The 57,671-nt window shown below is 58.1% G+C and carries 42 protein-coding genes (1 of these 42 only partly in view); 19 read left to right on the top strand and 23 right to left on the bottom strand.

The genetic code is table 11. The annotated features are described in order from the left end of the window. From BIND_RS00720 to BIND_RS00710, 3 genes are all read left to right on the top strand, one after another. A protein-coding gene (locus BIND_RS00720) for a sigma-54-dependent transcriptional regulator (protein WP_012383158.1) crosses the window boundary here: on the top strand, positions 1–797 show its 3' portion. Its footprint begins 757 nt before the window's first position; the window shows 797 of its 1,554 coding nt (coding positions 758–1,554); the start codon falls outside the window, past its left edge; the stop codon is at positions 795–797. Between the two features lie 171 nt (positions 798–968). Beyond that, positions 969–2,843, top strand: coding sequence for a L,D-transpeptidase family protein (locus tag BIND_RS21860; protein WP_012383157.1), 1,875 nt, complete (start codon positions 969–971; stop codon positions 2,841–2,843). Positions 2,844–3,180: 337 nt separating this feature from the next. Beyond that, positions 3,181–3,714 carry a Dps family protein gene (locus BIND_RS00710; protein ID WP_012383156.1) on the top strand — a complete coding sequence of 178 codons (534 nt, stop codon included), beginning with the start codon at positions 3,181–3,183 and terminating at the stop codon, positions 3,712–3,714. Positions 3,715–3,835: 121 nt separating this feature from the next. Here BIND_RS00710 and BIND_RS00705 read toward each other — a convergent pair whose 3' ends face one another. Together BIND_RS00705 and ppc are read right to left on the bottom strand one after the other, a co-directional pair. Beyond that, positions 3,836–5,635: an AMP-binding protein gene (locus tag BIND_RS00705; protein ID WP_012383155.1), complete on the bottom strand. Its 1,800-nt coding sequence runs from the start codon at positions 5,633–5,635 to the stop codon at positions 3,836–3,838. A 153-nt stretch (positions 5,636–5,788) separates the two neighbouring features. Beyond that, positions 5,789–8,557 (bottom strand): phosphoenolpyruvate carboxylase, encoded by a 2,769-nt coding sequence (gene ppc, locus BIND_RS00700; protein WP_202944763.1) that lies wholly within the window; start codon positions 8,555–8,557, stop codon positions 5,789–5,791. A gap of 286 nt (positions 8,558–8,843) precedes the next feature. Here ppc and BIND_RS22130 point away from each other — a divergent pair, with 286 nt between their 5' ends. Beyond that, a complete protein-coding gene (locus BIND_RS22130) occupies positions 8,844–11,591 on the top strand; it encodes a caspase family protein (protein WP_012383153.1) in 2,748 nt (915 codons plus the stop codon). Between the two features lie 39 nt (positions 11,592–11,630). Here BIND_RS22130 and BIND_RS00690 read toward each other — a convergent pair whose 3' ends face one another. Further along, positions 11,631–12,566 (bottom strand): glycosyltransferase family 2 protein, encoded by a 936-nt coding sequence (locus BIND_RS00690; protein WP_012383152.1) that lies wholly within the window; start codon positions 12,564–12,566, stop codon positions 11,631–11,633. 305 nt (positions 12,567–12,871) lie between these two features. Here BIND_RS00690 and BIND_RS00685 point away from each other — a divergent pair, with 305 nt between their 5' ends. After that, entirely contained in the window at positions 12,872–13,345 is a 474-nt protein-coding gene (locus tag BIND_RS00685; RefSeq protein WP_012383151.1) for a MarR family winged helix-turn-helix transcriptional regulator, read from the top strand. Beyond that, complete coding sequence (locus BIND_RS00680) at positions 13,342–15,387, top strand: FUSC family protein (RefSeq protein ID WP_012383150.1); 2,046 nt, start codon at positions 13,342–13,344, stop codon at positions 15,385–15,387. The genes BIND_RS00685 and BIND_RS00680 overlap by 4 nt, the downstream gene beginning before the upstream one ends. 21 nt (positions 15,388–15,408) lie before the next feature. Here BIND_RS00680 and ruvB read toward each other — a convergent pair whose 3' ends face one another. The 6 genes from ruvB to dnaK all read right to left on the bottom strand — a co-directional run bounded on the left by ruvB (position 15,409) and on the right by dnaK (position 22,555). Then, positions 15,409–16,461, bottom strand: coding sequence for a Holliday junction branch migration DNA helicase RuvB (gene ruvB, locus BIND_RS00675; RefSeq protein WP_012383149.1), 1,053 nt, complete (start codon positions 16,459–16,461; stop codon positions 15,409–15,411). Between the two features lie 45 nt (positions 16,462–16,506). Next, positions 16,507–17,322, bottom strand: coding sequence for a 4-hydroxy-tetrahydrodipicolinate reductase (gene dapB / locus BIND_RS00670; protein ID WP_012383148.1), 816 nt, complete (start codon positions 17,320–17,322; stop codon positions 16,507–16,509). Positions 17,323–17,358: 36 nt separating this feature from the next. Continuing rightward, entirely contained in the window at positions 17,359–18,114 is a 756-nt protein-coding gene (gene pyrF / locus BIND_RS00665) for an orotidine-5'-phosphate decarboxylase (RefSeq protein WP_012383147.1), read from the bottom strand. After that, positions 18,111–18,905 (bottom strand): class I SAM-dependent methyltransferase, encoded by a 795-nt coding sequence (locus tag BIND_RS00660; protein ID WP_012383146.1) that lies wholly within the window; start codon positions 18,903–18,905, stop codon positions 18,111–18,113. The genes pyrF and BIND_RS00660 overlap by 4 nt, the downstream gene beginning before the upstream one ends. 221 nt (positions 18,906–19,126) lie before the next feature. Further along, complete coding sequence (gene dnaJ / locus BIND_RS00655) at positions 19,127–20,245, bottom strand: molecular chaperone DnaJ (RefSeq protein WP_012383145.1); 1,119 nt, start codon at positions 20,243–20,245, stop codon at positions 19,127–19,129. 411 nt (positions 20,246–20,656) lie between these two features. Beyond that, complete coding sequence (gene dnaK / locus BIND_RS00650; protein ID WP_012383144.1) at positions 20,657–22,555, bottom strand: molecular chaperone DnaK; 1,899 nt, start codon at positions 22,553–22,555, stop codon at positions 20,657–20,659. A 438-nt stretch (positions 22,556–22,993) separates the two neighbouring features. Here dnaK and BIND_RS00645 point away from each other — a divergent pair, with 438 nt between their 5' ends. Both BIND_RS00645 and BIND_RS00640 read left to right on the top strand, forming a co-directional pair. Continuing rightward, positions 22,994–24,019, top strand: coding sequence for a hypothetical protein (locus BIND_RS00645; RefSeq protein WP_012383143.1), 1,026 nt, complete (start codon positions 22,994–22,996; stop codon positions 24,017–24,019). A gap of 143 nt (positions 24,020–24,162) precedes the next feature. Further along, on the top strand, positions 24,163–24,867 hold the full coding sequence (locus BIND_RS00640) for a DUF4142 domain-containing protein (RefSeq protein ID WP_012383142.1): 705 nt from the start codon (positions 24,163–24,165) through the stop codon (positions 24,865–24,867). 24 nt (positions 24,868–24,891) lie between these two features. Here BIND_RS00640 and thiD read toward each other — a convergent pair whose 3' ends face one another. From thiD to BIND_RS00620, 4 genes are all read right to left on the bottom strand, one after another. After that, on the bottom strand, positions 24,892–25,749 hold the full coding sequence (gene thiD / locus BIND_RS00635; RefSeq protein ID WP_012383141.1) for a bifunctional hydroxymethylpyrimidine kinase/phosphomethylpyrimidine kinase: 858 nt from the start codon (positions 25,747–25,749) through the stop codon (positions 24,892–24,894). A 995-nt stretch (positions 25,750–26,744) separates the two neighbouring features. Then, the gene (locus BIND_RS00630; RefSeq protein WP_012383140.1) at positions 26,745–28,322 is read right to left on the bottom strand and encodes an efflux transporter outer membrane subunit; all 1,578 of its coding nucleotides are present in this window, start codon (positions 28,320–28,322) and stop codon (positions 26,745–26,747) included. Then, positions 28,319–29,572 carry an efflux RND transporter periplasmic adaptor subunit gene (locus BIND_RS00625; protein ID WP_012383139.1) on the bottom strand — a complete coding sequence of 418 codons (1,254 nt, stop codon included), beginning with the start codon at positions 29,570–29,572 and terminating at the stop codon, positions 28,319–28,321. Before BIND_RS00625 ends, BIND_RS00630 begins: the two co-directional genes overlap by 4 nt. Further along, the gene (locus tag BIND_RS00620) at positions 29,572–32,940 is read right to left on the bottom strand and encodes an efflux RND transporter permease subunit (RefSeq protein ID WP_012383138.1); all 3,369 of its coding nucleotides are present in this window, start codon (positions 32,938–32,940) and stop codon (positions 29,572–29,574) included. The genes BIND_RS00625 and BIND_RS00620 overlap by 1 nt, the downstream gene beginning before the upstream one ends. Before the next feature lie 686 nt (positions 32,941–33,626). Here BIND_RS00620 and BIND_RS00615 point away from each other — a divergent pair. The 4 genes from BIND_RS00615 to BIND_RS00600 all read left to right on the top strand — a co-directional run bounded on the left by BIND_RS00615 (position 33,627) and on the right by BIND_RS00600 (position 38,452). Further along, a complete protein-coding gene (locus BIND_RS00615; protein WP_012383137.1) occupies positions 33,627–34,592 on the top strand; it encodes a thiamine pyrophosphate-dependent dehydrogenase E1 component subunit alpha in 966 nt (321 codons plus the stop codon). An 11-nt stretch (positions 34,593–34,603) separates the two neighbouring features. Next, positions 34,604–35,629, top strand: a complete 1,026-nt coding sequence (locus BIND_RS00610; protein ID WP_012383136.1) for an alpha-ketoacid dehydrogenase subunit beta — start codon at positions 34,604–34,606, stop codon at positions 35,627–35,629. Then, positions 35,626–36,768, top strand: a complete 1,143-nt coding sequence (locus BIND_RS00605) for an acetoin dehydrogenase dihydrolipoyllysine-residue acetyltransferase subunit (RefSeq protein ID WP_012383135.1) — start codon at positions 35,626–35,628, stop codon at positions 36,766–36,768. Before BIND_RS00610 ends, BIND_RS00605 begins: the two co-directional genes overlap by 4 nt. 193 nt (positions 36,769–36,961) lie before the next feature. After that, positions 36,962–38,452, top strand: a complete 1,491-nt coding sequence (locus BIND_RS00600) for a hypothetical protein (protein ID WP_012383134.1) — start codon at positions 36,962–36,964, stop codon at positions 38,450–38,452. 86 nt (positions 38,453–38,538) lie between these two features. Here the strand turns inward: BIND_RS00600 and BIND_RS00595 are convergent, their stop codons facing one another. Both BIND_RS00595 and BIND_RS00590 read right to left on the bottom strand, forming a co-directional pair. Then, entirely contained in the window at positions 38,539–39,804 is a 1,266-nt protein-coding gene (locus tag BIND_RS00595; protein WP_012383133.1) for an aspartate aminotransferase family protein, read from the bottom strand. 51 nt (positions 39,805–39,855) lie between these two features. Further along, positions 39,856–40,473, bottom strand: coding sequence for a helix-turn-helix domain-containing protein (locus BIND_RS00590; RefSeq protein ID WP_012383132.1), 618 nt, complete (start codon positions 40,471–40,473; stop codon positions 39,856–39,858). Positions 40,474–40,832: 359 nt separating this feature from the next. Here BIND_RS00590 and BIND_RS00585 point away from each other — a divergent pair, with 359 nt between their 5' ends. Continuing rightward, positions 40,833–41,687: a UDP-2,3-diacylglucosamine diphosphatase gene (locus BIND_RS00585; protein ID WP_050763872.1), complete on the top strand. Its 855-nt coding sequence runs from the start codon at positions 40,833–40,835 to the stop codon at positions 41,685–41,687. Between the two features lies 1 nt (position 41,688). Beyond that, the gene (locus tag BIND_RS00580; protein WP_012383130.1) at positions 41,689–42,771 is read left to right on the top strand and encodes a glycosyltransferase family 4 protein; all 1,083 of its coding nucleotides are present in this window, start codon (positions 41,689–41,691) and stop codon (positions 42,769–42,771) included. On the opposite strand, the gene BIND_RS00575 is transcribed toward BIND_RS00580, so the two are convergent. After that, positions 42,748–43,473 (bottom strand): cytochrome b/b6 domain-containing protein, encoded by a 726-nt coding sequence (locus BIND_RS00575; RefSeq protein ID WP_012383129.1) that lies wholly within the window; start codon positions 43,471–43,473, stop codon positions 42,748–42,750. The genes BIND_RS00580 and BIND_RS00575 overlap by 24 nt on opposite strands. Beyond that, entirely contained in the window at positions 43,470–43,907 is a 438-nt protein-coding gene (locus BIND_RS00570) for a c-type cytochrome (protein WP_244395929.1), read from the bottom strand. Before BIND_RS00570 ends, BIND_RS00575 begins: the two co-directional genes overlap by 4 nt. Before the next feature lie 378 nt (positions 43,908–44,285). Here BIND_RS00570 and BIND_RS00565 point away from each other — a divergent pair, with 378 nt between their 5' ends. After that, positions 44,286–45,332: a S1C family serine protease gene (locus BIND_RS00565; RefSeq protein WP_012383127.1), complete on the top strand. Its 1,047-nt coding sequence runs from the start codon at positions 44,286–44,288 to the stop codon at positions 45,330–45,332. 490 nt (positions 45,333–45,822) lie between these two features. Then, a complete protein-coding gene (locus BIND_RS00560; protein WP_012383126.1) occupies positions 45,823–47,589 on the top strand; it encodes a methyl-accepting chemotaxis protein in 1,767 nt (588 codons plus the stop codon). Positions 47,590–47,753: 164 nt separating this feature from the next. Here BIND_RS00560 and BIND_RS20390 read toward each other — a convergent pair whose 3' ends face one another. Then, positions 47,754–48,314 (bottom strand): transposase, encoded by a 561-nt coding sequence (locus BIND_RS20390; protein ID WP_148210522.1) that lies wholly within the window; start codon positions 48,312–48,314, stop codon positions 47,754–47,756. 127 nt (positions 48,315–48,441) lie between these two features. After that, positions 48,442–49,176 carry an outer membrane protein gene (locus BIND_RS00550; protein ID WP_012383125.1) on the bottom strand — a complete coding sequence of 245 codons (735 nt, stop codon included), beginning with the start codon at positions 49,174–49,176 and terminating at the stop codon, positions 48,442–48,444. Between the two features lie 530 nt (positions 49,177–49,706). On the opposite strand from BIND_RS00550, the gene BIND_RS00545 reads away from it, so the two are divergent. From BIND_RS00545 to BIND_RS00535, 3 genes are all read left to right on the top strand, one after another. After that, on the top strand, positions 49,707–50,540 hold the full coding sequence (locus BIND_RS00545; RefSeq protein ID WP_012383124.1) for an FTR1 family iron permease: 834 nt from the start codon (positions 49,707–49,709) through the stop codon (positions 50,538–50,540). Between the two features lie 417 nt (positions 50,541–50,957). After that, on the top strand, positions 50,958–52,412 hold the full coding sequence (locus BIND_RS00540) for a DEAD/DEAH box helicase (RefSeq protein ID WP_012383123.1): 1,455 nt from the start codon (positions 50,958–50,960) through the stop codon (positions 52,410–52,412). Positions 52,413–52,730: 318 nt separating this feature from the next. Next, positions 52,731–54,179: a sugar porter family MFS transporter gene (locus BIND_RS00535; protein ID WP_012383122.1), complete on the top strand. Its 1,449-nt coding sequence runs from the start codon at positions 52,731–52,733 to the stop codon at positions 54,177–54,179. A gap of 86 nt (positions 54,180–54,265) precedes the next feature. On the opposite strand, the gene aroE is transcribed toward BIND_RS00535, so the two are convergent. The 4 genes from aroE to BIND_RS00515 form a co-directional block, all read right to left on the bottom strand. Further along, the gene (gene aroE, locus BIND_RS00530) at positions 54,266–55,120 is read right to left on the bottom strand and encodes a shikimate dehydrogenase (RefSeq protein ID WP_012383121.1); all 855 of its coding nucleotides are present in this window, start codon (positions 55,118–55,120) and stop codon (positions 54,266–54,268) included. Between the two features lie 284 nt (positions 55,121–55,404). Next, the gene (locus tag BIND_RS00525) at positions 55,405–55,779 is read right to left on the bottom strand and encodes a HesB/IscA family protein (protein ID WP_012383120.1); all 375 of its coding nucleotides are present in this window, start codon (positions 55,777–55,779) and stop codon (positions 55,405–55,407) included. A gap of 202 nt (positions 55,780–55,981) precedes the next feature. Next, positions 55,982–56,374, bottom strand: a complete 393-nt coding sequence (locus BIND_RS00520; RefSeq protein ID WP_012383119.1) for an iron-sulfur cluster assembly protein — start codon at positions 56,372–56,374, stop codon at positions 55,982–55,984. A gap of 17 nt (positions 56,375–56,391) precedes the next feature. Beyond that, positions 56,392–57,636 (bottom strand): cysteine desulfurase, encoded by a 1,245-nt coding sequence (locus BIND_RS00515; RefSeq protein WP_012383118.1) that lies wholly within the window; start codon positions 57,634–57,636, stop codon positions 56,392–56,394. Positions 57,637–57,671: the final 35 nt, after the last annotated feature.

Genomic DNA, 57,671 nt, shown 5'->3' with positions numbered 1-57,671 from the left:
ATGAAATCGGCGAATTGCCGCTCGAAACGCAGGTCAAGCTCCTGCGCGCCCTGCAGGAAGGCGAGGTCGATCCGATCGGCGCCAAACGGCCGGTCAAGGTCGATATCAGGCTGATTTCCGCAACCAACCGCAACCTGATCGAACAGGTCAAACGCGGCCGGTTCCGCGAGGATCTTTATTATCGCCTGAACGTCTTCCCCATCCATGTGCCGGCGTTACGGGCCCGGCGCGAGGATATCACCGAACTCGCCCGGACCTTCGCCACCCGCTTCGCGGCGGAGGAAGGCAAGCCCCTGCGCGGCCTCACCCCCGAGACCGAGGCGCTGCTCTGCGCCTATGACTGGCCGGGCAATGTCCGGCAATTGGAAAATGCCGTGTTCCGGGCTGTGGTCCTCGCTGATGGCGATGAACTGACCGTCACCGAATTTCCGCAGATCGCCGCCCATGTTCATGGCTTCGACATTTGCGTGCCGCCGGCCCCCCTCCCCGTCGCCCTGCAGCCGGCGCGCGAGACCGAATTCGTGCCTGTCGAATTACGTGATCCGCATGTCCTGCGTCTGCTTGATGATGAAGGTGAAATCCTGCCGCTCGAACGGCTGGAGGCGGAAATCATCCGCTTCTCGCTGATACATTATCGCGGACAAATGTCGGCCATGGCGCGCAAGCTGGGCATCGGCCGTTCGACGCTCTATCGCAAGTTGAAAGAATATGGATTGCAACAGGGCGCGGAAGGTGATCCGCTTGGCCTGAGCGATCCGATGGCAGGCTTGTTAAACCGTGCCGGTGCAGCCGCCTGAAACCGGTGGCGCACTGCTTCCATGCCCGCTTGGTGTTGCAGCCGAGCCACCTGTGCATAAAAATCTCTTGGCCGGAGCTTTTCAGCGCAATCATGCATTGCCTTGAATATAACTTTCGGCTGAATGAATTTCCAAACTTCGCATCACGCCATCAAGTGAGAGGGGACGAAGATGAGGTCGCCTGGGAAGAGCCGGGGTCCCGCCGCGTCGCGGCCCTCTCGCCTCGCCTTGTTGATGATCGCGGGGCTCGGCATGCCGGGCGGATTGTCCGACGCTTTCGCCGAAACTCTTGCGCCCAGCAAAACGCCAGCAGCCAAAATTCCACTGGCCAAAATTCCGCTGACCGAGCGGCCTTTCATCAAAACCCAGTTTGCCAAGACAGATGCCGACGAGGCCGACACACTCCGGTCGGTCCGCGCGCCCTCTCCCCTGCCGGCTTCGTCCACGCCCCCGACGGTCCAGTCCGAAGATTCCGTCAAACCGGACAGTGCCACGGACAAAAAGCCGGAAACAGCCATGGCGCCAGCCATTCCGGCGAGCGCGTTGCAAAAGCTGATCGAGGACCGTGCCGAGCGCCCTGTCACTGGCCCCCACATCACTGAACAAAGACGTGAGCGCGAGGCGATCGCGGCCTTCTACGCGGCGCGCGATTTCGCACTGCTTTGGTTTACAGATGGCCATCCCAATCGCGCCGCGAGAAGCCTGTTGCCGCGTCTTGCGGCGGCGGCTGAAGATGGCCTTGATCTCGGCCCGCGTCTTCCCGCTTTGCCCCCGGACAATGCGAGTGCCGATTCAAACCTCGATGAAACGCGGCAGGCGGCGCTCGATCTTGCCCTATCCGAGGCCGTCGTCGCCTATGGCCGGCAAGCAAGCGGCAGTCGGATCGATCCACACGAGATCGGCAAGCTGATCGGCGCGCGGCCAGAGATTGCCGACCCCTCCCTGATTCTCGCCAGCGTCGCGGCAGCAGGCCCCGAGGCCGGTACGATCCTGCGCGGTTTTAATCCGCAGCAGGAAGGCTATGTCGCCTTGCGCGACAAACTCGTCGCCATGCGGCAAGAACGCCAGCCGGTTGCTCGGCGGCTCATTCCCTCCGGCCCGCCTCTGCGCGTCGGTATGCGGGATCCGCGCGTCGCTTTGATCCGGGCGCGGTTGAGCCTCGATGGCAAACTCGACAAGGGTCAAACGGAAAACGGCGCGTCCGAAATCTATGACTCCGAAGTCTCCATGGCCGTCGCCGATTTTCAGCGGGCCAATGGCCTGCCCGCTTCTGGTGTTCTCACCCCGCAAACCAGCGCCATTCTCTCGGGTGCGCGGCTATCGGCCACCCCTTTATCGCCGCATGTCGAACATGAAATTCTTGCCAATATGGAGCGCTGGCGCTGGATGCCGCACGATCTCGGCCACGATCGGATCGAGGTGAACCTGCCTGATTTCGAGGTCGCCGTCATCGAGAAGGACGAGGTGGTGAGCCGTCACCGTGTCGTCATCGGCAAGGAAGAAACGCCGACGCCGATCTTTTCCCATGTGATGCAATTTCTGATCGTCAATCCCTATTGGAACGTGCCGGCCTCGATCCTCAAAAAGGAAATGCTGCCGAAACTCGCGGCCAATCCGAATTATCTGCATCGCCTCGGCTATGAAGTCTTCAAAAGGGATGGGCATCTCGTCGTGCGCCAGCCGCCCGGCGAACGCAATGCGCTCGGCCGCATCAAATTCATGTTCCCCAATGATTATGCGGTCTATCTCCACGATACGCCATCCAAGCATTATTTCGAAGAAGACAAGCGCGCCTTCAGCCACGGTTGCGTGCGGGTCGACGAGCCCTATCATTTTGCCGAAGCGGTCCTTGGACCGAAATGGAGTGAAAGCCGCATCAAAGGCCTGTTCGGGGAGAAGGAACGCTATATCACCCTGCCGAAGCCCCTGCCCATTCATCTGGAATATTTCACCGCCACCGTCGATCGGTTCGGACATCTCCATTTGAGTGAGGATGTCTATGGCTATTCGCAGAAGGTGAGAATAGCGCTCGGCCTTCAAGACTAAGTGATCATCCTCCTGATTGTCGCATCCCATGATGTGTTTGAGGAACAGATGAATCAGCACCGTGCCTAGTATTGTATGCGGTAGAATTTTGGTGCTTTGGCCCGACCCGATCTTCAATGGTTCGCGATCGCCGAAGCGAAGCCTTCTCTTTTTCACGGCATCGTGACCGAACAGGATTCACAATTCTTTCGCTCCCGCTAGCTCCTGAAAACTTTCATATTTCCTCGAAAATACGAAGGTGCCGGTGCTGGCGGGCCGTGTCCGACCAGCCTGCGCAAGTCGGAACTTCGCTGCAATCTGCGCATTCCCCTTGCTCTATCGATAGGAGCAAGGATTTATGGCAAAATCTCAATCCGCGAGTGTCACTCATATCGAAGAATATCTCGGCACGCCGACGGATCTCCACGCTAATGACGTGCGCGAAGTTGCGGCGGGTCTCAAGCGGCTCCTCGCTGATGTCTTCGCTCTTTACGTGAAAACGAAGAACTTCCATTGGCATGTCAGCGGCCGTCATTTCCGCGATTATCATTTGCTGCTCGATGAGCAAGCGACGCAGATCTTCGCCATGACCGACCCCATCGCCGAGCGAGCTCGCAAGATCGGCGCGACAACGTTGCATTCCATCGGCCAGATCGCGAGTGAAAAACGTATCGCCGATAATGACGCCGAATATGTCGAGCCGCAGGACATGCTTGCGGAGCTGCGCGACGATAATAAGCAATTGGTCGCCTATCTGCGGGAATTACATGGTGTCTGCGACGCGGCCCATGATGTCGCGACCGCCAGCCTGATCGAAAACTGGATCGATGAAGGCGAACGTCGGACATGGTTCCTGTTCGAATCGACCCGCGGCTTCGGCGCCAATAGCTGATCGATCTCGAAAGCATCATCGTCGATGGATAAACTCAAACCCAAAAGTGATGATCACTTTTGGGTTTGATGCTTTGATGGGTCAAACCAAACCCTCTGATATCATTTCTTTTCAAAGCCGCTCAACCAGAAATGGCTTTGTCTTCTGGCACCCGTCCGAGACCGAAACGGCGCAGGGCTCCGCGCAGAAACTCCTTACTCATCCCAAACGATGGCTGGCGTTGTTTCGGAGACGGTGCGAACATGGGAAGAGCGGCCAAAGCCTGCCGGTCGGGATGACCATCCGGCAAAAGCGGCAAAGTTTCGAGCTTGCGTAGGAAATCCGGCACCATGAAAGGCGGCAGCAGCCGGCGCAAGGCAGCAAGAAGCCGCGTTTCGTTGATCGCGCCGGGACTCGCCTCAACGAAAAAGGCAATCACGGATTCCCCATAGGCGCGGCTGCGGCGATAATCACACACAGCATCGGCCACGCCCTTTTGCGCTCTCAGAACCCGTTCGATGGCTTTCAATTCGACCCGGTAACCGCTCAAAATGACTTTTTCATCGAGCCGGCCAAGTCTTTCGAACGTGCCATCCAGGCGACGCCGCGCGTAATCGCCTGTGCGGAACAGCTTGTCCTCGGGCTGAGCGGGATCAGGAATGAAACTTTGCTGGCTGAGTCTTTCATCACGACGATAGCCGCTCGCCAATCCTTCACCACCGAGACAAATTTCACCGAGGACGCCATCGGGACAGGGGCGCCGCCGCGTGTCGAGGAGCTGAACGCGGGCATTGTTGAGAGGCTCCGGTACGATCCGTGTGACATCATCCGCATCATCTTCATGCCAGAGCCTCGTCATCAGGGCGGCAGGCGCTTCGGCAGGACCATAGAGCAACACGATCTCACCCTTGGTTGCGCCTTTAACACCCCTTTTGACGAGTTGGCGCAGAAGAATACGCAAATGGATCGGTGCCAGAGGCACTGGTGCCAAATCCTGTTCGCCGATCACGACCCGCTCCAGAGGCGCGAACAGGCTTGGATCCTCGTCAAGGAGCCAACCGCAAAGGCTCGGCGTGAGAAAGGACGTGTCGATCGTCTCGGAACGGATCAGATTCGCGATCTCCGCCGTCTCCGGCCAGATGGCGCCATAAAAAACGAGCCTGCCGCCGGCAATGAGCAGGCTCAGGTTCTGAAACCAAGCCAATTCTTGCGGAGCAAAGACCATTTGCAAAGCCACGGTCGCAGCGGAAAAATCGAGACCATGCGCAAGATCACAACAATGATGCAAGGCCCGATGGGTCATTTCCACGCCACGCGGCCCCGCGACCTGCGAGACCGGCAGGATCAGAGCCAGGGAATCCGTATCCCAGGCGATGTCGAAATCGGCATCGGATTCTAACTCCGCCGCCGCCGAGATGCTTTCATAATCGAGCAGATTGAGACGCGGGGCATCTTCGAAAAGATCGAGTGCATGGTGATCGTCCACGATCGCGACATCAATCCCCGCCTGGATGATGAAAGCGGCGAGCCAATGGGGTCCCATGATGGGATCAAGCGGGACGCAAGCGCCGCCAGCCTTGAGCACGGCGAGACAAGCGATCATGGATACGAGACCATTGCGCATACACAGGCCAACCGGCGCCGCTGGCCGCAATCCCAAGGACACGAAATAGCGCGCGAGGCGATTGGCCCTCGCGTTGATCTGATCATAGGTCAGGCGGACAGGCCCCTGGACAAGGGCGATTTCGTCCGGCTGGCGCTGGGCATGGAAGGCGATGCGTTCCTGCACGCGCCAGCCCGGCACAAGCATTGTTGCCGAGAATACGTGATCAGTCTCGCCGTCACGAGTCCGGGCCTTCGCTTCGAGATCAGGGGCTTCAAGATCAGTGGTTTCCCGACCGGCATTCTCCCGCCGGACCGAGACAGAGCGCATCGGATACATGCCATTCTCCTAAAAGCGGTCCCGGCCATGCGTGTTCATCGACGCGCCTGGTCGGCTCATTCCGCTTTCAGGAAACCATTCTTTGTTTAAGTCCTTGTCAGGAATCTCATTAGAATTGCGCGTAATCGGTGTGTTTCATGTATGCGGCGAAAATCATCCAGAATTGCGCAGACCCGCCGCTATGCCATTGATCGAAATCAAAATACCGTTATAGGTCCGCGCATCCGTCTTGCCGAGCCTCCAGCGGCGCAGCAATTCGACCTGCAGATGGTTCAAAGGCGCGATATAGGGAAACCGCCTGCTGATCGAATGCGCCAAGGCTGGATTATCGGCCAGCCGCTCATGCACACCCGTGATCTCGTCGAGCGCGTGAAGCGTGCGCGTCCATTCTGTATCAATGATCCCGAAAATCCGTTCGGCCAAAGCCTGGTCCGGCACCAGGGCGGCGTAGCGGCGGGCGAGTTTGCGATCCGCCTTGGCCAGAACCATGTCCATATTGGAAAGAAGCGCGTGGAAGAACGGCCATTCCCGTGCCATGCGCTGGAGCAAAGCCAATTTTTCTTCTGGCGCGTCGTTTAGAAAGGCCTCGACCGCCGTGCCGAAACCGAACCAGCCAGGCAGGCTGACCCGCGCCTGACCCCAGGAAAAGCTCCAGGGAATAGCGCGCAAATCTTCGATCTTGCGGCTCGATTTGCGTGAAGCCGGGCGCGAGCCGATGTTGAGATCGGCAATTTCGGCGATCGGCGTCGCCGCATAGAAATAATCGACGAAACCCGGCAGATCATAGACAAGGCCGCGATAGGCCTTGGTGCTCGCCTCCGACAGGAAATGCGCGGCTTCGAGAAAAGCTTCCGGCGGCGCCTCGTCGCCCCCGAGCAGGGTCGCCTCGATATTGGCCGCGACCAGAGTTTCGAGATTACGCCGCCCGATCTCCGGCTGCGCATATTTCGAGGAAATGACCTCGCCCTGTTCAGTCAGGCGGATCAGGCCATTGGCCGTCCCCGGCGGCTGCGCCAGGATCGCCTGATGGCTTGGGCCACCGCCGCGCCCGATTGTGCCGCCACGTCCATGAAAGAGGCGGAGGACGATGCCTTCCTGCGCCGCGAAGAAACCGGCGAGGGCAATGGAAACCCGGTAGAGTTCCCAATTGCTGGTGAAGAAGCCGCCGTCTTTATTGCTGTCGGAATAGCCCAGCATGATCTCCTGCACGCCGCCCGAGGCGCGCACCAGATCCGCCATGCCCGGCAATGCGAAGAAATCGGCCATAATGCCCTGCGCATTGCGCAGATCCTCGATGGTTTCGAACAAAGGCACGACCATCAGTTCAGCGCGGGGCTTTTGTTCAGGATCGCCGATCAGGCCTTCAATCAGGCCGCATTCCTTCTGCAGGAGAAGCACTTCGAGCAGATCGCTGACCGTTTCGGTATGGCTGATGATATATTGACGGATGGCGAGCGGCCCGTGCGAACGGCGCAGCCGCCGCGCTGTCTCGAAGACCGCCAATTCCTCTTCGGTGCGGGCGCTATAACGCAGATAGGGCACATGCAGGAGACGCGGATCTTGCAGAAGCCGCATCAGCAAATCCTGGCGCGCCTTCTCATCGAGCGCATCATAATCCTCGACAACCTTGGCGACACGCAGCAATTCACCGATCGTCTCGGCATGACGATCCGAACTTTGGCGCAGATCGACGGTCGCCAAGTGAAAGCCAAAAACTTTGACCGCACGCTGAAACGGCGCGAGCCGCGGGCCGATCAGAGCCCTTCCGTGGTTTTCCGCCAAAGATTTTTCGATGATCGCCAGATCGGCCAGCAGGGCCGAGGCATCGGGATAGGCTTGCGTGCCGAGCGGGGCCGGCTTGCTATCCTCCTGCCCTGTCAGTTCCTTCAAGGTCGCGGCGAGCCGCCCCTTGATGGCAATGAGGGCACGGCGATAAGGCTCATCGGCGCGATGCGGGCTGTCATCGCCCGATGTCTCGGCAAGCCTCAGAAGATCCTGCGAGCAGCCGACGAGCAGGCGCGAGAGCGATAATTCGTTGCCGAGCGCGCGCACCTCGGAGAGATAATGGCGGAGGGCCACTTCCGCCTGACGCCGCAGGGCAATGTCCAGCGTCTCGGCATTGACATTGGGATTGCCATCGCGATCCCCGCCGATCCAGCTTCCCATGCGCAGGAAACAGGGCAGATCGCGCACGCCCAGCCATTCCTCGAGTTCCGCGTAAAGCGCCGGAAGCTGCCGCAAGAAGGTCGTCTGATAATAACTGAGCGCGTTTTCGATTTCATCGCGCACGGTGAGCTTGGCGTTGCGCAGAAGCCGGGTCTGCCAGGCTTGCGTGATGCAGGCGGCCAGCAGCGCATCGTTGCGGCGGCGGGCCGCGCCTGGTCCCAGATGCTCGCGTTCGACCAGCAGGGAAAAGATCGCATGTTCGGCGTCAAGCTGGCTTTTGCGCTGCACCTCCGTTGGATGCGCGGTGAGGACAGGGGAGAGAAAGCTCTGTCGCAAGGCCTCGATGATCCGCGCCTTATCGACGCCGGCCGCGGTGAGTCGAGCCATGCCGCCATCGAAATCATCGTCCGCGGAGTCGGTCTCTTGCCCGGCCGGTTCTTCGGTTCCGGTTTCGGCGATGGACCGGCGGATCGTCTCATGATCCTCGGCAATATTAGCCAGATGCGAAAAATAACTGAAGGAACGGATCACCGAGACGGCCTGTTCAGCGGAAAGGCCGCGCAGCAGAGTATCGAGCGTTTCACCAGCCGCCGCATCGGCGCCGCGCTCAAAAGCGACGCTCAACCGGCGGATCGTCTCGATCCGGTCGAAACTTTCGTCGCCTTCCTGCTCGCGAATGGTTTCGCCGAGGATCTGGCCGAGCAAGCGGATTTCCTCGTTCAGCCGATCATCGGCCTGACGTGCCAGATTCGTCATGATGTCGGTCCTCGCGCCTTTGGTCGTCATCGGATTCCTCCCCTGGACCCGATCATGCGCTGCGTCATGCCACAGAGTGCGAGGCCGGCTCAAGGCTTTGTCGCACGAGTCTTCAACCAAGTGTTCAACCCTGCGAGAGGCCGCGCGCGAGACCGTGCGAAAGGCCACAAGTCTTTTCCCAAGAGCGTGATTTTGGGGCATGATTTTGCCCCTTTTCATTCAATCGCTATTCAGAGGCCATGCCGCATGCTGGCAAGATAAGAACCCTTTTTTCAGGGAGGCCTGCGTGCCGGCACGCCCCTTTTTCCGAATTCTCTTCGTTGCTGTTGTCGCCGTCATCAGCCACGCCAGTTATGCCGAGGCCGCCGAGAAGCGCATCGCGCTGGTGATCGGCAATAGTGCCTATCAGGCGGACCCCTTGGCAACATCGGCCAATGACGCGGGCCTGATCGCGCAAAGTTTGCAGGCCGCCGGTTTCGACGTGGTCGGCGCCCGAGATCTCGACGCCGCGACGCTGCGCTCGGCGTTTCACGAATTTCTCGACAAGGCCGGAGCTTCAGGCCCCGAGACCGTCGCGCTCGTCTATTTCGCTGGGCGAGGATTGCAATTCGAAGGCGAGAATTATCTCGTGCCGGTGGATGCGCGGATCACGCGCGATACCGATGTGCCGATCGAGGCTTTCCGCCTGACCGATCTCACGCAGCCACTGACGGCCCTGCCCCTCAAAGCGCGCATTTTCATCCTCGACGCGGCACGCGCCAATCGCTTCGCCCCGGCAGGCCAGCCGCTGGCCGGCGGCCTGGCCTTGATGCAGCCCGATCCCGGTACATTGATCGCCTTCAATGCCGCGCCCGGAACGATCGCCCCCGAGAGCCAGCAAGCCTATGGCGCCTATGCTTCCGCCTTGACAGAAATGATCAAGGAGGGCGGCCTGCCGCTCGATGAATTGTTCGAGCGCGTCCGGCTCCGCGTCAATGCCTTGACCAATGGCGCCGAAGTCCCCTGGTACGTTTCACGCGTCGAGGCGCCATTCCTGTTCTTTGAGCGCACCAGTGCCGCGCCACCCGCTCAAGCCGACCGGTTCGCCGAATTAATGTCCAGGCCGATCGACAGTTTCGACGTGCATGATGCCTATCTCGCCGCGCTGACGCGCGACACCCTGCGCGGCTATCAGGATTTTCTCGCGGCCTATTCAAACGATCCGCTCGCCCGGCGCGTGCGGGCCATCATCGCGGTGCGCCGCGAGGCCATGACCTGGCGCCAGACTGTCTTCGCCGATACACCCGATGCCTATTGGTCCTATCTGCGCCGCTATCCACGCGGTGCTCACGCCGATGATGCGCACCGCCGCCTCGCGCATTTCGCGGCCGCCCTGGAGCCCCCAAGCACTTTCGCCGCAATCGATTATGACGTTCCACCACCGCCGCCGGAGGAGATTGTTTATGTCGAGCGTCCGGTCGTCTCCTTCGCGGACCCCGAATACGATCTGCCGCCTCCGCCTCCCGTGCCGGTCTTTTTCCTGCCGCCACAGCCGGTCTATTTTGTGGATGCGCCGCCACCGCCGCCGCCCGTCGATGAATTCGTGCTGCCGATCCCAGTTTATCAGCCGGTTCCCTCATGGATCGAGCGGCCGCACTACGTCGCGCCGCCGCCGGTGAATGTGATCAACGCGAATATTCATAATAATGTGGAGGTCAATCCGGCCAGTCAGACCGTGGTGGTGACAAACCCCGCCGGCCAGCAAATTGCGCCGCTTCCCACCAATCTTTTACCCGCGCAACCCGCCGCGCCGGTCGAGGGCCAGCCGAATTTCGTCGAACGCCATCCCGGCGCCAGCGCCGTGATCGGCGCGGCGGCCGTCGCCTTGCCCACGGCCGCGCTCCTGCACGCGCGGCAAAAGGCCGGACAGAGCCCTGTTCAGGGGCAATCACCCACGGTCCCAGGCCAGGCGGTTGGGCCAGGCCAGCAAGCCACTCCCCTTCAGGCAACGCCTAATCCAGCGGTGAATCCGCCAAATCAACACCCCAGTGTGCCTTCGGTACAAGGGGGACAACCCTTGCCCGAACCAAAGGCTCCCACAGTCACAGATCATGGCCCAGATCACGGGGTGCCACCGCATGGTCCCAGCGCGGCGCCAACACCGCCCACACTTCCCGGTCAGGTTGGGCCAGGCCAGCAAGCTACTCCCCCTCAGGTAACGCCTAATCCCGTGGTGAATCCGCCAAATCAACACCCCAGCGTGCCTCCCGTGCAAGGGTTGCCCCCCTTGCCCGAACCAAAGGCTCCCACAGTCCCAGATCATGGCCCAGATCACGGGATACCAGCGCATGGTCCCAGCGTGGTGCCAACACCGCCCACACTTCCCGGCCAGGCTCCGGCGGTCAATCAGCACCCGCAGCAACATCCCGCTTCGCCGCCCCCATCGACAATCCAAGAGGGGCAGCCGCTTCCGGCCCAGAAGGCTCCACCGCCCGTGGAACATGCCGCACCGCCGCATAATGCTGGCAGAGCCCAAACGCCCGTTGTTCCTGTTCCACCGACGGAGCCGCATCCCAACGCACCCGGCCTCACCGCGCCGCATCCTGCGCCTCCCGGTCAGGCGCCAGCAGCGCATCCGCAAACACCACAGCCTCCGAGTGTCAATCCGCACGAGCAACATCCTGGCGCGGCGGCTCCGGTGCCAGCAGGGCAAGCACCCCTCCCCAAACCGCTCCCTGCCCCGGATCACAATGCGCCGCCACACAGCACCGGTGCCATGCCAGCACCATCCGCACCTACCGCACCCGCCGGCCACACGCCCCCGGCACCTCATCCGCAAGCCATTATTCCAGCGGAGCCACAAGCGCGGCCATCGGCGCCATTACCAGAAAGGCATCCAGCGCCACCCATTGCCCCACCGGCTGCACCGCCCAAGGTCCAGCAGAAATTACAACAGCGACAGGTCATCCAGCCACAGGAGCGAGCCGCACAACCCCATCCACCGCAACAGAAACAGTCTGAATGCGGACATCCAGGCGCGCCGCCATGTCATTAGGTACGTGTCGTTAGTGTATGCGAATGCGGAGCCTCCTTTTCAGGACAAATATTCGATGCTCAAATCATTCACCCGCTCCAATTGTCTTGCCTTGGCGGTTCCGATGGCACTGCATAATTTGATATAGAGCGTCAACGGTTCGAGGTAGACTTCGACACGCGGGATGCTGGCGGCATGATATTTCGTCAGAAGCACGGGATATTTGAAGAAGAGCCATGTGACCAGTTGATAGAAAGAATAGGGGAAATCCAGCTCCCGCGGCGCTTTCCAGCCGTGCATGTCATCAAGGTAAACGGCGGCACGCCCATAGCGTTCAAATTGCTCATAGAGATCCCTGAAGCTCCGGCGATGCCTGTGTAAAATGACGGCATTTTCCTGATGAATGAGTTTGTAACCGGTTGTCTTCTGCATCCGCCAGTTCAAATCCGCGTCGCCGCCAGTCCTCAAGCCTGACCGGAAAAGACCCGTTTTGCGAAAAACATCTCGCCTGAAGGCGACATTTGCGGTCTGAGCGAAGGGCATGTATGCGTGGTTGAGAGAGTGGACATGCGACAGAATGCCAGCATGGGCCGCGAATTCTTCCAGCAATGTCGTGCCGGGATAAGGCAAGATTGTCCCGGCGACGGCGCCAACATTCGGATTCTCGAAACCCTGAATGATATTCTTGATCCAATCCGGATGAGGAACGCAATCAGCATCCGTAAACAGAAGAAACTCACCTCTTGATGTATGGATGCCTTTGTTCCTGGCCGCATAGGATCCTTGTATATCATTTTCATCAATGCAGGTCAGATTGATTTTTGCGGTCTTCGCGTAGCTCGAAGCGATTTCGCTCGTCCGATCACGGCTCTTATTGTTAACGATAATATATTCCACCTGAGCCGGATCTTGTGTCTGCGCCTCAAAGGCATCCAACAAGGCGGGAAGATGACGCGCGCCATTATAGACGGGCACGATGACCGATATGCCGGCCATCAAAACGCTGTGCTCCGATCTTGGAAGATGGCGGACGCCGATACATTTTTGCTGCTATGCGGCTGCATTGGATCACGGCCTCCGGAGGAATCGCGGAAAACGTTGGCTCCATGGGCGGTGAGGAAGAACATCCTTGGTGCCTGCTGACCGCCTGGGCATATGTGGGAATAAATCCCACATATTATAGCCGCAATTAAAATCCGATTTAGAGCGGTTTCCGGCAATCCGGCACTCAAGCTTGCGAAAAAATAAATAGCTAGCTAATAATAAGTTCACTAGTTAGTGATCATCCAGGAGGGGGAACGTTGAGCGCAAAAAGGAATGGGGCGCGGCTCCGTCAGCACTACACATTCACCCTTCTGCAAGCGGCACGCGCCTGGCGTCGTTATGCCAATGTCGTGGTCGAAACCTATGGCCTGTCCGAGGCGACCGCATTAGCGCTCATCTACATTGGACGTTCGAAAGAGGCGCCCCGCCAGTCGGAGCTTGCCAGCACGCTTGGCATCGAGGGGCCGACACTCGTACGCCTGCTCGATCAATTATGTGCTCTTGGCCTCGTGGTCCGGCGCGAGGATCCGGGCGATCGCCGCGCCAAGGTTCTCGGTTTGACCGACGCCGGTCGCGACTCGGTCATGGCCATTGAGGACGAACTCGATGTCTTGCGCGGGAGCGTGCTTGAAAAAGTCAGCATGGCCGATCTTGAAACCAGCTTGAGGGTCTTTACGGCGATCTTGGATCACACCTCCCGCATAGATGTCCATCAGGAGATCGAAGCGTGACATTACCCAATTCCCGGGACTGGATTTTTTCGGTCAAGACATTCGCGGCGGCCTTGCTCGCTCTGTATATCGCCCTCATGTTTGATCTGCCGCGTCCCTATTGGGCCATGGCGACGGTTTATATCACCAGCCAGATGCTCGCCGGCGCGACACGGGCGAAAGCCGCCTATCGCATTGCCGGGACGTTCTGCGGCGCGGCGGTCACGATCCTGCTCATTCCCAATCTGGTCAATGCGCCGCTCCTGCTCTGTCTCGCCATCGCCCTATGGGTCTCTTTCTGCCTCTATTGCTCCCTTCTCGATCGGACGCCACGCAGCTACCTGTTCATTCTGTCGGGCTATACGGCTGCGCTCATCGGCTTTCCCGCGGTCGAGGAGCCGGGGACGATTTTCGACATCGCCGTTTCCCGCGCCGAGGAAATTTCGATCGGCATCATCTGCGCCAGCCTGATGTCCGTTGTCATTCTGCCACGCACTGTCGGTGAGGTCGTTGCCGACCGTATCGAGGAATGGTGCGCCGAGGCGGATCAATTGGTTCTCAAGATTTGCGGCACGGAGGGGCTCGAGCAATTGCATACGACCTTTCTACGCCTTGCCGGCGGGGTCCTGGCGCTCGAAGTTTTTCTCAAACAGATTGCCTATGAGGCTTCCATCAAGAGACACTCGGTCGAAGCCTTGGCGATTTTGCGCCAGCATATGCTGGTGCTGCTGCCCATCGCTTCAGGAATCTCCGACCGTATCCGGATTCTCAAACACCTTTCCGCATTTCCCACGGAGGCGGATCATCTGATCGCGGATCTGAGGAAATGGCTGCAGGGCGATGATACATCCGCTGTTTCGCCGATGATCCTGCGTGCCACGGCCGAAGCGGCGAAACCAGCGCCGACCAAGGATTGGAACACGCTTCTCTCCCTGAGTCTCATCGCGCAGATCGAGCATTTCATTGATCTGCAGGAAGATATTCGCCGGCTCAAGAAGCATGTCATCAATGGAACGCGACTGCCGGAGCTGAAATGTCCCTATATACGTTCGACGCTAAACATTCGTCATCGTGATCACACTCTGGCTTTCCGCTCCGCCCTGAGTGCCTTTGTCAGCATCCTCGTGACCTGCGGCTTCTGGATCCTCACCGGCTGGTCGAACGATGGATCGGGGGCCCCGATGATGGCGGCGGTCGCCTGCTGTTTCTTCGCGACCATGGACGATCCCGCACCCGCGATTTTAAAATTCGCAAATTCGACGATCATTGGCGCGCTTTGGACGGCTATCTATTTATTCGCTTTGTTACCCCGCGTGACCAATTTCGAAATGCTGGCCCTCATGCTGGCACCGGCGCTTCTCCTGTGCGGGGCCTTGATGCATCATCCGAAAACGGCCCTTTCCGCAATGGGTGCCGCGGTGATCGGCCTGACGCTGCTCGCGCTGCATTCGGCTTATGGCGCCGATTTCGCGGTCTTCGTCAATTCCGCTTTTGCGGTCACGAGCGGCATGTGGATCGCGGCGATCGTCACCCGGCTGATCCGCTCGGTGGATGAAACCTGGACCGCGCGCCGGCTCGTCAATCTCAATCGCTCCATGCTGGTCGAGGTCGCAGACGGACATAGGCGCCGTGGTGGCTTCGAGATCGCCGCCTTGATGCTCGACCGTCTTGGTCTCATTTCCACGCGCTTGAAAACGGCGCGAATAGCCGAGGAACTGCAGCCGGAAGTGTTCCTCGCGGAAATTCGCGCGGCGATCAATATTGCCGAGATCAAACAGGCCCGGCGCCGTCAGCCGGAGGCAATCAGGCGAGCCATCGACCGTATCCTGAATGCCGCCATCGGGCATTTCGGTGGCCAGGTCCATATGAAAACACGAACGCTTCTGGAGGAAATCGACGCCGGACTCACTATCATTCCCGTCGATGAAGAACAAGATTTGTGTGCGCGGCTCGTCGGTCTGCGCGTGGCTTTGTTTCCCGACGCGCTCCCCTATGCTCCGCCATCAGAGCGAATACAGGATAAAAACAACCCTCTTCTCCTGGAGCCGGTTCAACGACCCTGAAAAACGCCTCTCAGGCCGGGCTCAATCCTCTTCCGACTGATCAGGGAACAGGCCATATTGCGGCGTCTCGCGCACCGGTTCCTTGAGGCCCAGATGACGAAAGGCATGCGGCGTCAATAAACGTCCGCGCGGCGTGCGTTGTAGAAAGCCCTGTTGGATCAGATAGGGCTCGATAATATCCTCGATCGCGTCGCGCGGCTCGGACAGAGCGGCGGCGATGGTTTCGATTCCGACCGGACCACCGCCAAAGGAGAGCGCAATCACATTAAGATAACGGCGATCCATCTGGTCGAGACCGATCGGATCCACATCAAGCAGGGAAAGCGCCTTGTCGGCGAGGGTGCGCGTCACGCTTTCGACACCATCGACAATGGCGAAATCACGCACGCGGCGCAAAAGCCGGCCCGCGATGCGTGGTGTGCCTCGGGCTCTTTTGGCAATCTCATTGGCGCCTTCCTTTTCAAGCGCCAGCCCCTGCACCCGCGCCCCGCGCAGGACGATCCGCTCCAATTCCTCGATCGTATAGAATTCGAGCCGGATCGGAATGCCGAAACGATCACGGAGCGGCGTCGTGAGAAGGCCCGCCCGGGTCGTCGCACCAACCAAGGTGAAACGGGCAAGATCGATCTTGACCGAGCGCGCGCCCGGTCCCTCGCCGATGATGAGATCGAGCTGGAAATCCTCCATGGCCGGATAGAGAATTTCCTCGACCGCCGGATTGAGGCGGTGAATCTCGTCGATGAACAGGACATCGCGTTCTTCCAACGCCGTCAGTTGCGCGGCGAGATCGCCCGCCTTGGCGATCACCGGACCTGAGGTTGAGCGGAAATTGACGCCGAGCTCCCGCGCGACGATTTGCGCCAGCGTGGTTTTGCCAAGCCCCGGCGGGCCAACGAACAGCACATGATCCAGCGCTTCCCGGCGGGCCTTGGCGGCCGCAATGAAGACACTCAGATTCTGGCGCGCCGCCGCCTGACCGGTAAAATCAGCGAGGGTGAGCGGACGCAGCGAGGCTTCCGTCATATCTTCGTCGCGGACCTCGGAGGTCACGAGGCGTTCAGGCGTTTTGCTCAAGGCGGGGTCTCGTGAATAAAGCAAGCCGATGAATCGGCGGTTCCATTATTCCCCACCAAGCCCCAAAACGTCGAGCATGGAATAAAGGCCTGGTTTGCGGCCCTTGCCCCAGAGGGCGGCCTGGACGGCACCGCGACCGAAAATGCGGCGGTCTTCCGCCCGGTGCGCCAATTCGATCCGCTCTCCCGGCCCCGCGAAGATCACCGTATGATCGCCGACGACCGTGCCGCCGCGCAACGACACGAAACCAATATCCCCGTCCTTGCGCGGGCCGGTATGGCCATCGCGCCCCCGCTGTTCATGCTCGCTCAAGGAAATGCCACGCCCCTGGGCCGCCGCCTCGCCAAGCAAAAGCGCCGTCCCCGAGGGCGCATCAACCTTCATGCGATGATGCATTTCAGCGATTTCGATATCATAGACCGGTCCGAGCACGGCCGCCGTCTTCTTCACCAGCGCCGCCAGAAGATTGACACCGAGGCTCATATTGCCTGAGCGGACAATGACGGCGTGCCGCGCCGCGGCTTCGATCTTGGTCAGATGCGCGACGCTGAAACCCGTGGTACCGATGATATGGACGATCCGCGCCTGCGCCGCGAGCGCCGCCAATTCGACACTGAGATCAGGCGATGTGAAATCGAGAATGCCATCGGCGTCGACGATCGCCGCCAGCGCATCCTCCGTGATCGGCACATTGATCTCGCCACAACCAGCGAGAAGGCCGGCATCTTGCCCGAGTGCCAGCGAGCCGGGACGCGCCAGCGCCGCGCTGACCGTGACGCCCGACGTCTCGATGGCCGTCTGGATGAGCACGCGGCCCATGCGCCCGGCGGCGCCCGCGACAACGAGCTTCAACTCGCTCATGGGAGAACTCTCCGATCTACTTCAGCCAGACTCTCGTCATGGCTTATCCGGCGGGGGAGCCATGGATGCAAGCGTCGCCTCGATTTCCGCGACGATCTGATCAGCGGCGCCTTTTGGATCGGGAGCCACCGTAATCGGCCGTCCGACGACGAGATGATCAGCGCCAGCGGCAATGGCGAGTGAGGGTGTCGCCACACGCTTTTGATCCTTGGCGGAGGTGCCGCGCGGCCGGATGCCGGGCGTCACCAGGATCAGATCAGAACCAAGCTGGGACCTGATCGCGGCTGCTTCCGCCGCCGAGAGAACCAGCCCATCGACGCCCGCCTCGCGCGCCTGCAGCGCCCGGCGCGCCACGAGATCGGCAACAGAGTAGGCATAGCCCGCCTCGGCGAGATCGGCGTCATCATAAGAGGTGAGCACACTGACGCCGAGGATTTTCAAGGGCGAGCCAACGGCACCACGCCGCGCGGCATCAAGCGTTTGCGGATAAGCATGAACCGTCAGAAAATGCACGCCGAGCCGCGCAACCTGCGCCACCGCGTTGCTGACGGTCGTCGCGATATCATGCAGCTTGAGGTCGAGAAAAACCTTCTTGCCTTCCTTGAGCAGCTCGCTCGCGAACGGCAGACCGCCGCCATAGGCGAGTTCCATACCGATCTTGTAGAAAGACACGCTGTCGCCCAGCCGATTCACCAAGGTCCGCGCAGCCGCCGGATCGGTCACATCGAGAGCGACGATAAGCCGGTCGCGTGGATCCAGCGGCTTATCGGGAGAGGATGAGGGTGCGTTCATGAGCGCCGTCCGCGTTCGCGCGAGCCATCCGTGCGCTGCCCCCGCAAGGGCTCCATGGACCGCTTGAGCGGCACGGCTTTGGCCTTATCACCGAAATGCAGGCGAGCCTTGGCGGCATCGACTTCACGCTGGATCTTGTCGGTGCCGAGCTTGAGCTTGCCTAACAGATCGTGAAATTTCGCTGGACGCTGCACTGTCTCGACACAACGGCGATAGACCCAGACACGGGCCGGCGGCAGATTGAACCAGACGGGTGGAGACGGCTTGGCCTCAAACCGTCCCGAGACAAGATTGCGCGGCACCGGCGAAATCAGGCCATAGGTAAACTGGATGAAGGAGCCTTCCGGTCCCATGCAGGAAAAGGCGTCTTCCAGCAGCGCCAGCCTTTGCTGTTCCGGTTTGTTCAAAAGCGGCAGGCTGGAAACGATGCAGGCAGCCGGCTGTTCGAGGATGGGCCCGAGGCTTTGGCGCAAGCGATAGGCATCGCCCTGCACCACCCGCACGCCGGAGAACCGCTGTTTCAGCAATTGGCAGAAGGCGGAATCATATTCGATGAGAATCAGCCGCTCCGGCGCGACGCCATGCTGCAGCAAGGCTTCCGTGATCGGCCCAGTGCCAGGCCCCAGCTCAATGATCGGTCCCGGCACGCCGAGATCAACATAACGCGCCATCATCCGCGCGAGCGAACGGCTCGAGGGGGAAACGGCACCGGTCAATAAAGGATTGTCGAGCCAGGATTTGAAGAACCGCGCCTCATCCGCCAAGCGTTGTTCGAGCTTCAAGGCAGGCATTACGTCACGGCCATTCTTCCGGCTTCGCAAGGACTGACTAGCCAATCGAATCGATCCCCGCATTTCCGTGCAAATTCAGCTTCATATCGGCGAATGTGCGTATAAACGCAGGAGCGTCAAGAAGCTTGCTGTCCCCACTTAACGGGGGCGCCCGATGGATTTCAACAGAATTATGAAGATCCCAATTTTTTGGGCCTCTCTCCATCGGCCGGGTTGCAATCCTATTGGCCGCTGAGGTTTTCGAAGAAATCCTTCATCCGAGCGAAGAAACCGGACGCCTCGGGATGCGTCTTGTTGGAGGATTCCGCGTCGAACTCGGCCAGAAGCTCGCGCTGCCGCTTGGTCAGATTCTGCGGCGTTTCGACCGTCGCCTGAATGTAGAGATCTCCGACCTCGCGCGAGCGCAGCACAGGCATGCCCTTGTTCTTGAGCTTGAACTGCTTGCCCGATTGTGTGCCTTCCGAAATCTTGACCTTGGCCTCTTTGCCATCGATCGTATGGACCGTAACTTCACCACCCAGCGCAGCCTGGGTCATGGAAATCGGCACACGGCAGAAAAGATCAGCCCCATCGCGCTGGAAGAAGGGATGCGGCTTGGTCGAGACGAAAATATAAAGATCGCCGGCTGGCCCGCCACGGGTTCCCGCCTCGCCCTCTCCGGCGAGCCTGATCCGCGTGCCATCCTCGACACCCGGCGGGATATTGACCGAAAGCGTCCGTTCGCGCGTGACGCGGCCCGCGCCGCCGCAAGCCTGGCACGGATCGTCAATGATCTCGCCACGGCCATGGCATTGCGGACAGGTGCGTTCGATCGCAAAAAAGCCTTGTTGCGCGCGGACACGGCCCTGGCCACCGCATGTCGGACAGATGCGTGGCTTGGCGCCCGCCTTGGCGCCGGTGCCATCACAAGCCTCGCAAGTGATGGAGGTCGGCAGGGTCAGGCTCGCGAGCTTGCCCTGGAACGCCTCTTCCAAAGTGATTTCCATATTGTAGCGAAGATCCGAGCCGCGGGCTGGTCCGTTGCGGCCACCGCGCCGGCCCATCACGTCGCCGAACAGATCGTCGAAAATATCCGCCATCGAGGAGGCAAAACCGTCATTGCCACCACCACCATGCTCGAAAGCAGCATGGCCATAACGATCATAGGCGGCGCGCTTCTGCCCGTCGGAGAGCGTTTGATAGGCTTCGTTGATTTCCTTGAACTGGATCTCGGCTTCCTCATTGCCGGGATTGCGGTCGGGATGCCATTGCATGGCCGCCTTACGGAAAGCCACTTTCATCTCGGCTTCCGTACAGGTCTTGGTTACGCCCAGCACCTCGTAGAAATCGCGTTTGGCCATCGTCGTTCGCGTTCCAAATCCTCAGGCCCGCGTGGGGCGCTTTGCCTCGATCTTCGAAAGGGCCGGGTCGACATTGCCGCGCCCGGGTTTCCAGCCCTTATAGCATCAGGGGCTGGATGCAAGCGAACCGGACCCTCTTCGGGATCGATCCAGTGCTTTCGCAAAACAAGAAGCAGCCGCCTCGCGTCCGGCCATGGCTAAGGCGCAGAACGCCCCGTAGACCACTCTTCATTGTTTGCCGACATTGTTTGGTTTGCCGACGGTATTTGCCGTCATTCGGATTTGATTAACAAGCAAAATACACGCCGCAGGCGTACAAAACCCGGCGGTCCCCAAAGGGGTCGCCGGGTTAGTCATTATGAATGGCGTGACTTCATCATGGGCCGACAGGATGGTGCCGGGCTTGAATGATCAAGCCGATTTCTTGTGATCGTCGGGACCGACTTCCTTGAAGTCGGCGTCGATCACATCATCCTTGGGCGCCTCGGCGCTCTCGCCGCCTTCGGCTCCCGCCTTATACATGGCCTCGCCGAGCTTCATCGAAGCCTGGACCAGCGCATCGGTCTTGGCCTTGATGCCTTCCAGATTTTCACCGGCAAGCTCGGTCTTGAGCGCAGCGATAGCCGCATCGATCGTGCTCTTGTCGGATTCAGCGACCTTGGTGCCGAATTCGGCCAAAGATTTTTCGGTCGAATGGATGATCGCCTCGCCATGGTTCTTGGCGTCGACCAGTTCGCGCCGCACTTTATCCTCGGCGGCGTGCTGCTCGGCCTCCTTCACCATTTTATCGATGTCGGCCTCGCTCAGGCCGCCCGAAGCCTGGATGCGGATCTGCTGTTCCTTGTTGGTCGCCTTGTCCTTCGCGGTCACATTGACGATACCGTTGGCGTCGATATCGAAAGTGACCTCGATTTGCGGCACGCCACGCGGCGCGCCGGGAATACCGACGAGATCGAACTGACCAAGGAGCTTGTTGTCGGCTGCCATTTCGCGTTCGCCTTGGAACACCCGGATGGTAACCGCCGTCTGATTATCCTCGGCCGTCGAAAAGACCTGGCTCTTCTTGGTCGGAATCGTCGTATTGCGGTCGATCAGGCGGGTGAAGACACCCCCGAGCGTCTCGATGCCGAGCGAGAGCGGGGTCACATCGAGGAGCAGGACATCCTTGACATCGCCCTGGAGAACGCCGGCCTGAACCGCCGCGCCGATCGCCACCACCTCATCGGGGTTGACGCCCTTGTGCGGCTCCTTGCCGAAGAACTGCTTAACGATCTCCTGCACCTTCGGCATGCGGGTCATGCCGCCAACGAGGACGACTTCATCGACCTCGCCCGCCGAGAGACCGGCATCCTTCAAGGCCTTGCGGCAGGGCTCGACCGTCTTCTGGATCAGGTCGTCGACCAGAGCCTCGAATTTGGCGCGCGTCAGCTTCAGGGCGAGATGCTTCGGACCCGTCGCATCGGCGGTGATATAGGGCAGGTTGATTTCCGTCTGAGTGGCGGAAGACAATTCGATCTTGGCCTTTTCAGCGGCTTCCTTCAAGCGCTGGAGGGCCAGCTTGTCCTTCTTGAGATCGATGCCGTTTTCTTTCTTGAACTCGTCAGCGAGATATTCGACGAGACGGGTATCGAAGTCTTCACCGCCGAGGAAGGTATCGCCGTTCGTGGATTTCACCTCAAAGACGCCATCGCCGATCTCGAGGATCGAGACGTCGAAGGTACCACCGCCGAGATCATAGACGGCGATCGTACCGGAACCCTTCTTATCGAGGCCATAGGCGAGAGCGGCGGCCGTCGGCTCATTGATGATACGCAGGACTTCGAGACCCGCGATCTTACCGGCATCCTTGGTGGCCTGACGCTGGGCGTCGTTGAAATAGGCCGGGACGGTGATGACCGCCTGGCTGACCGGCTGGCCAAGATAGGATTCGGCGGTTTCCTTCATCTTCTGGAGGATGAAGGCGGAAATCTGCGAGGGCGAATAGGGCTTGCCATCGGCTTCGACCCAGGCATCGCCATTCGGCGCCTTGGTGATCTTATAGGGCACAAGACCGATGTCCTTCTTGGTCATCGGATCTTCAAAAGTGCGGCCAATGAGGCGCTTGATAGCGAAGAAGGTGCGTTCCGGGTTGGTGACGCCCTGGCGTTTGGCGGGCTGACCGACGAGACGTTCACCATCGTCAGTAAAAGCGACAATGGACGGCGTGGTCCGCGCCCCTTCGGCGTTTTCAATGACTTTCGGCGTCGTCCCTTCCATGACAGCCACGCAGGAATTAGTGGTGCCGAGGTCGATTCCGATTACCTTACCCATGAGTGTGATTCCTTTCGATTCGCAAGACCACCGGACCCCGAAGCGATCCGGTTGCTGGGCGGACGGAAAAGGCCGCCCGGTCCCCGATGGAGTTGAATTTGGTATCGCCGCGCGTCAACGCAAGATGAGCCGTATATAGTCCCGGGATTTAACCGCGCAAGACGCTGGAGCGTCCTAAGCGCTGCCGTTCTCACTCGAATTTGGAAAAAATTCACTTCACCCTGGAGCATGAGACCGATCACCAGGCGGGAAGCCGTGAGAAGCCCCAAACTGGCGATGTCCACTGGCCCCTTTTGCCGCGCTTTTCCTTTGTCCCGACAGCGTGAATATGCTTGTGTGTCAGACGTTTTTCGGGGCTTTTTTAATGAGTCCCTTGTTGAAATCATCCGAGGACCATCTGGCGGTCATCGACCGTTCCATTCGCCAAGAAGCAGGGCCATGTCGATTTTCCGTGAGTCTATATTCCGTAAAACCGTTTTACCGGTTCTCGGTCGCATGGTCCCACGCATGGCCGGTCTATCGGTGATTTGTCTGTTTGCCAGCGCCGCCGAGGCACAACTCACGCTGCCTGGCGCCATGCACACCGCCCCCTCCCCCGCAGGTGGTGGCAATAAAGCATCAGCCAACCCGCCCGCCAATCCGCTTTCGGGCCGGACGAAATTCAAGCCCCGTCCCGTTGGCCTGAAAGCGCCTTCCGAGGACACAGTACAAGGGCGCGAACTGACCCGTTACGGCCAGAACGGACGCCTCGCCATTGCCTTCGGTGCCGATAAAACGCTTCAGATCACCACTTTGACTCTCGAGGGGGAACAGATCTCAGTGCCGCGCGAAACCTGCCGTATCGCGGTCGTCGCCGACGAGCCGATCGTCCCACGCCTTGTGGGAAAGCCCGCCGGCCTTGCCCGCTATGAGGCCGATATCGCGGCCTGCCCCTTCCATTTCGATGTGATGAATGGTGCTGTGCTTATAGCGCGGGAGCCAGCCACCTGTGATTTCACCGCCGCCGACTGTCGTGTCGATCCCACCGGGCTTTGGGGACCGCAAGGCAGCACGATCAGCGAGAAGGAAGCGCGGTCCTGGGAAAATATACGCGGCCGCAGTGAGGCCAATATGCGCACGAATTTCCGCGCCCTGCTCGCCACCGCTGGCAAGGACAAGGCCGCGATCAAGTCGATCGCCGGCGATCAGGCGGGTTTTTCCTCACAGCGCGAAATGGTCTGCCGCAATTACGCGCAAGAAGAAGTACATGGATTTTGCGCCTTGCGTCTGACCGAGGCGCGCGCCCTGCTGCTCCAGACCCAATATGATGACAGGGTCGAAAAAGATCCGGAATTAAAGAAACAGATCCAGAAAGAAGATGCCGAGCGTCGCCGTAATGCCGAGCTCAAGGCAGCTGCCAAGGCGAATGAGGCCAAGACTATGCAGCCCGCCGCCGCTTCTCCCGGGGCATTTCCGAACTTCTGACACACACCACCCTTTTTTCCGGATTTCCTTTTTTCCGGATTTTGCTCTCCCACCCGATCGTTGAAAAATCGCGCGGGAGAGCAAGGAACCATCCGGACTTGCTCCCGTTGCCGAGCCAGAGCCCCTTGCAACGGAAGTCTTCCATGCGGAAACCATATCTTCCCGTCGGCGGTTTTTTCGTGGCCGATCTCGCCGCACTGTTCAGCTTCATCGGCCTCTTCGCCACGATTCCCGTCCTCGCGCAAACGGCCGCTCCACCTCCTCCCTATGCCTATTATGCCCAAGGCATGATTTCGGCCCAGACGGCTCGCTTCATCAATGATGTCTTGCCAGCCGCCCAATTTCTCGATGAAGCGAGCCGAATGGCGCTGACGCATTCACATGATCAGCGTATTCGCCGGATGGCGCGTCGCATCGCCGGCCAGCAAACCATGGCCACCAACACCATGACGGCTTTCCTCACCACGGGGAACACGCGAGCGGCGGGCCTCATGACCGGCCGCTCGGTCGCTGTGCAGACAGGCAATCCCACCGACAATCCGCTCGCTCCTGTCGGCGGTCTCAGCAATGTCGTGACTGGGGGCGCCCTGGGCACGCAGCCCATGGGCATGAGGCCCGGCACCTTTGCCTTGTCGACCCATCAGAGCGAAGAGCTTGAGCGTCTCGCCAAGCTGCGCGGTCCCGATTTCGACCGGCTTTATGTCTCGACGCAGATCGACGCCATGCGCCAACTTGCCGTCATCTACCGCGACTATCGACAAAATGGCGACAATCCCGGTCTGCGCGAGTTTGCCGGCAGCGCCTTGCCCTTGTTGACGCGCACTATCGCGCGGCTGAGCGCGCTTTGAGGGATCTCGTGCCGCGCTGAGACGTCAGACTCCCCCGCTGCGGGATGGCCAGAGAGCATGAAAATGATGAACCGGCCCGTGGCCTTGGCCAACATCGAGCCTGTCGGCCGATTCCAATGCCCGCGTCAGATAGGCTTTCGCCGCCGCTACAGCGGAACGAAGATCGTGGCCATGGGCGAGAAAGGCGGCGATGGCTGAAGCCAATGTACAACCGGTTCCATGTGTATTGCGTGTTTCGACGCGCCGCGCGCTGAACCTTTCCTGATACGAGGCGGTGTATAAAAGATCCTCCGCGAGATCCCCTTCGAGATGGCCCCCTTTGAGGAGTACGGCGCGCGCACCGCATGCCATAAGCGCCTCGGCTGTTACCCCCATACTATCCTTTGCCGCGGAAAAGGGCAGACCCGTCAGGTGCGCAGCCTCGCTCAGATTGGGCGTGACGAGCGTCGCAAGCGGAAAAAGATGGGTGACGAGCGCTTCAGCGAGAGCGGGGCCGGAGAGCGAATCGCCGCTCGTTGCGGCCAGCACGGGATCGAGAATGATGTGGGGCGGCGCGTGGCGCGCCAGGCTTGCGGCCACAGCTTTGGCGATCGAAGCCTCGGCCAACATGCCAATCTTCACGGCGGCAATAGTGCTGTCGGCGAAAAGCGCGTCAATCTCCGCACCGACGAAATCGGCCGGAGGCACATGTATCGCGCGGACCCCTTGCGTATTCTGAACGGTCAGAGCCGTGATGGCCGCCATGCCATGACATTCGAGCGCCGCGAATGTTTTGAGATCGGCCTGAATGCCCGCCCCCCCGCTCGGATCCGATCCAGCAATAGAAAGGACATTCGGGATAAGCGCCGCTCTCTCCGCTCCCCCTCTCAGCGAATCGTTCATATCGTCCTTTCGGGCCTGTTTCGGAACCAAGCTGATTCGAGCTCAAGAGCGTAAGCTCTTATAATTTTATAACAGGACACTCATTCTCTCAAAGAAGCTTCACTCAAAGCGTTGAATGATTGAACGATGAGCAGCGGCGCGAAAGTTATCCGCTGACGAGCACGTTTCTATTGGAGTTTCGTTCAGCCTCCCGTCAGGTTAGAGAAATATATTAGCCTCTACAATAACTTGAAACAGAGACGGAAGAATAACACGGAGGCCCGTAATTCGCGGAAAAACAAACTTCAAGAGCTTGAAAAGTCAAGATATAGCTATAATATGCTATTCTAGTAATGCTTGTACCGAACGCGGCCTCACAAGGTGTGGTATAATGAGCGCATTATAGCATATTTATATCGTACAAATTTTTACATCCCTTCTGTAAGTTCCATTCTGTCCTAAAGTAATTTTCAAAAATGCCGATTGGCTTATACTTGGCGCTGTCCCTTTCGCGGGCAGGCTCCGCAGATCATTTTGCTTCGGACCCGCACAAGACTGGGGCAAGCCAAGGACTGTAGAAAACAGGCATTCACCCAGGCCCGTCTTTCCGCAAAGACCGGTTTGGGCAAAAGTTTGTATGACCGATCCCTTTTCAGGCGATAGGCTTTGTTGGTTTCGAGCAAGACCTGTCATTTATGAAACGCTCGCGTTTCACCCATTGATTGCCCGCTATGCAGGGTGCATGGCCAACTCAGGCGGTCTCAGCAATGAGACCGCCTTTTTATACCAAAGGCCGTAAAGGACGACCTTTGGTTCCTTTCTTGAATTTTCGCATTTTCAAAGCGAGAGCGAAAATTCAAGAGCGGTCCAACGGTCATCGATTATGACCGTTGGTATTATATCGCGATGAATGCGGAATACACCGAGACATGCCTCTCGATGTAATTGCATTATATCGAGAGGTGCGCGCATACAGCCCTCACGCTCTGCAATGTTCTTTTCGGAGCCGCTGATACTCAGTGCCCAGCCTTGCTTTGTTGCGAAATTGGTCGGGTCAAATCACTATTGGCCTGAGGATCGGTCTGCACGTCAATGCCACCGGCCGGCGGCGGCTTATCCAGATTATCGACCTGGAAGATGCCAAAAGCCTGCATTTCCCGCTGCTCGGGCAAGTTGCTCTTGTCCCAGCCGCCGCCGAGCGCACGGATCAATTCGGTCGAGACCTGCAGCAATTGCATTTGAATCTGCACTTCGCGAATACGCGCCGTCAATGTATTCACCTGGGCGGTGATGACATCGAGACTGGTATTCAGACCGCCTTTATAGAGATCCATGGTCATGGTCTGCGTCTCCGAGGCAGCGGTGACGGCGGCATGCTGCTTCTTGACTTCCGCGCTCAGCCGATTGGTGCGGCTCAGACCATCTTCCACCTCGCGAAAGGCATTGAGGACCGTGGAGCGGTAATTATCCGTGGTTTCGCGATAAGCGGAGAGAGATTGCTGCAGATCGGCGCGGCGTAATCCGCCATCGAAAATCGGCAGGGTGACATCAGCGCCATAAGCCCAGAGGCTGTTGGCCACCTTGAAGAGATTGAGACCGGAATCGGTGAAGCCACCATCGACGCGGATGGAGACATTCGGATAGAAGGCCGCCCGCGCAATGCCGATGATGCGATTGGCCTGCGCCATCTTGCGTTCCGCGCTGGCGATATCGGGCCGGCGTTGCAGAAGATCGGAAGGGACACGCGTCGGGATTTTGGGGATTGATGTGTGCAACGTATTGGCGGGTGGAATATGGAAAGCGCTTGGCGCCGTATTCGCCAGAATGGCGATCGCATGTTCCATGACCTGACGCTGCGCCTGAATATCGAGCTCTTCCGCCTGCGTGCTATAAAGCAGGTTCTCAGCGCGCGCGACATCGAGCTTCGGCGAGACGAGGCCCGAGAGACGCTCTTTGATAATGTTGAGCGACTGCTGATAATAGGCGATCGATTGTTTATAGATCGCATCCTGCGCGTCGAGACCACGCAGCGCGAAATAATCCCAAGCGATCTGTGACTGCAGACTCAATTGCGCCGAAGCATATTCAGCCGCGCGCTGTTCCGCGAAATTCAATTCCGCGCGAGTCTTGTTGCGGATCGCCGACCAGATATCCGGCTCCCAGGAGACGAGGCCCGCGAATGTCTCATCGGAATCATGGATCGGATCGGCCGGCGAGTTGAACAGGCGATGGACCGAACGCTTGTTGTTGGAGGCGCCGAAACCAATCCCGACTTGCGGGAACAATTGCGATTGCGCCCCCATGATCATGTCACGCGCCTGAACGAATCGCTCAGCTGCAGCTTGCAGATCAGCATTGCTTGCCGTCGCCTCTTCCTCGATTCGGTTGAGGAGAGGATCGTGATAGAGCTTCCACCAGCCTGGCCGCACGGCTGTATCGGCGGGCTGGGCCTCCTTGAAGGGACCCTTGCCTTGCCAATGGGTGGGAAGTTCGAGGTCTGGCGGCTGGTAGGCGGGGGCGAGATCACAGGCGGAGAGGGACAAAAGAAACAGAAGACCACTGGAACGGGCTCCTGCTGGGAAGAGGCATTTCATTTTTTGGTCTCTTGCGCCGAAGTCTGTTCATCCGCCAGACCAAGCTGCTGACGGGACCCATTGGCCTGCGTCGCCTCATGGTTTGGAACCGCATTATTGTACCCGGGCGTCGCTGGCACGATTTTGACCTCCTGTCCCTCCATCAAAGCGGCGGGCGGATTATCAGCAATGCGGTCGGCTTTCGTGAGGCCCAGGGTGATCTGGACCTGCTCACCGAGGATCTTGCCGGAAGTGACTGGTTTGAAATGAATATGATTGTCGGGCGTCACGGTGGCGACCTGCAAACCTTCTTCTTCAAACACAAGAGCACTGGTTGGTATTGTCAGGATATGAGGATCGGCGGAAGCCGTCAACTTGACTGTCGAATAGGAACCCGGCCAAAGGCTGGCATCGTCATTATCAATGGTGAATTCCGTCACTGCCGTGCGGGTATTCGTGTCATAGCCATTGGCGACCGTGAGAAATTTTGCAGTATAATGACGATCTGGATATTGCGGCGTGACCACATCCGCCGTGAGGCCCGGCTTGAGGATATAAGAGAAGACTTCCGGCACGGAAATAAACAGACGCATGGCGTGAATATCGGCAACGGAGAAAAGTTCCGTCGCATTGCCGCTGGCTCCCACACTGCCGCCGCCTTGATTGACGTAATCGCCGACATTGATCGAGCGCGATGTGATGACGCCATCGAACGGCGCAACGATCTTCTTGAATTTCTGCAAGGCCTCATAGCGCGCCACATTATGTTGCGCGGCATCGACCAGAGCCGCCTCCGATTTCTCGTTGGCTTCCTGTTCCGAGATCGATTGTTCCGAGACGGCCTGCGATTTGCGCAAGGCGCGCCAACGATTGGCGGTGACGACCGCGAGATTATATTTGGCCTGCGCCGAGCGCAGATTGGCCTGAGCCTGGGCATATTCGGCATCAAGGCCGGGCGTATTGATTTCCGCCAAGAGATCATCGCTCTTGACATGCGCGCCATAATCCTTGTGCCACATTTTTACATAGCCGGACACCTGCGCGTAGATCGGCGCCTGATACCAGGCCTCGATCGTTCCCGGCAAGGTCAGGGATTCCTCCGTCGGTCCGGCTTGCGGATTGACGACCGAGATCTTCGGCACAGCGCCTTCGAGCGTTTCGTCGGCAACTTCCTTCGCCGCCTTGGTCCGATCGAAGACTTGATAGCCGGCAATGCCGCCCACAATGAGAACGGCGATGAGTGCGCGTCCCGCGCCTTTACTCTTGCGCATCACGCGCTCTCCTTCTTGCGATTGGTGCGATTGTAAACGAGGGCATAGACACAAGGAACGAACATCAATGTCGCAAAGGTCGCCACCGTCAACCCGCCGATCACGGCGCGGCCGAGCGGAGCATTTTGCGAATTGCTCATAGACATGGGCAACATGCCGATGATCATGGCGGAGGCCGTCATGATGACAGGGCGAATACGGCCATAGCCCGCCTCGATCGCCGCGCGTATGGCATCGCCATGGATCTCGAACCGCTCACGCGCGAAGGAAACGATGAGGATCGAGTTCGCGGTCGCCGTTCCCATGCACATGATGGCGCCGGTGAGGGCCGGAATAGAAAGGTTGGTTCCGGTCAAGAACAGGCTCCAGGCGATGCCCGCGAGGGCACCCGGCAGGGCTGTGATGATGATGAAGGGATCAAGCCAGGACTGGAAGTTCACCACGATCAGGAGATAGACGAGAACAACCGAGATCACGAGACCGCCGATGAGCTGGCTATAGGAACTGTGCATCGTCTCCGCCTGACCACGCACGTCGATGGCGGCGCCGCGCGGCAGTTCGTCTTCCATGGAGGCGATCACTTTATTCACATCGTCCAGCACGCCGCCGAGATCACGGCCCTCGTTCGAGACATACAGATCGAACAACGGGATGAGGTTGTAATGCGAGACCTGTCCCGGCGTGCCCTTCGGTTCGAGCGAGCTCATGCTGCCGAGAAACTGCGGGGCTTTGCCTTCTGGATTCCCGTCACCCTTGCTGACGGGGATCGTCAGGAGGTCGTTGACGCTCGTGAGCTGTTCTTGCGGTGTGTAGATATTGATCGGATAGGACAGGCCATTTTCTGGATTGAGCCAATAGCTTTGATGAATCTGCTGGCTGCCTGACAGCGCGATCAGTTCGTTGTTGGCGAGGTCCTGCTCCGTCATGCCGGTGCCAAGGCCGAAGGTGCGGTTACCGTTGACCATGATGGTCGGCGTGCGCATGGTCTGTTGGATCGTGACATCGGCAGCACCGGGAATGGTGGACAGCCGTTCCGCGAGTTTGCGCGCAAAATCATAGTTCTTGGCTGCCTCAAGACCAGAAATCTGAACATCGATCGGAGAGGGAGAACCGAAGTTCAAGATCTTGGCGGTGAGATCGGCTGGCTGGAAGGTAAAGATAGTGCCGGGGAAGCGGCTCGATAATCCCTTGCGCAGGATGCGCCGGAAGTCCCAGACCGGCGAAGTCTCGTTTTTCAAGGAGATGGTCAGGTCGCAATCTTGTGTGCCAATCGTCGGTGTCGGGATGAAGGCAAGATTGTGCGGGCCGACGGGAAGACCGCAATTGTTGACGATATTCTCGACCTGCCCCGGCAGGAGCTTCTCGATTTCATCATTAACCAGCGAGACGATGCGGCTCGTAACCTCGATGCGCGTGCCGAGTGGCGCACGCATATGCATCTGCAACGTGCCCGATTTGATTTCCGGGAAGAAATCACGGCCGCTGAAATAGAACAGAGTCATCGAGCCGAGCGTCAAAACGAGAAAGACCGTGATGAAGGCGCCACGATGCATGACGGCTTTTTCCAGAGCGCCGCGATAGCTTTCGCGGAAATTGCTGAACCCTTTTTCGAAACCTTTCTGGAAACGGCTGAAGAAGCCAGGTGCTTTTTCGGCATGCGGGGCATGCCCCACGGTTTCGTGCTGCATCTCCTGGTGCAAAAGCTCTTCGTGCACAGCCTCGTTGAAGCTTGCTTCCTCCGCCGCGTCCTTGAGAGCCATCGCATGGGGATAATCAACGACTTCCTGCTCTTCCACGGCAATCGGCAGCGCTTCTTCCGCTGGGTTTGCATGATCTTCCCCATGCGCACCCGCCCCATGCGCACCCTCATGGGCGGCATGCGCGGCATGACCGGCCAAGAGATATTTCGCCATGGTCGGCACCAAGGTGCGCGACAGGATGAAAGACGCTATCATCGCGAAAATGATCGCCTCGGCCATCGGCATGAACAGCCAGCCCGAGACACCAGACAAAGTGAACAAGGGGAACCAGACGATACAGATACAGAGCGTCGCGACAAAGGTTGGAATGACGATCTGATTGGCCGCATCGATGATCGCCGTCTCGATATCCTTACCCATTTCAAGATGGGTATCGATGTTTTCGATCATGACAGTTGCGTCATCGACCAGAATGCCGACGGCCAAAGCAAGACCGCCCAGCGTCATGACATTGATGGTCTGTCCGGCCCAGCCGAGACCGATGATCGCGCAGAGAATAGCAAGCGGGATCGATGTCGCGATAATAACGGTGGCGCGCCAGGAGCCGAGAAAGAGCAGGACGACAAGACCGGTCAGTGCCGCTGCTGTCGCCATTTCTCGCACGACGTCCTGAATCGAATCCTTCACGAAGATCGAGGCATCGTTCAAAAGCTGGACATGCACGTCAGGCGGCAGCAGCTTTTGCAAGCGGGGCATGAGATCCTTAACGCCTTGCACCACGTCGAGTGTCGAGGCTTCACCGCTCTTCATGACGACGACGAGAACGGCCTGCTTGCCTTTCACGAGAACCGCATTGGTCTGCGGGGGTCCGGACAAGGAGACATCGGCGATGTCACGCAAATGGACGAAGGCGTTGCCAACTTTCTTGATCGGCAGATCCTCGAAACGCTCGACGGACATGGGGATCGCATTGGTCTGCACCATCCAGTCCTTGCGGCCAATCTTCTGGTCGCCGGCCGGCAGCACGATGCTCTGCTTCTCAAAGGCATTTTCGACATCCATGCCCGAGAGATTATGCGCGAGCAATTGCTGCTGATTGAGATTGACAAGCAGGAAAGGCGGCTTGCCGCCATAAGGATGAGGAATGATGGCGCCCGGAACCGTGACAACGAAGGGACGAATACGGGCGAAAGCGAGATTGTAAAGATCCGCTGGGGTGCGCGAGTCGGAGGTCACCTGCATGGTGACGACCGGCACCGAAGACGCCTCGAGCCGCATGATCATCGGCGGTGAAATGCCTGGTGGCAATTGCGGAATGACGGTCTGTGAAATGGCGACGACATCGGATTCAGCGGGGCCAAGATCGGTGCCGGGCTGGAAATAGATATTGACGATGGCGCTGCCGTAATAGGACGTGCTTTCAATATGCTCGATGCCCTCGACGGTCGAGGTCACGGCTTGTTCGTAATAACGCACGATACGGCCGCCGACATCTTCCGGCATGAGGCCGGCATAGGTCCACACGACGGAAACGACGGGAATCTTGATATTGGGAAAAACGTCTGTCGGCGTCTTGAAGACCGACATGACGCCGAACATCAGGATAAGCAGCGAAAGGACAACGAATGTATAGGGCCGGCGCAGCGCGGTAACGACAATGGCATTCATGAGCGGGGCCGTTCAAAGCATGGGGCACGCAAAGAGCGCGCGCGAAACGGGGAAAATAACGGGAGGCGGCCATGCCGAAGGCCAAATCGCATAGGAATGAAAGCAATGTAAGCCATCTCCCCCAGCAACAGGCGGCCTTGCTGGCCCAATCCGAGACTATCGGAGAACTTATAGGGAGCCTCTATCAAATGGCTAAATAAAAACCATTTTAAGATATGCTATATTGGCATTATCAATCTTAAAATACTTTTTATATTGTCAATAATGTGGCAAACTACTGCCATAACGGCAATAAAAACACCACAATGCGAAATGTTTATGCAAATTAAACCATAAATCCTTGAACCAAGGCCCCAATCTCACCGGGCCCCTCCCTTCTCGCGTGCCTCCCTCAGACGCCGCCACTCCCGCCTGAAGATGCGACGCCGTCGCACCCCGAGCCCCTCTCAAGCTCCCTCTGCCAGATACGCTCGAGCTCACGCCACACGTCTCACCGGTGCAACGGAAATCTCAAAATTGAGACGATAAAGGTAGGTGTTTTCAAGCCCCTGCACCTTTTGACGGGAGGCCTCGTTCATTGCCGAATGCATGTGTCGCTGCTACCAATTTGCTCCAAGCCATCCGGCAACACGACCGGACCGCAGGCGTTAACAATCATTGGCAAAAACGACCCGTAGGGAGGGAACATGCAGCTCAGTCGAGAAGACCTGCTCAAGGCCTATCGCACAATGCGGACCATCCGCGATTTCGAAGAGCGCCTGCATATCGAATTCGCCACCGGCGAAATTCCCGGCTTCGTCCATCTCTATTCCGGCGAGGAAGCTTCAGCCGCCGGCATTTGCATGCATCTGACCGAGCGTGACCATATCGCCAGCACCCATCGCGGTCATGGCCATTGCATCGCCAAAGGTGTTGATGTCGTCTCGATGATGAGCGAGATCTACGGCCGCAAGGATGGTGTCTGCGGCGGCAAGGGCGGCTCCATGCATATTGCCGAAATCGCCAAGGGCATGCTCGGTGCCAATGGCATTGTGGGTGGCGGCCCGCCCCTGATTTGCGGCGCGGCCTTGACCGCCAAGACCCTGAAAACGGGCGGCGTGGCCGTGGCCTTTTACGGCGATGGCGCCTCGAACCAGGGGACCACGCTCGAAAGCCTCAATCTTGCTAAAATCTGGAATCTGCCGGTGATCTTCGTATGCGAGGACAATGGCTATGCCGAGGCGACCTCCTCGTCCTATTCGGTCGGCGGAACCCAGACCAAACGGGCGGAAGGCTTCGGCATTCCGGCGCAAGAGGTCGATGGCCATGACTTTTTCGCGGTTTATGACGCCGCGCGCGACGCCATCCAGAAAGCCCGTGCCGGCGGTGGTCCCAGCATGCTGCATGTCAAGACCTATCGCTATTACGGCCATTTCGAAGGCGATGCGACGACCTACCGGGAGCCCGGCGAAGCCGATCGCGTCCGCAAGGAGCGTGATTGCCTGGTGAAATTCCGCACCAAGGTCACGGAAGCGGCCCTCCTCGAAAACCAGGATCTCGATGGTGTCGATGCCGAAATCGCGGCCTTGATCGAACGGGCGGTCCAGCATGCCAAGGCGGCGCCTTTGCCGACCGAGGAAGACCTCCTTTCTGATGTTTATGTCTCCTATTGAGGGCTGCGATCATGAGCAAGAAGAGCTATCGGCAAGCGATCAATGAAGCCCTCGCCAGCGAAATGCGCCGCGATCCGACCGTCATCGTCATGGGCGAGGATGTCGCGGGCGGTGCTGGCACCAAGGGCCAGCAGGATGCCTGGGGCGGCGTGCTCGGCGTCACCAAGGGCTTGATCACCGAATTCGGTCCAGAGCGCGTGCTCGACACGCCGCTGAGCGAAAGCGGCTATATTGGTGCGGCGGCAGGCGCGGCTGCCACCGGCCTGCGGCCTGTCGCCGAACTGATGTTCATCGATTTCATGGGTGTCTGTTTCGACCAGATCTTCAACCAGGCGGCCAAATTCCGCTACATGTTCGGCGGCAAGGCCGTCACCCCGCTCGTCATTCGCGCCATGTATGGTGCGGGTTTTCGCGCGGCGAGCCAGCACAGCCAGTGCCTCTACCCGCTGTTCACACATATTCCCGGCCTCAAGGTTGTCATTCCCTCCTCGCCCTATGAGGTGAAGGGCTTGCTGATCCAATCGATCCGCGACAACGATCCGGTGATCTTCTTCGAAAACAAGGTCATGTATGACGATATCGAGGAAGTGCCGGACGAGCCCTATACCATTCCCTTCGGCGAGGCGAACCTCACCCGCGAGGGGGACGACGTGACGATCGTCGCCATCGGCCGCATGGTCAAAATGGCCAACGAGGCCGCCGACCGTCTGGAAAAGCAGGGCATCACCTGCAATGTCATCGATCCACGCACCACCTCGCCGATGGATTTTGACACGATCCTTGATTGTGTCGCCGATACAGGCCGGCTGGTGATTGTCGATGAGGCGAGCCCGCGCTGCAATATGGCGACCGATATTTCGGCCGTCGTCGCGCAGGAAGCCTTCGGCGCGCTCAAGGCGCCGATCAAAATGGTCTGCCCGCCGCATACACCGGTCCCCTTCGCGCCCAATCTCGAGGATCTGTTCGTGCCTAATGCCGACAGGATCGAGAAAGCCGCCAAGGCCCTCATGAATTATCAGATCAAGGAGCCCGCATGATCACCGGAGAGATCAAAGCCATCACCATGCCGAAATTCGGTCTCGCCATGACCGAAGGCAAGGTGGCTTCCTGGGCAAAGACCATCGGTGCGGAAGTCAATGTCGGCGATGATCTCGCCGACATTGAGACAACCAAGATCACCAATGCCTATGAAAGCCCGGTCAAAGGCATTCTGCGCCGCCAGGTCGCCCAGGAACAGGAAGAACTGCCGGTCGGCTCGCTGATCGCTATCATCGCCGACCGCGAGACATCGGAAGATGAAATCGATCGGTTCATCGATAAGTTCCAGGCCGAATTCGTCAGTGAACAGGACAAAAGCGAAACGGTTGCCGCCCCTGAACCCAGGGTCATCGAGGTCAGCGGCCAGAAAATCCGCATTCTCGAAATCGGCAATGGCGAAGGCGCGCCGATCGTCTTCGTGCATGGCTTCGGCGGTGATCTCAACAATTGGATGTTCAATCAGCCTCCCCTCGCTGAAAAGCACAGAACCATCGCGATTGACCTGCCAGGCCATGGCGGATCCGTGAAAGAGACTTCGGGCGATATCGCCTCGCTCGCCAAGAGCGTGGGCGAAACCCTGGATGCGCTCGGTGTTGCTTCAGCGCATTTCGTCGGCCATTCGCTTGGCGGCGCGATCATTCTCGCCTTGGCGCTCGAGCGGCCGACGCTTGTCGCATCGCTCAGCCTGATCAGTCCGGCGGCCCTCGGCGATGTGATCAACACCGATTACACCGATGGCTTCATCACGGCCGACCGCCGCAAAACCTTGAAGCCGGTGCTACAATTGCTGTTCGCCGATCCCTCCCTCGTCAGCAATGACATGATCGACGATCTCATCAAGTTCAAACGCCTCGACGGCGCGACCACGGCTTTGACCGCGATCGCTAGCGCCAATTTCAAGGAGGGACGCCAGAGCCTCAATCTGCTGTCGCGCCTTGCCGAAATCAAAGCGCCGGTTGAAATCCTCTGGGGTAAACAGGATCAGGTCGTGCCGATGGTTGATCCAGGCCAACTGCCGGGCACCATCGCCTTCCATCCTCTCGAGAAGAGCGGACATATGCCGCAAATGGAACAATCGGCCGAGGTCAACGGGCTGATTGGCGATTTCATCACAAAGGTCGAGACCAAGGTGGGCTGACCCCCTCCGCCCGTGTTTCTTGGTTGACGCCTTGAGAGGCCGGACCCGAGGCCCCCTCGGGTCCGGCTATCTCCTATGCTCCCGTTCGTATGAATGAAACAGAGCGGGTTTGATTCACAAAGAAGATTTCGACTCTGCGTTAGACGCCAATCAAAAACAGAACAAACATAAAAATAGATCTCGGAGGAATGGAATGACAAGGAGAGGCCGCGAGCGTTTGCGCGGATCGCTGTCGTTTGCGCTTGTTTCGAGCTTGATCGCTACAGGAGGCTTCAGCCTCTCCACGGCGCGGGCCGATACGACTGATCAATTACTCGATCAACTCAGGTCGAAAGGCATTCTGACAAAGACCGAATATCGAAAATTGAAGGACCGCCATGCCCATGAGGCGGAAGACAAGGCTCGTGTCGCCGAGCCGGCTGGCCGCCGTGTCGTGACGAAGGAAGGCGTAAAGATCGTCCCGGATGATCGTTATGTCACGAAGCTCGACAAGGGTATCGGTGTGCGGATCGGCGAAGTCGATCTCAGATTGACGGGTGTTTTGAGTTTCTTCGCGACTGAAGGTTTCAAGACGCGCGGCAATGCGACGGTTGCGGGCGGTCTTCTGGCTCCCAGTGTCGCCAATAATTCAAATGCCATACGCGCAGGCTATCTGCCGAGCAATCTCGTCACCAATCTCACGACTCGCCAGGAAGGCCTCGACCTTAGTTTCACGCTCGGTCTCTATACGGGCGGCAACAATGTTTCGGTTGGCAAGTTCAACGCCAATAACGGGGGCGCAGCAGTCGCGCTCGGCACTCCGGGCATCGACTTGAGGCAAGTGTTCGGGACCATTGGCACGCCTGATTTCGGTACGGTCAAGATTGGCCGCGATCTTGGCCTCTTTGCCGCCGACGCCGTGTTGAACGATGCGACCATTCCGGGTGTCGGCTTCTTTTCCAGCAATGCGGCGCCGGGCAATGCCACTTTGGGCCATGTGGGCTTTGGCTATTTCTACATGGATTGGCTGCCGCAAATAACCTATACGACGCCCGATTTCTATGGGTTCACGGCCTCTGTCGGCGTCTTCTCCCCCTTGCAGGAATATAATTACTCTGGCCTGTCGGGCGAAATGTCGGCGCATGATCAGCCGGGCCTGCAATGGCGTTTGAAATATATCGGTCATTACGGCGATGACCTGAAGCTGACGGCCTGGACCTCTGGCATGACGCAACAGCATCGCGCTGAAATCGGCGATAGCGTGGTGACCAATGGTTCCCTGGCGGCAGGCGCCAATATACGCGCGGTCGGTTTCGATGGCGGCGCTCGTCTCGATGCCGGTCCCGTGAGCCTCCTCGCCTATGGCTATTATGGCCGCGGCATGGGCTCGACCTTCCTGTTTTTCGACGGTATCAACCGCGAGGGCCAGAAGCGGGATTCCTATGGCGGCTATGCCCAGGCCAGCTACACGTTCTATGATCGTTTCACAATCGGCAGTGCCTATGGCATCAGTCTGTTGAACGCCACTTATGGTGATCCCTCCACATTGTTGCGCTCGAATTCCAGTGTGATGGGTTTTGCCCGCTATAAATTGACGGATTGGATCACACTCCAGGGCGAGTTCACGCATTTGATCTCGCGCAATCAGGCTGGCGGCTCGGTCACGGGCGATGCTTTCGTACTGGGCACCTTCATGTCATTCTGAGGTATGTCATTCTGAGGCGGGGTCCAAAACAATTGTTCTTTAAGGAGAGCAGATCGGAGATATCCGATCTGCTCCGAACTCTGTCCCTACGAGGTTGAAACCCTTTCCTGCTTGCGGAAGGATTGCGCGCAATCCTCGAGCGCACCGCCAAGCTCTTCGACGATTGAGGGTGTGCTGGTCAAGCACGGGAAGAATTTGACAACGGAAGGCGTAATGAGCGAGGTGCTGTGGCAAAGCACGCCACGCCTAAACAGTTCAAGCTGGATCATCGAGGCGAATTGCGCATCCTGAAGGCCGAGAGCGGCAATCCCTCCCCTGACCCAGGCTGGTCGATAGAGATCTGGAAAGTTCGCGCTGAGCGCCAAAAAAAGCGTGGTGAGATCTCTCTCCAAGAGGTGGACATTCGCGACAAGTTCCGGACGCCGCACAATATCCAGAACCTTCATGGCGATCCGTGCGCCAATGGGGCTGCCGGCAAGACTCGCCATATAGCCCCAATGGCCACTATTCATGCAGAGATCATAAATATCTGATCGAGCGATCAAGGCGCCGACGGGATAATAGCCTCCGCCCAATCCTTTTCCGGATATGATGATGTCGGGTTGGATATCATAAAAGCCGCTCATCCAAAGCCGGCCGGAACGGCCAAGGCCCGACCGTGTCTCATCAAGAATCAAAAGCGTCGAATGGCGGCGGCACAAAGCCTGGACACCTTCCAGAAAACCATCAGGCGCGGGCTCGAAGGTTTCATAATTCATAGGCTCCATGATGATGGCCGCACAGGACGCATCGATCGTTCTTTCGATCGCGTCGAGATCGCCATAATCCTCAAAAAACAGGCTATAATCGCCCGGAAGAGAATAATGCGACAAAAGCCCCTCGGCCTCTGATCCCGTCGCCAGCGCGGCAAAACCACTATGGCCATGATAGCCATGCTTGAACGCCAGCACCTTCTTGCGGCCGGTGACGCGAAACGACCACATGATCGTGGCATCCATGGCGTCCGAGGCACTCAACGTCAGAACAGTCCGGCAGTCCGGAATGGGCGAATCCGCACGATTGACTGTGTCCTGGAACGCCAATGCTTCTTCGGTTGGCATCACCCACATGCCCGCATCGAGCGTTTCCAAACTCTCAGCAATCAGCTGTCGTATTTCCGGATTGCAATGTCCAAGAGAATGAACGCCCCCGCTATTGCCGCAATCGAGAAGGCGCCGTGAATTCTCGACATTCCAGATATGGGACCCTTCGCGTCGCCCCACGACAAATTCCATTCCCGCCTTTTTCTGAAGATCGGCAAGAAAGCGCCAGTGACGCTGACGATAGGCTTCCCCTATTTGTTGCGAATCCATCGAGATGATCCTGGATGTGGCGGGGAGGCGCTGGCCAACGACAAAGCCCTCTCATTCCATGGCGGCGGCTTTGAGGATGCAAACCATCATCGCCGAGGCGGGCTTGCGCGAGACATTGCGGATGGTATGCGGCCGGTCGCAACGATAACGCAGGGTTTCGCCCGCCTTGGCGCGTTCGATCACGCCGCCGACCTCGATCTCGAGTTCGCCCACACTCACCGAAAGGCTTTCGACGGAACCACGCTGATGCGCCTCCGATTCGAGAATGCCACCGGGATCAGCCGCAAAATCATACCATTGCAGCCATTCGACCGTCTTGATCCAGCCGATGATCGCCAGCCGGCATTTGCCATCATCGGAAACTAGAATCGGTGTGTCCCCCTTGGAGGCTTTTTCCAGGAAAGGTTCATCCTCGGTCGCCTGCAACACGCGCTCAATCGAAACATCGAGCGCCTGCGAAAGCCGCCAGATGGTCGCCAGCGTCGGATTGGTCTCGTTGCGCTCGATCTGGCTGATGATCGATTTTGCAACCCCCGATTGCTCGGATAATTCGGACAACGAGAGATTATAGGCCTTGCGCAACCGTTGGACGGTTTTGCCAAGCTGGCTCGATAAAGCCGCCGCACCCGCCTCCAGAACCTTGACCTTATCGCGTCCCTCGACCCCCATGCCACGTGCCCTTCACCCTGCCATGGGCTGAAAGACTAACCGATTTTGTTTGGAATATCGAACGAAAACATCCTGCTTCCGCATAGTATCCACCCTCGTCGAAGCGCGACTCCTCGCGCTTCGACGAGGACAAGTGGATACGCTTTAAAAAGTGACGGATCGAGAATCCGTGATTCTCGATAATGGCTCGACAGAACGACGATCGGCGTGGGACTATTTAGGGCCGTTGATGATGGGTCGATGAAAAAAGTTTTGCTCCTGAAACCAAGCGGAACGGTAAACATTATGCCCAAGGCTTTACCGTTATTGCGACCGATCGTCATCGCAACGCCATGCGAGCGTGCTTTATGGCGTGCAGAATGGGTTTTCAAGGCCTTGCCGCTCGAGAGTCAGGAAACAGCGTGGATACGATCTTAGAGTCCTCCACCCATTACCGCACTTTGTTCCTCTCCGACGTGCATCTCGGCACTCGCGGCTGTCAGGCGGAACTGCTCGTCGATTTCTTGAAATATCACGACGCGGATACGATCTATCTGGTCGGTGACATCATCGACGGCTGGCGTTTGAAAAGCGGCTGGTATTGGCCGCAAATGCACAATGACGTCGTGCAAAAGCTCTTGCGCAAAGTCCGCAAGGGAACCCGCGTCGTCTATGTGCCCGGCAATCACGACGAATTCGCCCGCGACTATATCGGCATGACCTTCGGCGGCGTGGACATCGTCGATCATGCTTTCCATGAGACGGCGGATGGCAAGCGCCTGCTCGTCATCCATGGAGACCAGTTCGATATTGTCGTCCAGCACGCCCGTTGGCTGGCCTGGCTCGGCGATTGGGCCTATGACGTCGCGCTCTGGTCTAATACATGGTTCAATAAAGCGCGCCGGGCGCTTGGTTTCACTTACTGGTCGTTTTCCGCCTGGGCGAAGCTGAAGGTCAAGGATGCCGTGAATTTCATCGGCGCGTTCGAAATGACATTGACCGAGGAAGCGCGCAAACACGGGGCCGATGGCGTCGTCTGCGGCCATATTCATCACGCCACCATCCGCGAAATCGACGGCGTGACCTATATCAATACGGGTGATTTCGTCGAATCCTGCACCGCGATCGCCGAACATGCCGATGGGCGGCTCGAGATCCTGCGCTGGCAAGCCACGGCCAGCGAACGTCTGGCCCGACAGGCCAATCTTCCGGCGGCGCAGAGAGCCGCGGCCTAAAATGCGGATTCTGATCGCCACCGATGCCTGGCAGCCGCAAGTCAATGGCGTGGTGCGCTCCCTGGAAAGTCTCTCCAAAGCCTTGAACGAGCAAGGTGTCGAAGTCGATTTCCTGAGTCCGCAAGGCTATGCCACCCTTCCCTTGCCGACCTATCGGGAGATTCGGCTCGCCCTGGTCGGCTGGCGGAGCATTAAAAAGCGGCTGGACGGCCAAGGTTTCGATCACATTCATATCGCGACCGAGGGGCCGATCGGCTTTGCCGTGCGCCGTTATTGTCTGGAAACCGGCCACCCGTTCACGACAAGCTTTCACACGCGCTTTCCCGAATATATCCGGGAGCGCGTCCCGATTCCGGAATGGGTGAGCTACGGTGTCCTGCGGCGTTTTCACAATGCCGGCAATGGGCTCATGGTCGCAACGCCGAGCCTCGCCAGGGAACTCGAGCAGCGCGGATTCAATCGGCCCCGGATCTGGTCTCGCGGGGTCGATCATCAACGCTTCCATCCCGATCGAGCGGTGCCGCTCTCGCTTCCACGTCCGATCTTTCTTTATGCGGGCCGTCTGGCGCCGGAAAAAAATCTCTCGAGTTTTCTGGGTCTCGATTTGCCGGGCTCGAAACTCGTCATCGGCGATGGTCCCGCCAGAGCCGCGCTGCAACAGGCCCATCCCCGGGCGCATTTTCTTGGCGCCATGCCGAGCGATGAACTCGCGCGTTATTATGCCGCCGCCGATGTCTTCGTGTTTCCGAGCCGGACCGACACATTCGGCATGGTCGTCCTGGAAGCACTCGCCTGCGGCTGCCCGGTCGCGGCTTTGCCGGTTCAAGGTCCTCTGGACACGATCGGGACCAGCGGGGCCGGCGTGCTCGACTTCGACCTGCGCACCGCCTGCATCGAGGCGCTCACCATCCCGCGCGAAAGGGCGCGCACCCATGCCCTGACCTTTACCTGGGCCAATAGCGCCCGTCAGTTCCTCGACAATATAGCCGCAGTCTACGACCACCGCGGCACGGCACCGATCGCCCGGCCGGTGGCGCGACCAAATCTCCGCAAAAAGGCTTCAAAGGGAGCGCCCGCCGAGTAGAAAAATGCCGCCAAAGACAAGAATCACCGCGGCGATCAGACAGGTGAAGGCGAGCCAAAGCGAGCCCGGCGCCGATCGCGGCATATCCGCATAGAGAGCCGCAGGTTTGCGTCCCACCACCATCGCGCGGATCATGCCTTCCTTGCCGATCAGATCATAGGCGAGATTGGCCAGGACGTGCAGGCCGATCAAGATCAAGAGAAAATCAAATCCAAGCCGATGGACATGCGAAGCCTCATCGACTGAGGCGTCCGACAACGTGCCGCTAAGCGGTCCCTCTATCACGAGACGATCGGGATCAGCCGAATAAAGGCCAAGCACGGCCTGGCAAAAGACAGCGGCCAGGAGCAAAAGCACCATGCAGGCACCGAGCGGATTATGGCCGAGATAAGGAAGCTTCCGCCCTTGCACCAGCGCGCCGCAATAGCCAAAAATCCGCTGCGGCGTTGGAAAGAAGCTGGAAAAACGCGCGGTCACGCCGCCAAAGAAACCCCACAACAGGCGAAACACGATCAACACCAGGATCGTATAGCCATTCCATTTGTGCCATTCGGGCGTGGCCACGCCATATTTGTCACTGAGCCAGGCCATGGCGACGAGCAGAACCAGCATCCATTTGAACAGGCGCGTGGGCAGATCCCAGGCTTCGACAGTGCCTTTCGCACCATGCCGGCCATCCCGCATGATGAAAAGCCCGCTCAATGTTTCTCGCGATAATCGTCGTGGCAGCTTTTGCAGTCCCCCAACACTTTGGGGAAATTGGCTTTCAGGCTGGCAACATCGGTGATCGTGCCTTGTGTGGTTTTGACATCCTCACCGAATTTCTTGAACAGAGCCTCGAATTTCGGCTTCTCGTCCCAGATCCGCGCCTTGGCTTCGGTCTTGCCCCCGGTCTTGGAATCATCCGGGAAGAGGCTGGGCAATTTCGGAATGCCGTCGGCATAGGCGGTCAGTGCCGCATCGACTTTGGCGCGATCGAATGGCACCTCGCCCTTCAACATGCCAACGACGGGCTTTGTCACCTCGCCGATCTCCTTCAAAATATCCTTGCGCTGGGCAATGGGATCATTGGCAGCAAGAAGGCTGGTAGCGGACATCAGAAATAAGGTGCCAAGGAGAAGTTTCTTGCGCATCATCGACCTCCGCTTTCCAGCCTGTCCGGCTTTGCCAGAACCCTCTCCCAAGCGATAAAACCAATTCCCGCCAGGAACAAGCTGGCCGCTGCCGTCTCCATGGATCGTTCCATCACATTTGCTGGAGTGGACGTGTTTGGCCAGCGGCTTACCCCCATAGAAGATCGATAGCGGCGCCCGAGCTCTATTTTACTAAAAGCGCATCAGATTGGTCCCAAAAGTGGGAGCCATTTGGGACCAATCTGATGCTCTAGCCAGCTCCGGCCCTTATCAGCCCGGCGAGGCTTTCCCATATGTCCTACAACCAGAGCGCGGTAACAGCCGCGCAATTCTCAAACGGGCGTCGATTGGCGAAAGCCAGTCCGCCCAGGGACTAAAAGGATGTTCGATACTGTTTTCACCCCTATCTTGAACGAACCCGATTCAGAAACCCCTGAAACACAGCCTCTCACCGCCGCATTCACGGCGCCACGCGAGACGGACGAAACCGAAAACGACGATTTTCTGCTACTCGATGCCTATTCGCGCAGCGTCACCAAGGTCGTCGAAAATCTTGCGCCAAGCGTCGTCAAGCTCGATATCCGCAACGCCCAAGGGCGTCATGCCGGCTCGGGCTCGGGCGTGATCGTCTCGCCGGACGGCTTGCTGCTCACCAATAGCCATGTCGTGCAGGGCGCCCGGCGCACCGAGGTCACTTTGCTCGACGGGCGGCGCCTGTCGGGGCGGATACTCGGCGATGACCCGGATACCGATCTTGCCTTGGTGCGCATCGATGAAGACACGCATCTGCCGGCTGCGAAACTCGGCGATTCCAAGAGACTGAAGCCCGGTGAGATCGCGATCGCCATCGGCAATCCGCTCGGCTTCGACACGAGCGTCACGGCGGGCGTCATCTCCGCGCTGGGCCGCTCGCTGCCGGCGCGAGGCGGGCGTCTGATCGATGACATCATCCAGACGGATGCCTCGCTCAATCCGGGGAATTCCGGCGGACCGCTCGTGTCCTCGCGCGGGGAAGTGATCGGCATCAATACGGCAATCATCGCCGGCGCCCAGGGCATTTGCTTTGCCGTCGCCGCCAATACAGCGCGTTTCGTGCTCGGCGAATTGGTGCGGCATGGCAAGGTGCGTCGCGCTCATCTCGGCATAGGCGCGACCACGATCCCCCTGCCGCGTCGGATCGCCTTGCGTCTCGGCTTGACGCAAAAGAGCGGCGCCATGGTCAGCGCGGTCGAACCCAACAGTCCGGCCGATCATGCGGGTTTGCTGACGGGCGACATCCTGCTCGCCCTCGATGGGCAGGCGGTCACCGGCGCGGAAGATCTGATCCGTCTGCTCGATGCCGACAAGATCGAACGGACGGTGCCGATCGATTTGCTGCGCCGCTCCGACCAGCGCCGCTTCTGGGTCGCCCTGCACGAGAGACGATAAAAGCATCGCGACCGAGAATGGTTGATGACAATCTTGGTCGCGATTCTGCCCATTCATTGAGCACAAATGGATCACGAGGCAGGACCCGAACATTGAGGGCCTGATGATCATCAGGCCCTCTTCCTGAAGGACGCGCTGAGCGGCATCCGAAAAGCTCTGGCATTACATTTGCCAAGTATATCTTCAAGACAACTACCCTAGAAAGGGATTAACGCACAAATATACACTTAACAATAAGTGTTAATTTGAATAAAAATATAACTTATAACGAGTTTATAATAAACCATCATTTTATAACCTCGTTACAAGACCCTAACTGCCCTTCTAAAACATTATGTCTTAACACGTTTCCGACCACCGAAATCGACGATAATCATCAAGAAAACGCCGTGATTTTAGATTTGCGCAGACCAATATTCATTCTTTGGCTGGGCGCATTTCAAAATCAACGCGCGCACCTCTGACTTGCACACTGATCTGGAGTGCCTTTATGTTTGGATTTTCTGTCCCATCACGGTCGCAGGCTGGAGCGGTGCTTGCGGCCCTTAGCAGGTCACTCGCCATCATCGAGTTCGACCCGAGCGGAACAATCCTTTCAGCCAATGAAAACTTTTGCGACCTGATGGGCTATGACCTGTCCGAGATCCAGGGACGACACCACAGCCTTTTCATCGAGCCGGCCTTTGTTCGCAGCCCGGACTATCAAGAATTCTGGGCCAAGTTGAGCCGCGGGGAATTCGATGCGCGCGAGTATAAACGCATCGGCAAAGGCGGAAAGGAGGTCTGGATTCAGGCGTCTTACAATCCGGTGATCAATGCAAACGGGCGCGTCATGAAGATCGTCAAAGTGGCGACGGATATCACTGGCGAAAAGCTCAGGAACGCGGAATATGAAAGCAAGATCAATGCAATCTCGCGCGTTCAGGCGATGATCGATTTCACTCCGGCCGGTGACGTCATCACCGCCAATGAGAATTTCCTGAAGACACTCGGGTACCGCATCGAGGAGATCCAGGGTCGCCATCACAGCCTGTTCGTCGAGCCCGCCTATGCGCGATCGCAAGAATACCAGGATTTCTGGAAGAAATTGAATCGCGGCGAATACATTGCCGCCGAGTTCAAGCGTATCGGCAAAGGTGGAAAGGAAGTCTGGATACAAGCCTCCTACAACCCGATCTTCGATCAGAACGGCAAAGTCGTGCAGATCACCAAATTTGCGACCGACGTCACTGAGCGTGTTCGCGCCGTCAACGAGATTGGCCTCGGCTTGGCGCAATTGGCCGACAACAATCTTAGCTATAGAATTGAGAAAGCGTTCATCCCGGCTTTCGAGAAACTTCGCTCGGACTTCAATCTTTCGCTCGAGAAACTCCTGTCGACGATGCTGCAGATCACGGACAGCACCCAGACGATACAGTCGGGAACGCAGGAGATCTCGACAGCCGCCGACGATCTGTCGCGACGCACGGAACAACAAGCGGCAAGCCTCGAAGAGACCGCCGCCGCGCTTGATCAGATCACCGCCACTGTCAAAAAAGCGGCAGAAGGAGCCCTCCACGCGCGCCAGATCGTGGTTGCCGCCAACGAGGATGCCAAGAAGAACGGCTTAGTGGTGCGTCGAACCGTCGAGGCCATGGACGGCATTGCCAAATCGGCTCAACAGATCAATCAGATCATCGGCGTTATCGATGAGATCGCCTTCCAGACCAATCTGCTCGCCCTCAATGCCGGCGTCGAGGCCGCGCGGGCGGGGGATGCTGGCCGCGGTTTCGCGGTCGTCGCCTTGGAGGTCCGCGCCTTGGCGCAGCGCTCGGCGGAAGCGGCGAAGGAAATCAAGAGCCTCATCATGGCCTCGACATCAGAAGTCGATCATGGCGTGAAGCTGGTTGCCGAAACCGGCGGGACGCTCGAGAACATCATGCGGCAGGTCGGCGAGATCAACCATCTCGTTAACGCCATCGCCGAAGGCACGAAGGAGCAGGCGGTTGGACTTGAACAGGTCAATACGGCCATCAACCAGATGGATCAGGTAACCCAGCAGAATGCGGCCATGGTCGAGGAATCGACGGCGGCAAGCCATGCCTTGTCACAGGAGACACGGCAGCTTTCCAATCTCGTCGGTCAATTCCAAATCGGCGCGCTTTGCGACAATCCTCGGCGAAACGGCGATGCGATGCCCTTCGCGCTTCAAAAAGGCGCTCCGGATGTCTTCCAAACGTTTCGGGAGCCGGCCCTGCGCGCTGTATCCAACGGCTAGGCTCAGGGCTCATTGATTGAGGAAGAAGGCGAGGCGAGCAGCGATGCAGATTGCTGAGAAGAAGGTATAGGCGCATCGGTCGGTAGCGTGTGGCGATGCGTCTCCAGTCCTTGAGCCTGGCGGGGAGGTTCTCAATTTTGTGGCGGGAGCGGTAGAGATCCTTGTCATAGGGTAGCGGCATCTTCTCGTTGAAGGAATGCAGGTAGGATACCTTTGGCCTCGAGAGCTTGCCCGAACCAGTTGCTATCGTAACCTCTGTCGCCGATGAGGGTCTTGGCCGATGGTAGCGTCTCGATCAGCAGCCCAGCGCCCTTGTGATCACTCATCTGGCCTTCGGTCAGCACCATGCGGCGCGGCCTGCCGGTTTCATCACAGACGACATGCAGCTTGGAGTTCAGGCCGCCTTTGGTGCGCTCGATAAGACCTGATCCGTCTGCTCGATGCCGACAAGATCGAACGGACGGTGCCGATCGACTTGCTGCGCTGGCCCGACCAGCGCAGCTTCTGGGTCGCCCTACACGAACGGCGATAACACGATCGAGTCCCATGCGGCGGGCGGACTGTCGCCAAGTCTCTTGGAAATCACGATAAGTCGTGGTTTCCAAGCAGTCCGGCGGAACGCCGCCCCACTGCCTCTCTTTCAGCCGAGAGGCAAGCGGTCCGTTCTCGCCCTCGCAGACGAGACTCCCCTTGTATTGAGGCAAGGCGCGCTTCAATGCGGGCAAGGGTAAAAAAGCGTCTTATCGGGGCTCCGTGATTCCCGATGCGAGAATAGCCAAATCACCAGAGCGAGAATGATCACAGAGTATTTTTATGATCTTGATACTGAATATCAGATATTTGCTGGAGTGATCAGTATTTAGCGACGATCGGGACGGTGGGCGGAGACGTATCGAACTTATAGCTGAAACCGGCCTGCACGCGATTATTCGTTTCGTGATGTATGCGTGGAACCGTGATAGTGCCAGGAAAATCGGAGATGTTCCCATAATCCGTATAGCGATAATCGACACGTACTGACCAATTGTCAGTCATGGCATATTCGACGCCGCCTCCGACTGTCCAACCGACTCGATCATTTGTAAGGGTCGCGGAACCGGGAACGAGCGAAGAACCGATATATCCATGTTTAATCGATGCGAAAGCCGCCCCGCCGGTTGCGTAGACGAGGACACGATCCCAAGCGGCCCCGATGCGGCCGCGAAGGGAACCATCGACTGGGATACGGGATGTCAATTGTGTTCGGAAGACGGGGTTGAAGACAGATCCAGAATAGCTCGATCCGTTCACGTCACCTTCAAAGCCCACGATGAATTGGCTGACTTGATAATTAAAGCCGATATGCGCGCCACCGACGACCCCGTTCGGTGAATGTCCTACTGAAAAAAGACCCGGAGCCGTGATAGAATCCCGTCCAAATTGATAACCAATCTGTCCCCCGAGATAAACGCCAGTCCAAGAAAAGGCCGGCGATGGCGGAAGATAGGGCACGGTGGGCGGCGCGGCACGATTCGGAAGATCCGCCGCAAGCGCGGCAACTGAACTCGCCATGATTACGATACTGGAATGAATGATTGTCCTCAACATATTCTTTCTCGAAATGGGCCAAAGTTTTTGAATAATTGATTGCCCCAATGTTGGAGGCGTGTGCGGGATTTCCTTTATGGGTGGCAATAAACTTGCGAAGTATAATCATAGTTTTTCGTTTTCAGAATAGCCGGCCAGGCTTATGGTTGCAATTACAAAGAGCCCTTTTTACCCGCCCTGGGACAGCGGGCTTCTTTTGGATAATTCTAAATAAATACCAATAGCTTGCTGGTTTGTCGCTGTTGCGATAGAACATGAAAGACATTCTGGCCGGCCGCTGGCTTCTTCTCCAGAGTGAGAGGTCTGGCACAAGAGCCGCATCAAGAGAGTTGCAGGTCGAAGATTTTTCTCCGGCATGCGGTTCCCAGAGCCTGACTTCCACCTCATTACATCGCTCAGGCCTCCCCTCCGCGGGCGATGTTTCTCGCAAATGACCCTGGGACGTTCCGAAGACGTGGAGCATGGGACGCCTCATTGAAACAGGTCCGATGTGTCCTTGCGGATCTGCTTCTTAAGCAAAGGAAGCCGAAATGATCGCTGCTCTCATCATTGTCTTGCGCGAAGTGATCGAGGCCGGCCTGATCATTGGAATCATCCTTGCAGCAACCCGGCAGATCCCTGGACGCATGGTTTATATTGTCGGCGGCATTGCGGGCGGTCTCATCGGCTCCGGTCTGCTCGCATTTTTCGCTGGCGCCCTTGCCGATATGCTCGAAGGCATGGGACAGGAAATTTTCAACGCTTCCATTCTGATCATCGCCGTCGCTATGTTGACCTGGCATAATGTCTGGATGGCCCGTCATGGGCGCGCCATGGGCGAAGAGATCCAGAAATTCGGCCATGCGGTGCGGGAAGGCTCGCAAACCCTGAGCGCGCTCGCCATCGTCATCGGCATTGCGGTCTTGCGGGAAGGCTCGGAGGTCGTTCTCTTTCTTTATGGCGTCTTGGCCTCGAAGGGCGCTTCCGGCCTGCAGGTCTTCCTTGGTGGTCTCGGCGGATTGGCGCTCGGCATCGCCCTCAGCCTGTTCACTTATTCCGGCCTCGTGATCATCCCGCTGAAACATCTGTTCCGCGTGACGAGCCTCCTGCTCGCCTTCATGGCGGCTGGCATGGCGGCACAGGCCGTCGCCTTCCTCGAACAGGCGGATCTCCTCACGGCTCTCACCAAAACCGCCTGGAACACATCCGCTTATCTGTCAGAAACAAGCCTCGGCGGCAAAGTCCTGCATGCCTTGCTCGGCTATACAGACCGGCCGAGCCAGATGCAGGTCCTCATCTATTTGCTGACTTTGGGCGTGACCTTCCTGTTCATGAAACTTCTGGCCCCGCCGCCGCGCACCGACCGTCGCCTCGTCACGCCTTGAAAAGACACATTCTAGGCAGATTCGTCCGCACCGTACCTTGTCAACAGGGCAAGCGTGGACAATATAAGGAAAATCGGATTGATCGGCCCTCGCGCGGCCTTGTTTATCAAGTCTTATTTTCCTATCCTTGGGACGACTTGAATTTTACCGCTACAAATCCTAAAGCAGGATTTGCAAGAGCTATGTATCTTTTCCGATAACAAATGCGCAAAACGAGACTCTTGAGAGTCGAGACCTCGTCAATTCACTGCGAATTCATGAGGTTTATGATGCCTTTTGCGTGGCTCTTGTGCATGGTTCTTGCTTGAGGATGACAAGCTTTTTGCCTTGCGACATTTCACGCATTTTGCCGCAAACGACTGGCTGTTTCATGCATCCCTGGGTGCGGTCCTCCCAAATCCCCTGTCTAGGATAAGAATGACCTTCAACGAACTCGGTCTCAGCGAGAAAGTGCTGCAAGCCGTGGCCGCGACCGGCTACACGTCTCCCACGCCGATTCAAGCCGAAGCCATACCGCATGCCCTGGCCGGACGCGATATATTGGGAATCGCTCAGACGGGCACGGGCAAGACCGCTGCCTTCACGCTGCCCATGCTGTCACGGCTCGAACAAGGCCGGGCGCGCGCGCGCATGCCGCGAACCCTTATCCTGGAGCCGACGCGGGAACTTGCCGCTCAGGTGGAAGAAAGTTTTGCGCGCTACGGCATCAATCATAAGCTCAATGTCGCGCTTCTCATCGGCGGCGTCTCGTTCGCCGAGCAAGAAAACAAGATCATGCGCGGCGCCGATGTGCTGATTGCAACGCCCGGACGCCTGCTCGATTTCTCCGAACGCGGAAAATTATTGCTGACCGGCATAGAGATTCTGGTCATCGACGAAGCCGACCGCATGCTCGACATGGGCTTCATTCCCGATATCGAGCGCATCTGCAAACTGGTTCCCTTCACGCGTCAGACCCTGTTCTTTTCCGCGACCATGCCGCCGGAAATCACCCGTCTGACCGAAACCTTCCTTCATAATCCGGTCCGCATTGAGGTCGCCCGCGCCTCCTCCACGGCGACGACGATTACCCAGGGTCTTGTCGCCTCGGCGCATGGTCCAGCCAAGCGCGAAACCTTGCGTCAATTGATCCGCGGCGCCGAAAATCTCAAAAACGCGATCATTTTCTGCAATCGCAAACGCGATGTCGCGGTCCTCCATAAATCTCTGCAGAAACATGGATTCAGCGCGGGCGCCCTGCATGGCGACATGGATCAGCGCGCTCGCATGACGTCGCTCGACGCCTTCAAGAGCGGCGATGTCAATCTGCTCGTCTGTTCGGATGTCGCCGCTCGCGGTCTCGATATTCCCGACGTCAGCCATGTCTTCAATTTCGACGTGCCGACCCATGCGGAAGATTATGTCCATCGCATCGGCCGCACGGGCCGCGCCGGCCGGAGCGGCGTCGCACTCTCGATCGTCACATCCGCCGATCGGAAATATGTCGATGAAATCGAGAAATTGATCGCCCGCAAGATCGATTGGCAGGGTGGCGCGACACTCGATGACGTTGCGGCGGAAGAATCCGTCGCGCATGCCACGGAGACCAGGCGCGGCCGTGGCGGCAAGATTGCGAAACGGCCAGCGCCGCAAGAAGAGGCACGCCCCAGCCAAGCGGCTGCACGCGGGCCGAAATCGCGCCGTCCTGTCGAGGAGGGGAGAAGCGACGGCAGGAAACCGTCCAATCCGCCACGGTCCCGGCGTTCCTATGAAGATGATGACGTGCCTGTCGTCGGTCTCGGCGATCACGTGCCCATGTTTCTCTTGCGTCCCGTGAAGCTCAAATCGAGCAAGAACACGGCGGAAAAAACCGATAGCACTGAAAACGTCTGAGTTTGATGATCCGCATCCGAAAACGGGCGTGCCGGCGCATCCGTGACACGTGCACGCTCACCCGCGACCGTCATTTGGAAACTGGTAAAGAAAACTCAAGATAAAAAGCCGCTATTTCCAAGATCTTCTGTGAAAAACAACACCGTACCGAGGATATGAATCCGCAAGAGATGCGCGATTCATGACCGTTTTCTGTGTCCTCATCCCCAACAACTTCCCGTGAATGCGAAGAAGCTTCGTTGCCCGAGGCGATCTTTCTTGCTTGAAATGTCGCGGAGGCCGGTTTTACCGAACGGGTAAATGATCGGGGAGACAAGCATGAACGAACGGGCCATGGTGGATTACGCGCAGGCGCATAGCCTTGCTGTTTCGGTCATCGAGACCTTGCCGCAAGACCGTCCGGGTGGTGTCGCTGAGGCTGAACGTTTCGTCATCATCGTCACGATCGTTGCCGCGCTCGGCGGCTTGTTGTTCGGTTATGATACCGGCATTGTTGCCTCGGCGTTGATCTATATCACCAAAACTTTTGATCTTTCGACCTTTGGTCAGGAATGTGTGGCCGCCGCGCTCAATGTCGGCGCAGTTTTCGGCGCTGCCTGTAGCGGGCCGATTTCCGATCGTTTCGGCCGCCGGCCCACCGTGCTTCTCGCCTCACTCGTCTTCATCATCGGCTCGGTGGGCAGTGCTTTCGCCCCCGATGTACCGGTTCTCCTCGTGGCGCGTCTGGCGCTTGGGGCAGCCATTGGCGCCGCCACGCAGATCGTTCCTGTTTACGTCGCCGAACTTGCCCCGGCCCATCGGCGCGGCGCTTTGGTCGTGATGTTCCAGCTCATCTTTTCGCTCGGCCTGCTTTCATCCTTCTTCGTCGGCTATCTGCTTTCCGGCGGGACAGAATCCTGGCGCATGATGTTCCTTCTTGGCGTTGTGCCGGCCATTCTGCTTGGCGTCGGCATGCTGTTCTTGCCGGAAAGCCCACGCTGGCTGTTCCTCAACAAGCGCGAGCGCCAGGCCGTTCTGACCCTTGATAAATTGCGGGGCGACCCGCTCGCCGTGCGCCAGGAATTGGATGAAATTCTGGAAGCCAGCCGGACGCCCAATGGCGGCTGGCGCACCTTGACCAAGAAATGGGTGCGTCCCGCATTGATCGCGGGCCTTGGCGTCGCGATCCTGTCGCAACTCTCCGGACCCAATGTCATCGTCTATTATGCGCCGATCATCCTGACCGATGCCGGATTCGGCGATCAGGCGGCGCTCTTGACCTCGGTGTCGGTCGGTGTGGCCTCGACGTTGACGACGATCATGGGCATGCTGTTGATCGATCGGATCGGACGGCGCCGGCTGATGCTCACGCTGCTGCCGATGGCGGTTCTCTCGCTTTTGCTGCTCGGCGCGGTTTTTCTCGGCGGTCCAATGACCGGTATCCGCGTGCCTTTGATGCTGCTCGGACTTCTGGGCTATATCGTCTTCAATTTTGGCAGTCTGTCGGTCGCCGTTTGGCTCATCGCCTCGGAAGTCTTTCCGCTCATCATTCGTGGCAAGGCCATGGGATTGGCCGCCGTATCTGTCTGGGCGAGCGATATTGTGATCTCGCTCAGCACCTTGTCGCTCGTCGAGGTTTTGGGGCCGACGGGCACGTTCTGGCTGTTTGCCGGGGTCAATGCCATCGCCGTCTGGTTCGTCTGGCGCTATGTACCAGAGACGGCGGGTCATTCGCTGGAACAGATAGAGACTTCGCTGAAGGAAGGCACCTTCCAGCCGCATTCGTGAAGTCGATGGATGATGCAAACGAAACGCAAAATCGGCCCCGTCAGCACATCGCTGCGGGGCCGATTTTTTATGAATAGGATCGTGTGTCAGGCGACGCCGAACAGGGTCGCCAGCGTCGCGTGCATGACAGAGGCTTCGACATCCTTGCCGGTCCAGAGCTTGATGCCGACACGGCCTTGATTAACCAGCATTCCGAGCCCGTCGAGCGTGACGGCACCTTGTTCCTCCGCCTTGCGCAGAAGATGTGTGCGCGGCGGATTGAAAATGACATCGGCGACGATCATTCCCTTGCGCAAGGAGCCCGTGTCAATGTCAGGCAGTGCCTCGGCGTCGCCAAGCCCGATGGACGTCGCATTGACCAGCACATCGGTTGTTTCAGGAACGCGATAGCCGCTGGTCCAGGGAATGAAATCCGCCTTGGCCTTGGTCTTCTCGCTGATCAATTTGGCAAGTGATTCGCCACGGCTCTGATCACGATTGACAATGCCAATATGCGTGGCACCGGCGAGCGCCAATTCCACGGCAATGGCCCGCGCCGCGCCACCAGCGCCGAGCAAGGTAATGCGTTTATCCTTGGGATCGGTCACGCTTTGCAGGGAGGTCAGAAAGCCCTGGCCATCAGTATTATGACCCGTCAGCTTGCCGTCGGCGATGACCACGCAATTGACAGCACCGATGATGGCAGCGGATTCGGCGAGCCCGTCCAAATGATCGATGACCGCCACCTTATGCGGCATGGAGCAATTGAAGCCGATCCATTCCATCGCCTTGGCGCCGCGAATGGCATCGGCAAGATTGTCTTTCTTGACATCGCAATTGATGTAACGGGCATTGATGCCATGATGACGATAAGCCGCCTCGACCATAGCCACGGTCGGATTATCATCCGAAGGCGTTGAAAAAGAGCCGGTCAAAAGGCTCAGGAAATGATGTTCGGACATATGCTTCCCCCCGCATCAAACCCCAAGCGAAGAACGCTTTTGGACTCAATTTGATGCATTTTCAAAAATCTGGACGTGATTTGGTGACGGACGATCTCAGGATCTTCCCCTCAAACGTCCCTGTCACCGATCCAAACTTTGAAGCAGACTCGCGCCAAAAGCGGAAGCATTAATTCTTAAATCAAGTGTGATTAAGTTTTAAGAAGGTCATGCTGATGCAATGCACAGTATCGCTCCTCAATCCGAATCCACGGGCGATGCTGTAAGGGGCCTCTCACCTGGCCTCAGGACCGGGCTGTTTCGGGCTGAGCGGGCGTGATCGAGACGGATTCCCCGCAGCCGCAGCTGCCAGTCTGGTTTGGATTGCGGAAGGTGAAGCTCGACCCTAATCGATCCGTGACGAAATCCACTTGCGTTCCAAGCAGAAACATCACGTCTTGCGGCGCGACGGCGAGGCGTACACCCTTGTCCTCGATGATTTCATCCAAGGGGCCAAGCTCGTCGATCAGATCGAGCGTATAGGACATGCCGGCGCAACCACCGTTCTTGATGCCGATTTTCAAAAGCTTATCGGCATTACCCGCCTGAGCCAAAAGCTCCCGGGTGCGGGCAGCAGCATTGTCCGTCAGGGATAGAATTGAAAAGGCGGAATTCGCCATGCCAAACTCCTCACACTAGGCGTAAAGCCTATATAGGAGGCGTTCGGCTTTTGTTGAGGGCTTGAAAGCCGAAGAAGGCTAAGCTGACTTCAGCTTTAGAGAAATAAAACCATGTCCGCAAAGGCTCACCAGCCTTCACGATCCTGAGGTTTTGAACTCAAAGGCTGAAAGCGTCCGGTGAACCTCGTCCACCGAACCTCAATCAGAACATATCGAGGGAAATGCGCGCCTCGTCGGACATGCGGCCTTGATCCCACGCCGGCTCGAAGACGATATTGACGATGACGCCGAGCGTGCCGGGCACCGTGCCGATCGCCGTCTCGATCGAGCGGGTGATTTCGCCAGCCACCGGACAACCAGGAGCGGTCAGCGTCATTTCGATCCGGATCAACCGGTTCTCGTCGATATCGACCTTGTAGATAAGGCCCAACTCATAGACGTCGCAGGGAATTTCCGGATCAAAGACGGTTTTGAAAGCCGCTACAATATCATTGGTGTAGCGGATCCGCTCGTTCTGGGAAATACCGGCATCAAAAATCCACGCAGGTTCGTTCGGCTGAACTTCCTGGACTTCGGCGGTTTGCGATTCGGACATGACGAATTCCTCATCTCTCAAGCAAAAAGGCCTTCGGCTCGGATCAACGCCTCGGCAAGTTTGTCGACTTCCTCGAACGTATTGTAAGCAGCGAAGGAAGCACGACAGGTCGAAGTCACGCCAAAGCGGGCAAGCAACGGCTGAGCACAATGCGTGCCGGCCCGCACGGCCACGCCCGAACGATCGATGATCGTCGCGACATCATGCGCATGGGCATTCTTCATTTCAAAGGAAATGATCGCTCCCTTGCCCTTGGCGCGTCCGAAAATTTTCAGCGAATTGATTTTGGACAGCCGTTCATGGGCATAATCGCTCAGCGCCATTTCATGCGCATGAATGCGATTGCGACCGAGCTTTTGCATATAATCAACAGCGGCACCGAGGCCGATGGCCTGGATGATCGGCGGTGTGCCGGCCTCGAAACGATGCGGAGGCTCGTTATAGGTCACGCGGTCACGCGTCACTTCATTGATCATTTCACCGCCGCCAAGGAAGGGCGGCAGTTTCTCAAGCCATTCCTTCTTGCCGTAAAGAGCGCCAATGCCGGTCGGCCCATAAAGCTTATGGCCGGTCACGACATAGAAATCCGCGTCGAGATCGCGAACATCGACCTCGAGATGCACGGCCCCTTGCGATCCATCGATCAGCACCGGAATGCCGCGATCATGAGCGATTTTGATGATTTCCTTCACCGGCGTGATCGTGCCGAGCATATTCGACATATGCGTCATGGCGACGATCTTGGTTTTCGGCGACAGAGCCTTTTCAAATTCCTCGATCAGGAAATTGCCGTCATCATCGACATCAACCCATTTCAGCACCGCACCCTTGCGCTCGCGCAGGAAATTCCAGGGCACGATATTGGCGTGGTGCTCCATGATCGAGAGCACGATTTCATCGCCTTCATTGATGAAGGCTTGCCCGAAGGAGGACGCGACAAGATTGATCGCTTCCGTCGCCGATTTCGTGAAAATGATCTCGTTGACACTTTCCGCATTCAGGAACGAGCGCACGCTTTCGCGGGCGACTTCGAAGGCATCCGTCGCGGCATTGGCGAGATAATGCAGACCGCGGTGCACATTGGCATATTCGTGGTAGGTTGCGTGCACCATACGGTCCACGACCTCCTTCGGCTTTTGCGCCGAGGCGGCATTGTCGAGATAGACCAGCGGCTTGCCGTAGACTTCCAGGGACAGAATCGGAAAATCCTGACGGATCAGATTCACATCCCATGGCGCTTGCGCAGCTATATGCTTGTTCATGCCCAACTCCATGCTTGGCGCCTGATGCCAAGTCT

The organism is Beijerinckia indica subsp. indica ATCC 9039 (assembly GCF_000019845.1).
Classification (GTDB): Bacteria; Pseudomonadota; Alphaproteobacteria; order Rhizobiales; family Beijerinckiaceae; genus Beijerinckia; species Beijerinckia indica.
This window is presented reverse-complemented; position numbering and strand designations above follow the sequence as displayed.

Coding starts and splice junctions, on each gene's coding strand:
- BIND_RS21860 (WP_012383157.1), top strand. CDS start 969: ATGAGGTCGCCTGGGAAGAGCCGGGGTCCCGCCGCGTCGCGGCCCTCT.
- BIND_RS00710 (WP_012383156.1), top strand. CDS start 3,181: ATGGCAAAATCTCAATCCGCGAGTGTCACTCATATCGAAGAATATCTC.
- BIND_RS00705 (WP_012383155.1), bottom strand. CDS start 5,635: ATGTATCCGATGCGCTCTGTCTCGGTCCGGCGGGAGAATGCCGGTCGG.
- ppc (WP_202944763.1), bottom strand. CDS start 8,557: ATGACGAATCTGGCACGTCAGGCCGATGATCGGCTGAACGAGGAAATC.
- BIND_RS00690 (WP_012383152.1), bottom strand. CDS start 12,566: ATGGCCGGCATATCGGTCATCGTGCCCGTCTATAATGGCGCGCGTCAT.
- dapB (WP_012383148.1), bottom strand. CDS start 17,322: ATGAGCGAGTTGAAGCTCGTTGTCGCGGGCGCCGCCGGGCGCATGGGC.
- pyrF (WP_012383147.1), bottom strand. CDS start 18,114: ATGAACGCACCCTCATCCTCTCCCGATAAGCCGCTGGATCCACGCGAC.
- BIND_RS00660 (WP_012383146.1), bottom strand. CDS start 18,905: ATGCCTGCCTTGAAGCTCGAACAACGCTTGGCGGATGAGGCGCGGTTC.
- dnaJ (WP_012383145.1), bottom strand. CDS start 20,245: ATGGCCAAACGCGATTTCTACGAGGTGCTGGGCGTAACCAAGACCTGT.
- dnaK (WP_012383144.1), bottom strand. CDS start 22,555: ATGGGTAAGGTAATCGGAATCGACCTCGGCACCACTAATTCCTGCGTG.
- BIND_RS00645 (WP_012383143.1), top strand. CDS start 22,994: ATGTCGATTTTCCGTGAGTCTATATTCCGTAAAACCGTTTTACCGGTT.
- BIND_RS00640 (WP_012383142.1), top strand. CDS start 24,163: ATGCGGAAACCATATCTTCCCGTCGGCGGTTTTTTCGTGGCCGATCTC.
- thiD (WP_012383141.1), bottom strand. CDS start 25,749: ATGAACGATTCGCTGAGAGGGGGAGCGGAGAGAGCGGCGCTTATCCCG.
- BIND_RS00630 (WP_012383140.1), bottom strand. CDS start 28,322: ATGAAATGCCTCTTCCCAGCAGGAGCCCGTTCCAGTGGTCTTCTGTTT.
- BIND_RS00625 (WP_012383139.1), bottom strand. CDS start 29,572: ATGCGCAAGAGTAAAGGCGCGGGACGCGCACTCATCGCCGTTCTCATT.
- BIND_RS00620 (WP_012383138.1), bottom strand. CDS start 32,940: ATGAATGCCATTGTCGTTACCGCGCTGCGCCGGCCCTATACATTCGTT.
- BIND_RS00615 (WP_012383137.1), top strand. CDS start 33,627: ATGCAGCTCAGTCGAGAAGACCTGCTCAAGGCCTATCGCACAATGCGG.
- BIND_RS00610 (WP_012383136.1), top strand. CDS start 34,604: ATGAGCAAGAAGAGCTATCGGCAAGCGATCAATGAAGCCCTCGCCAGC.
- BIND_RS00605 (WP_012383135.1), top strand. CDS start 35,626: ATGATCACCGGAGAGATCAAAGCCATCACCATGCCGAAATTCGGTCTC.
- BIND_RS00600 (WP_012383134.1), top strand. CDS start 36,962: ATGACAAGGAGAGGCCGCGAGCGTTTGCGCGGATCGCTGTCGTTTGCG.
- BIND_RS00595 (WP_012383133.1), bottom strand. CDS start 39,804: ATGGATTCGCAACAAATAGGGGAAGCCTATCGTCAGCGTCACTGGCGC.
- BIND_RS00590 (WP_012383132.1), bottom strand. CDS start 40,473: ATGGGGGTCGAGGGACGCGATAAGGTCAAGGTTCTGGAGGCGGGTGCG.
- BIND_RS00585 (WP_050763872.1), top strand. CDS start 40,833: ATGGGTTTTCAAGGCCTTGCCGCTCGAGAGTCAGGAAACAGCGTGGAT.
- BIND_RS00580 (WP_012383130.1), top strand. CDS start 41,689: ATGCGGATTCTGATCGCCACCGATGCCTGGCAGCCGCAAGTCAATGGC.
- BIND_RS00570 (WP_244395929.1), bottom strand. CDS start 43,907: ATGATGCGCAAGAAACTTCTCCTTGGCACCTTATTTCTGATGTCCGCT.
- BIND_RS00565 (WP_012383127.1), top strand. CDS start 44,286: ATGTTCGATACTGTTTTCACCCCTATCTTGAACGAACCCGATTCAGAA.
- BIND_RS00560 (WP_012383126.1), top strand. CDS start 45,823: ATGTTTGGATTTTCTGTCCCATCACGGTCGCAGGCTGGAGCGGTGCTT.
- BIND_RS00550 (WP_012383125.1), bottom strand. CDS start 49,176: ATGTTGAGGACAATCATTCATTCCAGTATCGTAATCATGGCGAGTTCA.
- BIND_RS00545 (WP_012383124.1), top strand. CDS start 49,707: ATGATCGCTGCTCTCATCATTGTCTTGCGCGAAGTGATCGAGGCCGGC.
- BIND_RS00540 (WP_012383123.1), top strand. CDS start 50,958: ATGACCTTCAACGAACTCGGTCTCAGCGAGAAAGTGCTGCAAGCCGTG.
- BIND_RS00535 (WP_012383122.1), top strand. CDS start 52,731: ATGAACGAACGGGCCATGGTGGATTACGCGCAGGCGCATAGCCTTGCT.
- aroE (WP_012383121.1), bottom strand. CDS start 55,120: ATGTCCGAACATCATTTCCTGAGCCTTTTGACCGGCTCTTTTTCAACG.
- BIND_RS00525 (WP_012383120.1), bottom strand. CDS start 55,779: ATGGCGAATTCCGCCTTTTCAATTCTATCCCTGACGGACAATGCTGCT.
- BIND_RS00520 (WP_012383119.1), bottom strand. CDS start 56,374: ATGTCCGAATCGCAAACCGCCGAAGTCCAGGAAGTTCAGCCGAACGAA.
- BIND_RS00515 (WP_012383118.1), bottom strand. CDS start 57,636: ATGAACAAGCATATAGCTGCGCAAGCGCCATGGGATGTGAATCTGATC.